Annotated in this window: 44 protein-coding genes and 1 pseudogene (1 of these 45 cut by a window edge); 17 read left to right on the forward strand and 28 right to left on the reverse strand. The window is 49.5% G+C overall.

Going from position 1 to position 57671, the window contains the following annotated elements; translation table 11 throughout:
• The 5 genes from pyk to NX722_RS01115 all read left to right on the forward strand — a co-directional run.
• On the forward strand, nt 1-916 hold the 3' portion of the coding sequence (gene pyk, locus NX722_RS01095) for a pyruvate kinase (RefSeq protein WP_262566321.1). 551 nt of this gene lie to the left of the window's left edge; the window shows 916 of its 1467 coding nt (coding positions 552-1467); its start codon lies off the left edge, out of view; it ends in the stop codon at nt 914-916.
• A 130-nt stretch (nt 917-1046) separates the two neighbouring features.
• A complete protein-coding gene (pfkA, locus tag NX722_RS01100) occupies nt 1047-2027 on the forward strand; it encodes a 6-phosphofructokinase (protein WP_407647943.1) in 981 nt (326 codons plus the stop codon).
• Nucleotides 2028-2181: 154 nt separating this feature from the next.
• Nucleotides 2182-2688, forward strand: coding sequence for a PTS glucose transporter subunit IIA (gene crr / locus NX722_RS01105; RefSeq protein ID WP_262566322.1), 507 nt, complete (start codon nt 2182-2184; stop codon nt 2686-2688).
• Nucleotides 2689-2876: 188 nt separating this feature from the next.
• Nucleotides 2877-3695, forward strand: coding sequence for a hypothetical protein (locus NX722_RS01110; RefSeq protein WP_262566323.1), 819 nt, complete (start codon nt 2877-2879; stop codon nt 3693-3695).
• Nucleotides 3696-3786: 91 nt separating this feature from the next.
• The gene (locus NX722_RS01115; RefSeq protein WP_262566324.1) at nt 3787-4506 is read left to right on the forward strand and encodes a copper homeostasis protein CutC; all 720 of its coding nucleotides are present in this window, start codon (nt 3787-3789) and stop codon (nt 4504-4506) included.
• A 65-nt stretch (nt 4507-4571) separates the two neighbouring features.
• On the opposite strand, the gene ptsG is transcribed toward NX722_RS01115, so the two are convergent.
• Nucleotides 4572-6002: a PTS glucose transporter subunit IIBC gene (gene ptsG / locus NX722_RS01120; RefSeq protein ID WP_262566325.1), complete on the reverse strand. Its 1431-nt coding sequence runs from the start codon at nt 6000-6002 to the stop codon at nt 4572-4574.
• A 732-nt stretch (nt 6003-6734) separates the two neighbouring features.
• On the opposite strand from ptsG, the gene NX722_RS01125 reads away from it, so the two are divergent.
• The 5 genes from NX722_RS01125 to NX722_RS01145 all read left to right on the forward strand — a co-directional run bounded on the left by NX722_RS01125 (nt 6735) and on the right by NX722_RS01145 (nt 11312).
• Complete coding sequence (locus NX722_RS01125; protein ID WP_262566326.1) at nt 6735-7652, forward strand: TIGR01777 family oxidoreductase; 918 nt, start codon at nt 6735-6737, stop codon at nt 7650-7652.
• A 150-nt stretch (nt 7653-7802) separates the two neighbouring features.
• Nucleotides 7803-8792 carry an ABC transporter ATP-binding protein gene (locus NX722_RS01130; RefSeq protein WP_262566327.1) on the forward strand — a complete coding sequence of 330 codons (990 nt, stop codon included), beginning with the start codon at nt 7803-7805 and terminating at the stop codon, nt 8790-8792.
• Nucleotides 8793-8795: 3 nt separating this feature from the next.
• Nucleotides 8796-9578, forward strand: a complete 783-nt coding sequence (locus tag NX722_RS01135) for an ABC transporter permease (protein WP_262566328.1) — start codon at nt 8796-8798, stop codon at nt 9576-9578.
• A 253-nt stretch (nt 9579-9831) separates the two neighbouring features.
• A complete protein-coding gene (gene queF / locus NX722_RS01140; RefSeq protein WP_262566329.1) occupies nt 9832-10656 on the forward strand; it encodes an NADPH-dependent 7-cyano-7-deazaguanine reductase QueF in 825 nt (274 codons plus the stop codon).
• Nucleotides 10657-10751: 95 nt separating this feature from the next.
• Nucleotides 10752-11312, forward strand: coding sequence for a nitroreductase family protein (locus NX722_RS01145; protein ID WP_262566330.1), 561 nt, complete (start codon nt 10752-10754; stop codon nt 11310-11312).
• On the opposite strand, the gene NX722_RS01150 is transcribed toward NX722_RS01145, so the two are convergent.
• The 7 genes from NX722_RS01150 to NX722_RS01180 all read right to left on the reverse strand — a co-directional run bounded on the left by NX722_RS01150 (nt 11309) and on the right by NX722_RS01180 (nt 19959).
• Nucleotides 11309-11758 carry a YcgN family cysteine cluster protein gene (locus NX722_RS01150; RefSeq protein ID WP_262566331.1) on the reverse strand — a complete coding sequence of 150 codons (450 nt, stop codon included), beginning with the start codon at nt 11756-11758 and terminating at the stop codon, nt 11309-11311. The two genes, NX722_RS01145 and NX722_RS01150, sit on opposite strands and share 4 nt — an antisense overlap.
• 2 nt (nt 11759-11760) lie before the next feature.
• Complete coding sequence (locus tag NX722_RS01155; protein ID WP_262566332.1) at nt 11761-12027, reverse strand: YcgL domain-containing protein; 267 nt, start codon at nt 12025-12027, stop codon at nt 11761-11763.
• Nucleotides 12028-12042: 15 nt separating this feature from the next.
• Complete coding sequence (rnd, locus tag NX722_RS01160) at nt 12043-13179, reverse strand: ribonuclease D (RefSeq protein ID WP_262566333.1); 1137 nt, start codon at nt 13177-13179, stop codon at nt 12043-12045.
• Between the two features lie 121 nt (nt 13180-13300).
• Nucleotides 13301-16939 carry a hypothetical protein gene (locus NX722_RS01165; RefSeq protein WP_262566334.1) on the reverse strand — a complete coding sequence of 1213 codons (3639 nt, stop codon included), beginning with the start codon at nt 16937-16939 and terminating at the stop codon, nt 13301-13303.
• A gap of 303 nt (nt 16940-17242) precedes the next feature.
• Nucleotides 17243-18133 carry a protease HtpX gene (htpX, locus tag NX722_RS01170; protein ID WP_262566335.1) on the reverse strand — a complete coding sequence of 297 codons (891 nt, stop codon included), beginning with the start codon at nt 18131-18133 and terminating at the stop codon, nt 17243-17245.
• A gap of 157 nt (nt 18134-18290) precedes the next feature.
• Nucleotides 18291-18710 carry a hypothetical protein gene (locus NX722_RS01175; RefSeq protein ID WP_262566336.1) on the reverse strand — a complete coding sequence of 140 codons (420 nt, stop codon included), beginning with the start codon at nt 18708-18710 and terminating at the stop codon, nt 18291-18293.
• 34 nt (nt 18711-18744) lie between these two features.
• Nucleotides 18745-19959, reverse strand: a complete 1215-nt coding sequence (locus tag NX722_RS01180; RefSeq protein ID WP_262566337.1) for a pyridoxal phosphate-dependent aminotransferase — start codon at nt 19957-19959, stop codon at nt 18745-18747.
• 236 nt (nt 19960-20195) lie between these two features.
• Here NX722_RS01180 and msrB point away from each other — a divergent pair, with 236 nt between their 5' ends.
• Nucleotides 20196-20591 (forward strand): peptide-methionine (R)-S-oxide reductase MsrB, encoded by a 396-nt coding sequence (gene msrB / locus NX722_RS01185; RefSeq protein WP_262566338.1) that lies wholly within the window; start codon nt 20196-20198, stop codon nt 20589-20591.
• Between the two features lie 61 nt (nt 20592-20652).
• Here msrB and NX722_RS01190 read toward each other — a convergent pair whose 3' ends face one another.
• The 11 genes from NX722_RS01190 to argF all read right to left on the reverse strand — a co-directional run bounded on the left by NX722_RS01190 (nt 20653) and on the right by argF (nt 40611).
• Nucleotides 20653-20967 carry a hypothetical protein gene (locus NX722_RS01190; protein WP_262566339.1) on the reverse strand — a complete coding sequence of 105 codons (315 nt, stop codon included), beginning with the start codon at nt 20965-20967 and terminating at the stop codon, nt 20653-20655.
• A 111-nt stretch (nt 20968-21078) separates the two neighbouring features.
• Complete coding sequence (locus tag NX722_RS01195; protein ID WP_262566340.1) at nt 21079-30189, reverse strand: CCDC158 family protein; 9111 nt, start codon at nt 30187-30189, stop codon at nt 21079-21081.
• Nucleotides 30190-30495: 306 nt separating this feature from the next.
• Nucleotides 30496-32340, reverse strand: coding sequence for a V-type ATP synthase subunit A (locus tag NX722_RS01200; RefSeq protein ID WP_262566341.1), 1845 nt, complete (start codon nt 32338-32340; stop codon nt 30496-30498).
• Nucleotides 32341-32363: 23 nt separating this feature from the next.
• Nucleotides 32364-33053, reverse strand: coding sequence for a DUF2764 domain-containing protein (locus tag NX722_RS01205; protein WP_262566342.1), 690 nt, complete (start codon nt 33051-33053; stop codon nt 32364-32366).
• 57 nt (nt 33054-33110) lie between these two features.
• Nucleotides 33111-33788, reverse strand: a complete 678-nt coding sequence (locus NX722_RS01210; protein ID WP_262566343.1) for a hypothetical protein — start codon at nt 33786-33788, stop codon at nt 33111-33113.
• Nucleotides 33789-33866: 78 nt separating this feature from the next.
• Nucleotides 33867-34316, reverse strand: coding sequence for an ATP synthase subunit C (locus NX722_RS01215; RefSeq protein ID WP_262566344.1), 450 nt, complete (start codon nt 34314-34316; stop codon nt 33867-33869).
• A gap of 2 nt (nt 34317-34318) precedes the next feature.
• Nucleotides 34319-36112, reverse strand: coding sequence for a V-type ATP synthase subunit I (locus NX722_RS01220; protein WP_262566346.1), 1794 nt, complete (start codon nt 36110-36112; stop codon nt 34319-34321).
• A gap of 45 nt (nt 36113-36157) precedes the next feature.
• Nucleotides 36158-36778: a V-type ATP synthase subunit D gene (locus NX722_RS01225; protein WP_262566347.1), complete on the reverse strand. Its 621-nt coding sequence runs from the start codon at nt 36776-36778 to the stop codon at nt 36158-36160.
• A gap of 3 nt (nt 36779-36781) precedes the next feature.
• On the reverse strand, nt 36782-38197 hold the full coding sequence (locus NX722_RS01230) for a V-type ATP synthase subunit B (protein ID WP_262566348.1): 1416 nt from the start codon (nt 38195-38197) through the stop codon (nt 36782-36784).
• 328 nt (nt 38198-38525) lie between these two features.
• Nucleotides 38526-39551, reverse strand: coding sequence for an amino acid kinase family protein (locus NX722_RS01235; RefSeq protein ID WP_262566349.1), 1026 nt, complete (start codon nt 39549-39551; stop codon nt 38526-38528).
• A gap of 43 nt (nt 39552-39594) precedes the next feature.
• A complete protein-coding gene (argF, locus tag NX722_RS01240; RefSeq protein WP_262566350.1) occupies nt 39595-40611 on the reverse strand; it encodes an ornithine carbamoyltransferase in 1017 nt (338 codons plus the stop codon).
• A 450-nt stretch (nt 40612-41061) separates the two neighbouring features.
• On the opposite strand from argF, the pseudogene NX722_RS01245 reads away from it, so the two are divergent.
• Nucleotides 41062-41238, forward strand: a pseudogene (locus tag NX722_RS01245) (IS701 family transposase); the annotation flags it as partial.
• A 150-nt stretch (nt 41239-41388) separates the two neighbouring features.
• On the opposite strand, the gene NX722_RS01250 reads toward NX722_RS01245, so the two are convergent.
• The 7 genes from NX722_RS01250 to NX722_RS01280 all read right to left on the reverse strand — a co-directional run bounded on the left by NX722_RS01250 (nt 41389) and on the right by NX722_RS01280 (nt 46832).
• A complete protein-coding gene (locus NX722_RS01250; protein ID WP_262566351.1) occupies nt 41389-42120 on the reverse strand; it encodes a hypothetical protein in 732 nt (243 codons plus the stop codon).
• A 222-nt stretch (nt 42121-42342) separates the two neighbouring features.
• Complete coding sequence (locus NX722_RS01255; RefSeq protein ID WP_262566352.1) at nt 42343-43596, reverse strand: valine--pyruvate transaminase; 1254 nt, start codon at nt 43594-43596, stop codon at nt 42343-42345.
• Between the two features lie 85 nt (nt 43597-43681).
• On the reverse strand, nt 43682-44191 hold the full coding sequence (locus NX722_RS01260) for an RING finger protein (RefSeq protein ID WP_262566353.1): 510 nt from the start codon (nt 44189-44191) through the stop codon (nt 43682-43684).
• Nucleotides 44192-44342: 151 nt separating this feature from the next.
• Entirely contained in the window at nt 44343-44594 is a 252-nt protein-coding gene (locus tag NX722_RS01265; RefSeq protein WP_262566354.1) for a YkgJ family cysteine cluster protein, read from the reverse strand.
• A gap of 81 nt (nt 44595-44675) precedes the next feature.
• Nucleotides 44676-45152: a MaoC family dehydratase gene (locus tag NX722_RS01270; protein ID WP_262566355.1), complete on the reverse strand. Its 477-nt coding sequence runs from the start codon at nt 45150-45152 to the stop codon at nt 44676-44678.
• Nucleotides 45153-45178: 26 nt separating this feature from the next.
• Nucleotides 45179-46108 (reverse strand): alpha/beta hydrolase, encoded by a 930-nt coding sequence (locus NX722_RS01275; RefSeq protein ID WP_262566356.1) that lies wholly within the window; start codon nt 46106-46108, stop codon nt 45179-45181.
• Between the two features lie 88 nt (nt 46109-46196).
• Nucleotides 46197-46832, reverse strand: a complete 636-nt coding sequence (locus NX722_RS01280) for a hypothetical protein (RefSeq protein WP_262566357.1) — start codon at nt 46830-46832, stop codon at nt 46197-46199.
• A 337-nt stretch (nt 46833-47169) separates the two neighbouring features.
• Between NX722_RS01280 and NX722_RS01285 the strand changes: the two genes are divergently transcribed.
• The 3 genes from NX722_RS01285 (at nt 47170) to NX722_RS01295 (ending at nt 53319) form a co-directional block, all read left to right on the forward strand.
• Nucleotides 47170-48855: an AMP-binding protein gene (locus NX722_RS01285; RefSeq protein WP_262568757.1), complete on the forward strand. Its 1686-nt coding sequence runs from the start codon at nt 47170-47172 to the stop codon at nt 48853-48855.
• Between the two features lie 131 nt (nt 48856-48986).
• A complete protein-coding gene (gene hrpA / locus NX722_RS01290) occupies nt 48987-52877 on the forward strand; it encodes an ATP-dependent RNA helicase HrpA (RefSeq protein ID WP_262566358.1) in 3891 nt (1296 codons plus the stop codon).
• A gap of 115 nt (nt 52878-52992) precedes the next feature.
• The gene (locus NX722_RS01295; protein WP_262566359.1) at nt 52993-53319 is read left to right on the forward strand and encodes a hypothetical protein; all 327 of its coding nucleotides are present in this window, start codon (nt 52993-52995) and stop codon (nt 53317-53319) included.
• Nucleotides 53320-53388: 69 nt separating this feature from the next.
• On the opposite strand, the gene NX722_RS01300 is transcribed toward NX722_RS01295, so the two are convergent.
• On the reverse strand, nt 53389-54042 hold the full coding sequence (locus NX722_RS01300) for a hypothetical protein (RefSeq protein WP_262566360.1): 654 nt from the start codon (nt 54040-54042) through the stop codon (nt 53389-53391).
• 94 nt (nt 54043-54136) lie between these two features.
• On the opposite strand from NX722_RS01300, the gene NX722_RS01305 reads away from it, so the two are divergent.
• Complete coding sequence (locus NX722_RS01305) at nt 54137-54553, forward strand: tape measure protein (RefSeq protein ID WP_262566361.1); 417 nt, start codon at nt 54137-54139, stop codon at nt 54551-54553.
• Nucleotides 54554-54641: 88 nt separating this feature from the next.
• Nucleotides 54642-56048, forward strand: coding sequence for a TolC family outer membrane protein (locus tag NX722_RS01310; protein ID WP_262566362.1), 1407 nt, complete (start codon nt 54642-54644; stop codon nt 56046-56048).
• 83 nt (nt 56049-56131) lie between these two features.
• Here the strand turns inward: NX722_RS01310 and NX722_RS01315 are convergent, their stop codons facing one another.
• Nucleotides 56132-57589, reverse strand: a complete 1458-nt coding sequence (locus tag NX722_RS01315) for an oligopeptide:H+ symporter (RefSeq protein ID WP_262566363.1) — start codon at nt 57587-57589, stop codon at nt 56132-56134.
• Nucleotides 57590-57671 lie beyond the last annotated feature (82 nt).

Below are 57671 nucleotides of genomic sequence, written 5' to 3' on the forward strand. Positions count from 1 at the left end.
GGACAAGGATGATATCAGGCTGGCAGCCGATATTGGCGTCGATTACCTGGCAGTATCCTTTGTCCGCAGCCCTGAAGATATTGAGCTGGCGCGCACACTGATGAATCAGGCTGGTGGCAGTGCTTCCATTCTGTCCAAGATCGAACGGGCCGAAGTGGTTTCTGATCCACAATTGCTTGAAGCAGTTATACGTGCATCCGATGCAGTGATGGTGGCACGGGGTGACCTGGGCGTTGAGATCGGTGATGCAGAGTTGATTGGTGTTCAGAAGAATATGATCAATGAAGCGCGCCGTCTGAACCGGCCCGTGATTACAGCGACCCAGATGATGGAGTCCATGATTCACAACACTCAGCCGACCCGTGCTGAAGTGTTTGATGTGGCCAATGCGGTGCTGGATGGCACTGATGCCGTGATGCTATCCGGTGAAACGGCGATGGGGAAGCGCCCTCATGAAGTGGTCAAGGCAATGGCTCGTATCTGTGCCGGTGCTGAGAAAAATCCTGAACTGATTGCCAGGGTTGACCGTGCTGAAGTGGGCAGTTTTGAAGAAACTGACGAAGCCATAGCGCTTGCAGCCACCTATGCAGCGAATAATCTGGGGGTTAAGGCTATTGTCTGCCTGACCAAGTCCGGCGCAACACCGTTGTGGGTGTCTCGCATTAACACCGAGTTGCCTATTATTGCCCTGACCCGGTACAAAACCACCGAGCGTCGTGTCGCTTTATACCGGGGCGTTGAGGCTGTCGCTTTCGACAGTGGCAGCAGGTACGGTCCTGAAGTTAATGACCGTGCGATTAAAGAACTGAAGAAGCGTGGTTTGCTGGAGCCAGACGATCGTATCATTCTCACCAAAGGTGAGTGTGAAGAGGTTGAAGGAGGCACCAATACCATGCAGATCATTACCGTTAAATAAGTCTGTCGCACTGAAAGCGCTGCGAGTCATCTTCACGCCTATTCCGGAAGAGACTTTTTTGAGCGAGTTCTGGCGCGAGTTTTAATGCAAGTTTCAGACAAGTTTCAAGACTAGGGAGACGAACAGAACCATGGCAGAGATGAAAAAAATTGGCGTTCTAACTTCGGGTGGTGACGCTCCGGGTATGAATGCTGCCATTCGTTCCGTTGTACGCAGCTGCATTTACTTCGGCGTTCAGCCGGTAGCGATTCATGAAGGCTATAAGGGGCTGATTGAAAATAACCTGGAAGAGGTTAATGCCCGCTCCGTTGCCAACATTATTAATCAGGGTGGGACCTTCCTGAAATCTGCCCGTTGTGCAGAGTTCCGTACTCCTGAAGGTCGTGCCAAAGCGTTTGAACATGCCAAAGCCGCTGGTCTTGACGGACTGGTTGTTATTGGTGGTGATGGCTCCTTCACCGGTGCCATGCTGATTGAAAAAGAACATGGCCTGCCTTGTGTTGGTGTGCCGGGTACTATCGACAACGATATCTTTGGTACTGACTTTACCATTGGTTACGACACAGCCCTGAATACAGCGGTTGAAGCCATCGATAAAATTCGTGACACGGCAACGTCTCACAACCGTCTGTTCCTGATCGAAGTGATGGGGCGTGATGCTGGTTTTATCGCCCTGAACAGTGGTATTGCAGCCGGTGCTGAAGAGATTCTGATTCCGGAAGAAGATCACTCTGTAGAAAAACTGATGGATTGTCTGGAAAACAGTAGTCGTGCCGGCAAGACTTCCAGCATTGTGGTTGTCTCTGAAGGTGAAAAGATTGGCGGTGTGGTAGAGCTGGGGCGTGCAGTGGAAGAAAGCTTCCCGGAGTACGAAGTGAAGGTCACTGTACTGGGGCACATTCAGCGTGGTGGTAAGCCAACCTGTGCAGACCGGGTACTGGCCAGTCGTCTGGGTGTTGCAGCTGTTGAGAAACTGCTTGAAGGAGTCAGTGGCGTAATGGTCGGTATCCGCGACCAGAAAGTCGTGACGACGCCTTTGGAAGAAGCCATCAGCAAGCATAACGCCATTGATGATGTACTGCTCAGAGTTGCAGATATTGTCACTGTCTGATAAATAGAGAACTATTAAAAAAATGCCTCGCTCTAGCGGGGCGTTTTTTTGTTAATGGTGCACGGTGGTGTATAGAAGTGCATAGCCATTAATTGACAGAAGCGGTCATTAACCGTCTAGAATCTAATCATCTTGTATACGTGGGATAAGTAGTATGGGTCTGTTTGATTCAATCAAGAAAAGCATGGGTCTCGGTGGCGATGAAGGCACTGTGATCAAGGCACCTCTGACGGGTGAGATCGTTGCCATCGAAGAAGTACCAGACGCGGTATTTTCTGAGAAAGTGGTTGGCGACGGCATCGCTATCAACCCGACTGGCAACAAAATGGTTGCTCCTTGCGACGGTGAAATTGGCAAAATCTTCGAAACCAACCATGCGTTCAGCATGGCGACGCCATCCGGTGTTGAGCTGTTCGTACACTTCGGTATCGACACTGTTGAACTGAAAGGTGAAGGTTTTAAGCGTATTGCTTCTGAAGGTCAGACCGTTAAAGCGGGTGACACGATCATCGAAGTGGACCTGGAGTTTATGAAAGCGAATGCCAAGAGTGTAATCACTCCAGTGGTTATCTCCAACATGGACGACGTAGAGTCTCTGGAAAAGTCTTCCGGTTCAGTGACTGAAGGTGCTGACGACCTGCTGGTTGTTAAAATGAAGTAATTTTTACTTTATGCCTTTGCAGCTCTTGACAATACTTCGGGAGCTGCCCTTTCTGATTTACCCTGCAGGTTAGTATTCCTAACCGTCCTGTCAGTGATGAACAGCTGTTTCTGAACTATTCTTTCTCCCGGTTTATTTGCTCCCTTTACTTTTTTCCATAAAACAAGGCTCAATGGACTGGAACCCGTATGAAAGGATTATCTCCGTTACTTCTCACACTTCTGTACCTGTTAATCACTCCTGTCTGGGCAGCTATACCCGTTGAGCGTGAAAGAGGTGCTGGATCAGTACCTGTTCAGGAAACCTCTCAGAGTGAAGTAAGCCCAGAAGAGGCGCGGCAGGCTGAAATTGATGGTCTCATCCGGAAGCTGGCTGCAATGGGGGTTAATCTGAATCGCCCGGTGGATAAAGACCCTTCTCCTCCTTCCGGCTCACAGACGAACAACCCTCTCTATACAAAAAAATCGGTTAGAACAATGAGTCTTGGTGACTTACTGGATTATCAGGATCAGCTCCATGCACACTTGGCAAAACTGGAAGATAAAGAACGTAAAGCCAAAGAAAAGGACAGGCTTCAGGCAAAACTCCGGGAAGAAAGAGCCGGGAAAGATGAGGCAGATAAACAACATGCCACTCGTCAACTGAGGGAAGTCGAGGCCGAACTGGGGGATATTCTGATACGCCGGGCTATGAAGGGGGTGGGTAAAATGGTGCCTGTTCCTAAATTCTCAGAGTATGAGAAAGAACAGGCTGAGCATTCTTCTGGTCATACGGATTCAGAAGGTAAGGGTCAAGGCTATTCCAATGAAGGCTACTCAAATGAAGAGTATCCGGATCATGAGTATATTGATTACGAAATTGATGCCCCGGTTGCTATAACCGGCAAACCGGCTAAAAAAATTCGTATAAAGGCAAGAAGGGGTGTTATGGAGTTGCACCAGCAGATTCAGGATTTAAATCAGGTATTGATTGATGATGCAAAGCGTCTGATTGGCAAACCTTTTTGAGGCCGCTTTTCGCTTTCCGCTGTTGGTTGATGGTGTGTATGTAAAAGTTCGGGATAATTGATGCTATCACCCTTACCGTGGAGTTCATGTCATGTTGCGAGAAGTAGAGATAGAAGTTTGTATTAACAGTGCTAACGTGGACTATGTCAGCAGAGCAGCTGTGGCAGCAGAGCAAGGCGGTGCCAGTCGTATTGAGCTGTGTGCGGCGATGGATCAGGACGGTCTGACTCCCGGCATTGACCCAATAAAAGCTGCCAGACAGGCATTCAGACCTGAAGGGTTGATGGTTATGGTTCGCCCCCGTGCAGGGAATTTTTATTACAGCCTGGAAGAGAGCGATATTATGGTCAGTCAGATTGAAATGGCTGCCCGGGCTGGCGCTGACGGTGTTGTCTTTGGGGGATTGAGAGCCAGGGATAATGCCATTGATGAAGGGCTGTTGCAGCGGTTGCTGGATACGGCCAGAGGTCTGCAACTGACGACCACATTTCATCGTGCTTTCGATGCAACCCATGACCCGGAGAAGTCGTTGGCTGTATTGATGCAGTTCGGTGTTGACCGGGTATTGACCAGTGGTACACGTTGGGGTTCCGGTGAAACCGCCGGGCAGGGCGTGTCACTGCTGAACCGTCTTATTGCTCAGGCAGGCAAGCGTATTGAAATTGTGATTGGAGGTGGTTTGTCGCCGGACAATAGTCGTTCATTAATGGGGCAATTGTTGCCGTCCAGTGGGAAGGTTAGCCTGCATGCTTATAGTGGTGTTCTTCATAATGGCGAAGTGTCGTCTGAACGAGTTCGGGCGATGGTGTGAGAGCAAGGTTGCTGACCAGTACTCTGTAGAGTGTTTGAGTGCTGGTCAGCAGCCGTCATAACAAGCTACATCGATTTCATGGTTTCCTGCATTTCAGTTCGTATGTTGTCTGACTGAGGGCCGAAAATGGCCTGCATATTTTTACCTACGACCACGACGGCAGTTGCCCCCAGCGCTTTAATGCGATCCTGATCCACATCATCCGCTTTGTTAACCGTGACCCTTAATCGTGTAATACAGGCATCAAGGTTTTTAATATTGCCTTTGCCGCCAAACGCTTCGACCAGGTTTCTGGCCAGCTCGGGGGTTACTTCGACCTTACCCTGACGGGTTTCTTCCTCCCGTCCGGGCGTTTTCAAATCCAATGCGAGAATGGCAAGTCGAAATACGCTGTAGTAGACCGCTGCATAAATTAGTCCCAGTCCAATAATCCAGGCGGGTTTGGTGGCAATGGTGTAGTAAAGGATATAGTCAATCATTCCGTTGGAGAATGACATGGCCATTTTGATATCCAGATAATTGGTGATGGCAAAAGCGAGACCAGCCAAAAGAGCATGAATACCATATAAAACTGGAGCAACAAACAGGAAGGAGAACTCAATGGGTTCTGTAATGCCGGTCAGTAACGAAGTCAGTGCGGCAGAAATCATGATGCCGCCCACGGCATTGCGGTTCTTTGGTTTTGCACAGTGCCACATGGCAATGGCTGCGGCAGGCAAACCAAACATCTTGAACAGGTAGCCACCGGCAAGGAAGCCGGCAGTAGGGTCGCCAGCGAAGAAGCGGGCAATGTCACCGGTGTAGACATTGCCAGCAGCGTCGACGAATTGCCCCATTTCTATCTGGAAAGGGACGTTCCATATATGGTGCAGACCAAAGGGAACCAGCGCACGCTCAATAAAGCCATAGATAAAACCGGCCAAAACCGGATTTTCGGTGATGGACCAGTTTGAGAACGCGTCAATGCTTTCCTGAATCGGAGGCCAGACGAAGCTCAGTAGAACCCCAAGAGCAACTGCGCACAGCGCCGTGATGATGGGGACAAATCGTTTACCGGCAAAGAAACCCAGATATTCAGGCAGCTGGATTTTGTAATAGCGGTTGAACATGACCGAGGCCAGTAAACCTACCAGTATCCCGCCAAAGACCCCGGTATCAATGGAGTCTACCCCCATGATGGTACTGGGTTCTACGTCCAGTTGCTGCGCCATGACGCCCATAGTTCCGAGCATGACGACATAGCCGACAACGGCGGCAACAGAAGCAACACCGTCATTTTCTGACAGTCCTATGGCGGTACCAATTGCAAATATGATGGGCAAATTACCAAAAATCATTCCACCGGCCTGAGCCATAACACTGGACATCAGATCTGGAATGAATGAAAAACCGGCACTGCCTACGCCCAGCAGTATGCCTGCTACAGGCAGTACGGCTACGGGCAGCATCAGTGCTCGACCAATTTTCTGCAGTGTGCCGAACACAGTTTTAACCATGGGGAAAACTCCAGAAGAATTCTGCTGGGCAGCAACGTCAGAGTTGTCAAACAGGGGAGAAAACAACGTTGCAAGTTAAGAGATAAAACCCTGAAAGCATAGACCAAATGTGAGACTCGGCAATCTCATTCTTAGTAAATGAACGTATATTTTTGTTTGTTTATTTTGTTGAGGTCGTTTTCAGTCATAGGTTGGGACGAAGGTGACGCAGCGATCAGGTCACAGTGCATATTTCGCGTAGTGGTGAATACAAATAACCTAAGTAAAGTGCGCAAACTATTGATTTGTGTCAATTTGCATCTAGGTAGCAATACGTATAATTAAAACCGTGAACGATTCACCAGCCAGATAAGCTAAAAATAACTCCTGTCTGGATCTGGTAGCGTCAGACAAGCCTTACAACTCCTGAGATGGATATAATAACAGAAGCGGGAACCGCCAAAACAGCCAGCCAGTACAAACCCGGGTTTGAGGGGACCCGGGTATTTTTTTATTGTGAATAATCTGAAAATGTCCGGGCATGCCTGCCTGTTCTTCATCGCTATAAATAAGCTTGCCCTGTTGTCGATAGCTTTAAGATATTTCTCCGGGATTCTTGTCTTCACGTATCTGTATGAGAATGACAGAAAAGCTGGTAAAAAGTTAAGCGCAAGTACATAGTCAGGAACATAGATCTGGTAACAGGTAGGGTAATAACAGTTAGCAGGTAGCAGGCAGCAGGTAAATAACATCATGCAAATTTTGATGACAGGTGGCACAGGTTTTATCGGCAGACGGGTCGTTCGCGCCCTTATCAGGGATGGTCATCGTGTTTCTGTACTTAGTCGGCAGTCACCCAGCGACGTTCGCCGGTTGCTGACCAGCAGTGTACGTCCTGTGCAATCACTGAATGCCATTAATCCTTCTGTAGCATTCGATGCCATCATCAATCTGGCTGGCGAGCCTATTATGGCGAAACGCTGGTCCCACCAGCGCAAAAGGTTATTGCTCGATAGCCGGGTAGGATTGACTGGCGAGCTGGTAGACCTGATTGAACGACTGGAAAATCGTCCTAAAACCCTGATCAGTTGTTCCGCTGTCGGATATTATGGTCACCATGACGCTTCAGAGCCTCAGAACGAATCATCGACTGCTGGTTCAGACTTTGCTGCTTCATTGTGTGAACGCTGGGAGCAGGCGGCCAGACGGGCTGAAAGCCTCGGTGTCAGGGTTTGTGTTGTCCGAACCGGTCTGGTGTTGCACCAGAACAAAGGCGCCTTGCATGAGATGTTGCCACCTTTTCGTCTGGGGCTGGGAGGGCCGATTGGTTCCGGCAACCAGATGATGTCCTGGATTCATTCGGACGACATGACCAGGGTCATTACCTTTTTGCTGAACAACGAATCCCTGAAGGGAGCCTTTAATGCGACATCGCCTAATCCGGTATCAAACAGAGAGTTTGCCAGGGCTCTGGGCAGGGCGCTGCGCCGCCCTGCTGTTATACCGGTTCCGGCCATCGTACTGAAGTTACTGCTGGGAGAATCTTCAGCAATGGTGACCCATGGTCAGGCAGCTATCCCTGAGCGTTTGCAGGAAGCGGGCTTTACCTGGGAGCAGCCGGAAATTAACAGCGCACTAAGGCAGCTGCTGATAAAACCTTCTTATTTTTAGCGTTCCCCGACAGATCGCACCGGGCAGGAAGTGTTTCTGCCTGATGTGCTGGTTTCTCTTGGTTGTCTTTACCGCTTAAGGCTACATATAATAACATTGCCGTTTATAAAGACAGCAGTCGCTGTCATTACAATAACAATCTGGCAGACAATGAATCAGGCTTTAACAATAAAATCCCTGCGCAAGACCTACGGAAATGGTTTTGAAGCCTTAAAGGGAATTGACCTTAGTGTGAATGAAGGCGACTTCTTCGCCCTGCTTGGCCCAAATGGTGCGGGCAAGTCAACGGCTATTGGTGTTGTTTCCACTCTGGTACAGAAAACCTCCGGTTATGTTGATGTATTTGGTCATAATCTCGATAAGAATATGACACAGGCTAAACGCCTGCTGGGCGTGGTTCCCCAGGAGTTCAACTTCAATCAGTTTGAAAAAGTAAAAGATGTCGTGATGACTCAGGCCGGGTACTACGGTATTCCTGCCCGTGTCGCCCGCCAGCGTTCGGAAAAATACCTCAGGCAACTGGGGTTATGGGATAAACGCAACACTATGTCCCGCATGCTCTCCGGTGGCATGAAGCGCCGCCTGATGATTGCCAGGGCGCTGATACACAACCCTAAACTGTTAATTCTGGATGAACCGACAGCCGGTGTGGATATTGAACTCCGGCGTTCGTTATGGGAGTTCGTTCAGGAGATCAATGAACAGGGAACCACCATTATTCTGACCACCCATTATCTTGAAGAAGCCGAACAGCTTTGTCGGAGTGTTGGCATTATTGACCAGGGTGAAATCGTAGAAAGCACCAGTATTAAAGAGCTTCTGAGTCAGCTGCAACAGGAAAGCTTTGTGCTTGACCTGAAAGAGCCGGTGGATGAGCTGCCCCGGTTTGTCGGTTACGACGTTAAGAAGGTGGAAGATAACAGTATTGAGGTAGAGGTCGGTAAGCATCAGGGTGTGAATGACCTGTTTCGCCAGCTCAGTGATTATCGGATAGAAGTGGCCAGCATGCGCAATAAGGCTAACCGGCTGGAAGAGTTGTTTATGAAGATGACGTCTGCGCACTCTCAGCCAGCCTCTTCTCAATCGGCTTCTGACACTTCTTCAGAGTCTGTTTCCAATCATAAGACCAGTCGGGGGTAGAAGATGGCTTCAGAATGGAAGTACCAGGCCATCGCGTTCAAAACTATTTTTGTTCGGGAAGTGCGCCGCTTTATGCGTATCTGGCCTCAGACTTTATTACCGCCCGTGATTACTATGGCGTTGTACTTTATTATTTTTGGCTCTGTGATTGGTTCCCGCATAGGAGAAATGGCTGGTTTTGGCTACATGACGTTTGTGGTGCCGGGGCTGGCAATGATGTCAGTGATCACCAACAGCTTTACCAATGTGGTATCCAGTTTTTTCAGCAGTAAGTTTCAGCGCAGCGTGGAAGAGCTGCTGGTGTCGCCGGTATCCAACAGCATTATCCTGATGGGGTATGTACTGGGCGGAACCGTCAGAGGTGTTCTGGTTGGCATTCTGGTGATGCTGATGGGGGCTTTTTTTGTAGACCTGCAGATCTACAGTGTGTCGATTACCCTGCTGGCGGTATTGATGACAGCCGTACTGTTTGCCCTTGGCGGGTTTATTAACGCCATCTTTGCCAGAAAGTTTGATGATATTTCTATTATCCCAACCTTTGTGCTGATGCCCATGACCTATCTGGGGGGCGTATTTTATTCCATAGAACTGCTGCCGGAACCCTGGCGCTCTCTTTCCATGCTCAATCCGATTCTGTATCAGGTGAATGCTTTCCGGTACGGGATTCTGGGGGAGGATGGGGGTGTGAATGTTGCTATGGCTTTTGTGGTGATGGCTGTGGCTATTGCCCTGTTTGCTGCTTTTGCCCTCTGGCTGCTCAGAACTGGTAAAGGGCTTCGAACATAGGCGTTTGAATAATAAAACCGCTTCAATGATAATCCACGTCCTTGAACGACTGTTTTTCAGTCACAACATGATACAAGGAGCCTGTCGGACTTAAGACTGTCCTACTGCGGTTGCAATAAATTGGTCTAAAAATTCCTGCTTTTTCGTTGAATAGCTCGCTATTCGCCTCAAAATCAGAAATTTTTATCCTCAATTTCTTGCAATCCTCGCTACGGACGCTTAAGCCCGACAGGCTCCAAGGGCGTAGATTACCATGTCTAATACGGTCGAAATGTCCCAGCTGGGCAAGACCAGTCTTTACGAAACTGAATATAACCCTTCCATCCTGTTCCCTATTTCCCGCAGGGAAAAGCAGGAAGAGCTGGGTCTTGACCCTGACAATCTGCCTTATGTGGGTTGTGACGTCTGGTACGCCTATGAAATCTCCTGGCTGAATGCCCTCGGTAAACCACTGGCGATGGTGGCTCGGTTTGAGCTGCCCTGCGACTCTCCCTGCCTGATTGAGTCCAAGTCGTTCAAACTGTATCTGAACTCATTTAATCAGAGTCGTTTCGACAGCGTTGCTGCTGCCCGTGAAACCATGATCAAAGACCTGTCTGCTGCTGCGGGTGCTCCGGTCAAGGTTGAACTGATGACGGTGGCAGAGATGGAAGCCTTTGGTTTCAGCAAGGCTCCGGGGCAGTGTGTTGATGAGCTGGATATTGCCATTGATACCTACATGTATCAGCCGGACTTTCTGCTTAAAGGTGAAGGGCATGTTGAAGAAGCCATTCATTCCAACCTGCTGAAATCCAACTGTCCGGTGACCGGACAGCCCGATTGGGGAACCATTGTCGTGGAATACAGGGGAGAAGCCATCGACCACGAATCGTTCCTGCGATATATCTGCTCATTCCGGGAACATCAGGAGTTTCATGAGCAGTGTGCTGAGCGGGTCTTTACTGACATCCAGCAGCGTTTCCGGATGGAAGAATTGACGGTTTATGCGCAATACGTTCGTCGTGGCGGTCTGGACATTAACCCGTGGCGCAGTACCCACCACAAAGAAACCAATCGCCTGCGTCTGGTAAGACAATAAGGTGCACTAATAACTGACCAGAGTAGTATAAGCGACGGCAATGTAGCGATTGAAATAGCGCATCTGCCAGAAAAGAATTGAAGGGGGGAGTGATCATGGAATTATTACAAGGATTGCAACAACGAGTGTCAACACCAAGGCTCATTGAACCTGCACCGGATGCCAGACAGCTGGAGCAGATTTTTCAGGCGGCGTTGCGCGCACCTGACCATGCCCGTCTCCGCCCCTGGCGTTTTCTGACCATTAGCGGGGAAGCCCGGCATGCGCTGGGTGAAGTGTTTGCCAGAGCCGCTTTGGAAGATCAGCCAGACCTGGCGCCGGAAGCGATAGCACGATTTAAAGGGTTGCCTCTGAGGGCGCCTTTGCTGGTGGCTCTGGTGTGCAAGGTTAAGGAGCATCCGAAAGTACCGGATATTGAACAACAGATGTCTGTAGCGACCGCTGCACAGAATATTCTTAATGCGGCTTATGCCCTGGGGCTGGGTGCCATGTGGCGAACTGGCGCGGTCAATTATCACCCTGCAACAGCCAGAGGTTTGGGGCTGGCAGAGAATGAACAACTGCTGGGCTTTATCTATATGGGAACACCCGGTGGTTCCGCTAAAAAGCTGGAACCACTGGAAGTAAAGGATTATGTAATGGCGTGGGAAGGTTAGCCAACGGGTAACATGGGAATAATGTAGTCTTCCCACTCATCTTCTGGCACCTGCTGCTCGGGAACCGCAAACCTCTGCACCGAGATTCCGGCTTCATGCACACTGTCTGTGGAGCCGGATACCAGCGGGTGCCATGCCGGAAGCGGCTGGCCTTCTGCTAACAGCCTGTAGGCACAGGTGCCTGGCAACCAGTGAAACTGAGGAACATCTTCCAGTCCCAGCTTCAGGCAGCCCGGCACCTTTGCCTTGCGATTTGGATAATCGGAACACTGGCATGAGTGGGTATCCAGCAACTGGCAGGCAATAGCGGTATAGTAAACCTCATCAGTGTCTTCGTCTTCCAGCTTTTGCAGACAGCAACGGCCGCAGCCGTCGCACAGGCTTTCCCATTCTTCCGGGGTCATTTCAGACAGGGTTTTGCATTCCCAGAAATGTTCTTGAGTCATAGTCAGTGTTGTACGTCCTGGCTATCGAGGTCGGAGGGTGGCATTTGCAGAAAAAACCCCCGGGTTTCAATATCATTGATCACCTGGTCAGCCTCGGCCCTGGCCAGCTGACGTTCAGGGGTCAGCAGCAGATCCATAACGTGCTGCTCTTTGCCAAACACTTCCAGCAGCGGAGCGGGTACTTTTTGCAGACGCTCCTGTTTCTGTACATACAGATACATTTCATCCCTGCGGCTGCTTTTATAGATAGAGACCAGTAATTTCTTCATAGTGCGCTTGCTTCGTTATTGTTCAGGCTGATTCAGCTGCTCAACCAGGGGTTCAGCAAAAACGGTGCGACGCCAGCCCTGCAATTGTTCCGGCAGTTTGAACAACCCGTGCTCCAGTCGGCTGCGGAGCATGGGGGTCAGAATTTTGCCCAGCATCAGCAACTCGACAGGGAGGTTAAGTTCTTCTGCTTTCTGGCTGGTGTATCGTTTGACCCGTTTGCCATGCTCTTTTGCGGCTTTGGGTAAAGGGGCTGGCAGTGGTTCCGGGTGCTGCTCTCCCGGTAGTTCACTGGCCATTTTGATCAGGCTGAGAATTTCTTCCCCATAGTGGCGGACAACAGAGTGACGCATGTCCTGAATAGCCGACAGTGAACGTATATTATCAGGCATATAGCGTGCCAGCGGCCACAATGATCCTTTGGGTATCACCCGGTTTCTGGTGACATTGCTGCGACGGGCTTCACGCTCACGGTATTCAGCCAGAGCCTTGAGTATGCACAACTGTTTTGGTCGTAACTGCCAGGCGCGTTTAACCTCTTTCCACTGCTCTTCAGGCTTCGGGTAGAGATCGCCGGTAGACAGGCTGGCGCAGTCTTCCAGCAGCCAGTTCCAGTGAGGCACTGGCTGCAAGCGTTGTTTCAGCAGGTGATACACCTCAAGCAGATGAACCACATCAAGGACTGCATAGCTGACCTGACTGTCGGTTAAAGGGCGTTGCAGCCAGTCGGAGCGTGTCGCGTCTTTTGGCAGGTCAATGTCCAGAAGCGTTTTCAACAGGTTCTGGTAGCCCAGTGAATGACCCAGTCCGGCATAGGACGCTGCCAGCTGGGTGTCGAAAATGGCAGCGGGTTTGTCGCCGGTCAGGATGCAGAAAACTTCAATATCTTCACTGCAGGCATGCAGAACCTTGACCACCTGTCCACTGCCAAGCAGCCGGGCAAATGGCTGCCAGTTATCAATTTTCAACGGGTCCAGCAGAAACACGTCCTGACCTGTACCCAGCTGAATCAGGCCGGGTCTGGGGTAGAAGGTATCGGTGCGGATAAATTCGGTGTCCAGCGCTATCGCATCCAGTTTCAACCATTGGGTGCAGTACGTGGCAAGAGTGTCGTTGTCTGTAACCCAGATGGGATCAGGATGTGATACTGGCATAATTGACCACTGTCAGAGTAAATGCCCATTATAAAACAGCCATGAGTGCAAGAAACAGCCATGAGCGCAAGAAAAAGCCATGAGCGCAAGAAACAGCCATGAGCACAAAAAAAGTGGGGATTTAATGGGAATCAATAATTGCAGAAGTACCAACAGGCACTGATTCCTGGTGGTTGAGCAGCAATGGAGCGTTCAGCAGACGTTCGGCGGGATCGGGGAGGGTTTCAGTAGTGTCGTGACGTTCTGGTGTCGGCAATACAGTCATCCAGTGGTTAGAGCTATGTACCAGCACCAGTGTGTTGCTGGTCATTACATTGAATATCTGATCCTGTTCAATAACATGCACACTGCCTGAGTTATCGTATAACATCGCATTAATGACACGGCTTGCTTCGATCTGCCCGTTATCAAACACGATAACCGGGACACCCAGTATTGGAGATATCAGGGTGTGCAGCATATCGTTGGATCCCCATAGCTGAATATTGGGCTCCTTAACATAAAAAGCGGCGGCAATGGCATTGAGTACGCTGTTTCGTGGGTGTTGCGCAGCCAGCTCAATAGCGTAGGGTGCTAAAGCAAGAAATAGATCCTGCCCATTTTGAATGCCCGGAAAGGCAGAGGTGGCCTCTCGATTATGACTAAGCCAAAGTGTGATGGCGTTGAACATACAAAAATGATCGGCATCAACGTCAGCAACTGCCCTGTTGTGTGAGGTAAGGAAATGATTCAGAAAGCCATTCGGCTGTGGCTGAGCGTTGTATGAAAATGACTCATTGTTACCTAACTGTTTGAGAAGTGACTGAATATTTGAGGGCTTGATAAGTTTTCCCTTATGAGGTTTTCTGAGTTTTTTGAAGCTGAAGCCAGGGTTCTCTTTATAAAATGTTTGGATCAAATCCCTGTTTATTTTCTGAGTATGACTGTCGACTTCCGCAACTGCACTGTGAGTTTCCAGTTTCCAGTTTTGCCCGATTTTATCGGCCTGCTCAAGAGCTTGAAAGAATGAACTGAAATATGTATCGGGTTCAGGGCTGATGATTTGCCTGTTTTGAGAACGCTGTGTTTTTGCGGTTGTTTGAGGTTTTTCTGTCCGATGCCCGGAGTTTAGCTGATTTTTTAATGACAGAAGAGACTGTTTGTATCTTGCTTCTTCCGAAGGCAATTTACTCGTTTTGGCTTTAGGTGGTGTGCCGGATGACATATTAAGAATAAAGTCCTTTCTGAGGTCATAAGTTGTAAGTAGCGTATCTATGCCTTCTGATATAAGTTTCTTTATCTGCTCAAGCTGCTCTCCCTCCTGCTTTAAAATGGCGAGTAACCCACTGGCATGATCTTTTGCAGAGATCTCCTCTAATTGTTGGGCAGGCACTGCCTCCAGACATTGTATCGATTTAAGATGGTTTTCAGCAGAGTGTTTAATGGGCTTATCCATCTTTTCTGCAAGGCTGAGAAACTGCTCTGAGAGGTTGTTTAGTTGTTGTTTATCTATTGGCTGATCAGTGGCATGGCGCATTTTATTGAGTAAAACCTGTGTTTGAGCAAAAGCCTGGCGGATCGCTTTCTGCTGTGCCTCTCCGGGTACAAAGTAGGTATCTGCGATAGCTGAATAGATAGTTGCTTCATTCAGGAGTCCGGGTTGGGCGTTTAATGCCTCCTGGAAAAAAGAATGCGCCGCCTCAAAGTTGTGGCTGGTGAGTTCATGAATGCCTTTTTGGTAAAGCTGTTCCCAGGGTTCGGGTTTTTCTGGCAGCGGTTTGGCATCCGGAGTAGTTTCTGTTATTGCGGTGTCTGAAAGTGTTTTGGCAGGCTCTGCCTGGTCTGTTTTTATTGTAGGTTTAGCAGCTCTCTGACTTCTGGCTTGCCTTGCTTTACGGAGTTTTTCCTGATTTTTTTGATGTATTTCTTCCATCTCTTTTATCAGATTATCAGCATTCTCCCGGGCTTGTTGGTCCAGAATGGCTTCTTTGTTCGACCTCAGGTTCTGTTTCGCCTGTTCATAGCTGTTAATATGACCAATCCATCCGTTGGTATCGATGTCTATATCCCTTGCTTGTTGTTCGAAGTCGTATAACTGTTTGGTGGGTATGTCAATACGAGGCATTAATTCTTTAAACTTTCTCCAAATTAAATCAAACAAATCATCGGTAAAAAATTTCTTATTATCCTGATCATAATTGTTGTATGTGTCTTTGTTATAGTGTGCACTCAAATGCTGAGCAAGGAGAAACATAAGTTCCACGTTACTTTCATTAATAAAAACCTGACCCGCTATGCTGAATAGGTTGTATGTAAAGGCATCGTTTTGAAAATGCCAGTCATTGGAAATAATGGTTTTGAATATTTTTGCTAAGGCGCTGTGTGACCGTTTTTTAAAATTTTCATTATTTGGCTGCGTTTCAATAGTGGAGGTGGTTTCGGTTAGTATTGTGTTAACTTGATCATTAATTGACTTGAATCGGTGAAGGGATATTTCATCTTCAGTTAATAAAGATGGTAGGGCGCTGTAGCATTCTGCAATAACATCAATAAGAGTTTTTTTCTCACCGTTAACGGTAATCTCACTGGAAATATCTTCATAGTTATGTTCTGCAATAATAACAGATAGAAGGTTAATGGCTGAAAGAATTGTCCTGTAAATTGAATGTGTTTTTTGTTTGTGACTGAAATTGTTATTATTTGACCTTTTTTTAGAAGAGATTATTAACGGTTTGATTTCATCTATTTTACTGACTAACTGCTCAGTAATCTCAATAAATGGCACTGAGTTTTGTAAATTTTCAATTTCAGTCTCACTTAGGTTTGACAGTTTGTCGACTTTTTTATCGAGGCGGTTTGATAAATGTGTGATTTGCTCCAGAGTAGTTTTTTTTGGTTTTTTGTGATTTGATTTTAAATGATCTTTTTCAGGTGGTGCGTTAAATTTAAAGTTTTCTGATAATACTAACTTGTGGTTGTTAAGCTCAGTATTGCTGTCAGCCTGACTTCTGGCTATTAACCAGATCCGGGTGGTGTAAAGCATCTCATAATGCTGGTCATATAACTGCTCACCAATGGTGGCTGGAGAAAGATAGACGACCAGGGCTGAATCTTGAGCGATTGCTTCAGCTGAAGGGGTGGGTGCCGGATGTTTTTCTGTCGCCTGTTCTGTTGTATTCGGAGGGGTCGCTTCTAAGGGAAGCTTTACGGTTTTGGAGTGGCCGGTTAATTCTGCAGATATTAAACTCACAGGCGTGCTTTCAGGCAGATCTATAAGGCATTGTCCGGTTAAACGGTACAGTTCGATGAATAAAGTCCATTGATCATCATGCCTTAAAAAATGTAAGGCATTATTATTACAGCCAACAGTATTAAAATTCTCTAAGTTTGAATGAGAAAATGAGAAAGTGAGTAAATCCCCATTGCTGGAATTAGATGGATTGCTTTCTGGCAATTGTTGATTCAGCGAAGGTATCACCAGCAACGCATGCCGTGACTGCCGGTTCCAGAGGTTATGATTGTAAGCATCGTTGCGGGAAAAAATATTACCCGGGATTATTGGGATCCTGTCATTACCCTGATTCTGCAGATATATTTCTTCTATATAGCCATTCCCTTGCAGCCTTAATAAAGATATTTCGTGACTTGGAGTAAATCCGGAATAAAGTGTATCATCCGATTCTGAACGCCGGCCTGAGAAGTCATCATTCAACCCTTCTTTTTGAAGTGAAACAATCAGGGTTCTTTCCTCTCTGCCAAGACTGCTGGTCGCAATGACCATGCTCCAGCCTGGTATGCCGGGCCAGACTGCCCGGAAGGGCATTAAGCTTAAGTACAGAGCAAATAAGAATGATACCAGGTGTCTATTTTCAGGCATGATTATAATCTTTATTCGTTAAGGTAACTTTTCTCAATTGGCCGGGAATTAGAACAGAAATAAAAAATAGCCGAAGAATCAGGTGTTGGATAACTATTTTATCTGAGGGCGTCTTTTAGTGAATTTTCAGGCGAGTAGTTGGGGGAAGAGGTGGGGGATGAGGAATAAGCGGCGAGGGTAGCATGATTGCCCTCGCCGTTTGTTTGTTTAACGAGAGGATTGTAACGCCAGAATCCGGTCTTCAAGCGGTGGATGGCTGGTGAACATGGCGGCGATGCCGCTCTTCAGACCACTGCGAATACCAAAGGCACTCATGGTGGCAGGCATCACACTGGGGGCGTCGTATTCAGAACGCAGGCGCTCAAGCGCTGCAATCATATCACTGCGACCGGCCAGTTCGGCACCAGCCTGGTCAGCACGGAATTCCCGCTGGCGGGAGAACCACATGACAATGGCGCTGGCGAGAATCCCCAGGACAATTTCTGCCACGATGCTGGTGATGTAATATCCGATACCCACCCCGCCAGAGTTTTCATCGTCTCGACGCAGAAAACTGTCGACGGCGTAGCCAATGATTCGGGCGAAGAACATGACAAAGGTATTAACCACCCCCTGAATCAGGCTCAGGGTGACCATGTCGCCATTGGCAACATGACCAATTTCATGCCCGATAACCGCCCGGGCTTCTCTTGGACTGAAGCGATCCAGCAAGCCCTGGCTGACCGCTACCAGGGCAGCATTTTTGTTCCAGCCGGTGGCAAAAGCGTTGGACTCCGGTGAAGGGAAAATGCCAACTTCCGGCATGCCGATACCGGCTTTGTCCGACAGCTCTTTAACGGTGTCCAGCAGCCAGCGTTCCTGAGCTGTGCGTGGCTGATCAATAATCTGGGTGCCGGTACCCATTTTGGCCATGGTTTTAGACAGCATCAGGGAGACAAAGGAGCCGGCGAATCCGAATACGGCACAGAACGCCAGCAGCGCGCCCATGTCCAGCCCGTTAGCGGTCAGATAGCGGCCGACACCCAGAATGTTAAGCGTGATGCTTGCCACCAGCATAACCGCCAGGTTTGTGGCCAGAAATAGCAGTATTCTTTTCATTACAAGATTTGATACCTGTATTGGTTCAATAGTTGACCCGACAGTTCATAAATCAGGCCATTAGATATTGGAAATATGATGTGAGTTGAAGTGTTTAGCAATAGAGATTGATTACTTTTACAGTTTGCTGAAGGAGTATTCAAAATCGCTTTCTTCTTCATAAAAAGAAGCGCTGGGCCGCCAGGCAGATAGTCTCGCTACTGCCGGACTTTAATGCCTGCTTCAACGCCCAGGCCAGGCTCGAACGTTTGCGGACAATGCTGGCAGGTGTTGATGAGTCAGGCTCGAAAGGTATGAGTTGATTCAGGCGTAGAAAGGCTTTTTCAGAGAGTACTACCTGATCCAGCCCTTCAAGGCGAACCCGGTCCAGGTAACGAATATAGCCTTCTGCCGCCAGCCACAACAGGGTGTCGAAGCAGGCCTGATGGCGGCGTGAAGGGATGCCGTATTCGTCGGTTTCAAAGCGACCGATGATATCGTCAATATAAACCGATGTCAGACGGGGGAAAGCTTCATACAGCTGCACCAGAATCCGGGTGCAGTCGTGGTAGAAGTCATCAATATGAATATCAGCCATGATCTCCCCGGTGCATCGGCAAGTTTGTCAGGAATTATTGTTTATATCGACCCAGGAAACGTTCAAGCTTAGTGGCAACCGATTCAAGGTCTTCTACCCTGGGAAGAGTGATGATTCTGAGATGATCGGGGTTTGGCCAGTTAAAGGCGGTTCCCTGAACCAGCAGAATTTTTTCCTGTAGCAGCAGATCCAGAATCAGCTTTTCGTCGTCGTGTATCGGGTAAACCTTTGGGTCCAGTTTAGGGAAGACATACAGTGCGCCTTTGGGTTTGACGCAGGATACCCCGGGAATCTGGTCCAGCAGGCTGTAGATAGTATTACGCTGTTCCAGCAGTCTGCCTCCCGGAAGCAGCAGGTCATTAATGCTCTGATAGCCCCCCAGAGAGGTCTGGATAGCGTATTGTGCTGGCACATTCGAACACAAGCGCATGGAAGCCAGCATCTCCAGACCTTCAAGATAGTCCCGGGCCAGATGTTTTGGGCCACTGGCAATAAGCCAGCCTGCCCGGAAGCCTGCTGCACGATAAGACTTGGACAGGCCGTTAAATGATATACACAGCACATCATCTGCGATGGAGGCCATTGCTGTGTGTTCTGTTCCGTCGTAAAGAATTTTGTCGTAGATTTCGTCAGCGTAAATGATCAGGCCATGTTCTCTGGCGAGCTGTACGATTTGCTCCAGCAGCTCTTCAGGGTAAACGGCTCCTGTCGGGTTGTTGGGGTTAATAACAACAATGCCACGGGTTTTCGAGGTGATCTTACTGCGAATATCTTCAATGTCCGGATACCAGTCGGATTGTTCGTCGCACAGGTAATGCACTGCCCTTCCGCCCGACAGGTTGACGGCAGCTGTCCATAATGGGTAATCCGGTGCCGGCACCAGCATCTCATCACCATTGTTCAGTAAGGCTTGCATGGCCATTACGACCAGCTCGCTGACACCGTTGCCAATGATGATGTCGTCCAGCTCAACCTGTGGGAAGTTTTTCTGCTGGCAATATTGCATAATGGCCTTGCGGGCTGAAAACAGACCTCTGGAATCTGAGTATCCCTGGGCATTGGGCAGGTTCCGGATCATGTCCTGAACGATTTCTTCAGGTGCTTCAAGGTCAAAGGCTGCTGGGTTACCGGTGTTCAGTTTCAGAATTCGATGGCCTTCTTCTTCAAGGCGCTTTGCTTCACGCAATACTGGACCGCGAATGTCGTAACAGACATTATCCAGTTTCAGAGATTTTTCAATTGCCTTCATGGGGATACCGGTAATACTACTTCCTGCTGGCGAGCGTTCCTTTCTGATAAAACTCTCTGTTATGCAGTTAAGAGTCTGAGAGGAACGAAGTAAAGGATTAATTCTGATTTTTGTCGATTTTTTTCGAGCTATTGTTTGAAAAAAGACACTATTGCAGGGTAATTTATCGTCGTCTTCTATGGATGTCTAGCCCGCTGTATTAATTCTCAGCCATTGACCTGAGGAGAGAGTAAACGATGAAAGTAGAGAAAACAGAGGCTCAGTGGCGTGAGCAGCTGACCGACGAGCAGTTCAGGATTTGTCGCCAGTCTGGTACAGAAGCCCCTTTTTCTGGTGAGTATGCTGTGTTTGACAGAAACGGGATTTATCACTGTGTCTGTTGTGACCAGGTTCTGTTCGACTCAAAGACCAAGTTTGATGCGGGGTGTGGCTGGCCCAGCTTCTGGCAGGCTGTGAATCAGAAGGCTGTCGTTTTTCTGGAAGATCACAGCAATGGCATGCAACGAACCGAGGTTCGTTGCTCCCGGTGCGATGCACACCTCGGGCATGTGTTCCCGGATGGGCCTGAGCCAACAGGTCATCGCTATTGTATGAATTCGGTTGCCCTGAGCTTCCGCGACACTGAGGAATAAAAGCCCATCTTTGGCAGCTCAAAATGGCTGCGCAATTCATGTTCAGAGGATGGAATTGGTATCAGTATTCACCGTCCTCTTCGTCATCGTCATAATAGTTATAAACGCCATCCATTTCTTCCTCATCGATGTCCATTTCTTCCTGATTCTGGTAGTACATATGGCCCTGGTACTCATTGTCAGCATCTGACTCTTCTTCAGAGCCTGTGTTCATGTAATAGTCTTCCGTCTCCTGCTCCGATGTTGCGTTCTGGTAATAGGAGCCCTGACTGTCTTCAAACTGGTCGTCCATGTCGGCAAAGGTTAACGAGGACACCAGAGCAACAAGGATGGTCAATAGTGCTGCGGGAAGAAAGCGCAATCCTAATGGTTTCATAGTCAATGTCTCTGCACGTTGTTATGAAAAGTTGTTATGAAAAGTTGTTACGACAATTAAGTGGTGTGGTAACGAGGGGAAAGGCTCATCTCTCCCCTCAGGTTTCAGAGATTAGCGACGTGCGGCTCTTTCGATTGGTGGTTGCTCTTCAATCCCCCCGTCCTGCGCTGCCATGGTGTCGGCATTAACGTCCGGACTATCACTGATACCTTCTTCATTGCTCTCTTCGTCAGAGGCTTCATCATCGTCTTCGTCGTCGTAAGGGTCTACAGCATCATCTTCATCGTCGTCACCGTAGTAGGGTTTATCTTCCTCACTGCCTTCCTCAGTGTCTTCCTCGCTGTCTTCCTCGCTGCCTTCCTCGCTGCCTTCCTCGCTGCCTTCCTCGCTGTCTTCCTCAGTGTCTTCCTCGCTGTCTTCCTCGCTGTCTTCCTCGCTGTCTTCCTCGCTGCCTTCCTCGCTGCCTTCCTCGCTGTCTTCCTCGCTGTCTTCCTCGCTGTCTTCCTCGCTGTCTTCCTCGCTGTCTTCCTCGCTGTCTTCCTCGCTGTCTTCCTCGCTGTCTTCCTCGCTGTCTTCCTCGCTGTCTTCCTCGCTGTCTTCCTCGCTGTCTTCCTCGCTGTCTTCCTCGCTGTCTTCCTCGCTGTCTTCCTCGCTGTCTTCCTCACTGCCTTCCTCGCTGCCTTCCTCGCTGCCTTCCTCGCTGCCTTCCTCGCTGTCTTCTTCACTGGCAGTTTCAGGCTGTTTAACGTCATCTTCTGTTGCTGGTGGCTCAATTGGCTGGCTCTGCTCAGACGCAGCGATCTCGTCAGCGACTTTGCTTTCGTCGTTTTCATCCTGGTCTGTGACGGGTTGCAGGTCGGGAATCTGATCCGGTTCGACAGTTTGCGACGTGTCATGTTCGTCAGCCACCTCAGAACCGGATTTACTGACCAGCTGGTAACCCAGTGATTCATAGATGACTTCTTCAACAGATTGTAACTTCTTCCGTGCTGTAAGGGCTGCGGAAGCAATGCCGCCACCCACTGTTGAAATGCCTCCAGAGGCTGTTGAAAGAACGCTCATAACCGGTGATCCGATCTTGTCAAAACCCCACAGAACTACATCTGAGGCTCTGGAGCTTTTCATAGCCCAGGCTGTGTATTCGCTTAGAGTACCTATCCATGATGATACGGTGTTGGGCCTTCTGACCTGATCGGCAAGATCAGGCTTGCCAAATTTGTCATAGGTTCCCCGGGAGAAGCCGCCCAGTTGGTCAAGTCCGGTTACCTGGCCAACCCTTGCAGCGACAGAGGCTGCACTTTTCACTGTATTGGTGATGGGAGTCCAGGCCTCCAGGTCTTTGCCTTCAGCAAAACGGGTATCCTGGTGACTAAGGCTCAGTTTATGCAGTTTTTTCTCGAGACTCTGGGACAAGCTGTTTTTGGCGTTAGTGGGGACGCCATTTATGATATCTACAATCCCGGCAGGGCCTTCCAGCAGGTATTTGGTTCCGGCCAGATCGTTACGGCTCCAGTCATTAACGCCTTTGGCCAGATAATAGGCTACAACCGATCTAAACCCGGGTTGCCAATAAGACACTTCCTGCTGAACATGGGCAAAAGCCCCGGCAGCCATTGCGGCCTTGTTTGCTGCCCTGATAGCAGGATTGGTTCTTGTGAATGCTATAGGGTTTAATGCTGGAATCAAGGCAGCGCCGTAGATTCTGGTTGTAGCCAGACTTTGTGCCAGCTCCGCCGGGGCTCGCATCGTTTTTATACCATAGCGCTGTCCCAGGGAGTCATGCCAGTCATTCCAGTGCTTGACGGTTGAAGACCAGAGTTTTGAATAATATTGATCTTCCGGGCTGGACTGGTCGGAGTAGAGGGGAGCTTTACTATCCATCCACTGTGCAAGGTTTGTCATAGCCGGGTCAATGGCGTTGATCATCATCTTGTTGTACTGGTTGCCCCTTGTCATGTCGACGATGATACCAATCGCAGTGTACTCAAAGGCGTGCCAGGCGGTGTTCCAGCTCCAGATGTTATCAGCCCCGCCAAGTTTCAGCATGGCACCGACTTCATGAAACCCGACAGGTGCCTGAACAGCTAAAGAAACGGGTTTGAGAACATTGTCCATAAAGTCGGCACGCTCTCCCAGTATGTGCCGGAAGTGTTCGTCGTAGACACGAACAGCCTCTTTACCAAAGTAATTCAGGACATCTGAAACAAGCTGCTGCTGATGTTCTCCGCGAACCAGTCCGGCAGCCAGAAGGAATTCATCCAGCCCTTCGCCTGTGTCATTAATGGCGGCAATCAGCCCCCTGCCATCGTTATAGGCAATATCATCCAGATAGACATTAAGACGATTTCTGAAGTACAGGTACAGCAGGTTTTCAATGGTGTGATAGGAAGCGGTTCCGGCGGTATAGCCACTGTCTATTAACCACTTTCTGGCGCTTGCTGTGGTAGCGTCAAAATGTTGCATCTTGTCACTGGCGTATGCTTTCATTGCTGCAATTTGTTGACGAACCTTGTAACCGAACTTCTCGTATCTCCAGAGATCTGCATTGGCCAGGTCAAGAAGTGCTATCTCAATGATATCTGCAACGGTCTGATCGTCATCAAGCCTCCAGCTTCCGGTGATGCGTTCGAGAAACCTTTCAGACTTGTTCCGGGTCAGGCCGAGTTTATCCAGTGTTTCCTGGTTAGGGGCGATCTGGGCCGGGTCTTCTACACGTTTGCCTTCAGCGTAGAACGTCAATGCTTCCAGTACCTGGTCGTGTAGTTCAGGGTCTTTCTTTTCAGCAATGATGTATGGCATGGCAAAGTCGTAATAGTCTTTCGACTGCACCATCGCTTTGCGGGAGACTCCGGATAAGTTCGTCAAATCCAGATCAGCGGCAGCACTGCTTTCAGTAAGGACTGCTTCTAATTTTTCTATGTGGGAGGCTGTTTTAATCGCTCCGATTTCGTCAAGTTTATTGAGCATTGGCTTGATAAGCTTGTTCGATTCCGTCAGTCTTACAGCAATAGCCTCTAACGCTTTAGGCTCTATGTTCTTGTTTTTCGCCAGAGCTGTAAGCATCCTGGCATCCAGGGGATTCTGGAAGTCCATTTTTTGGAACGATTCTTTAGGAACTCCTGCCTTAGTGAGTCTCAGTAAATCACCCAGCAATAGCGACTCAGAGCTGCCTGGTTTCAGCTTCAGGTAATAGTCGATATAAGACTCAGGGGTGGCAGGTAAAGGCCCGTTAGCCAGCTGTTCTTGTAATGCTGTATTTTCTTTTTCCAGCTCCTGGATCTTAAACCGGTCTTTTCTTCCGTTCTCGAAGGTTTTTTCCGGGTCTGAGAAAAATGAATAGTAAGCATTGTGATCTTGCTCTGCCCGTCTCTGTGGGTCTTTGATCTTAGCCTTTACTTCCTCCAGTTTATCAATCAGGGGGTACCCATTTTCATCCGTCAAATCAACGAAATCCTGTTTTACGTGTTCTTCCCACACATCTGTCTTACTGAGCCCTTCATAATTATTCTTGAAGTTTTCAATGGTCTGCTCATGTTTTTTAAGGTAAACCGGGTCAAGATCCTCAGCATCCTCACTGACTTGAAGGGCAGGTTTGATCATGAGGTTTCTGATATGACCTGTTGTCTCCACAATACCATCAACCATGTCCAGGGCTTTGTTTATTGGTGATGCCTCATCGGATTGTTGAAAATTTCTGACTACTTCAATTACTTTGTCTGGTGTTGAATCTTCATTGATATCAGCCAACAGACCCTGAACGGACTCCACGCCTTCAATTTCAGATGCATCGTATGCTTCTGTAGCACTTTTAAGAGTCAGTAGTGACTTATGCAACTCACCCAGCTCTGACAGGTCATTGTTTATGGCAGACAGACTGTGACGGATGTTTCCGATTGTGATGGCCTCTTTCATAATCGGAGTGTTCATTGCCTTTATAATGTTTGTCCTGAAATCTGGAGACTGTTCCAACGAGGCTTTATAGGCAGCATCTAAATAATGTCGGGCAAACCCTCTCTTTGCTGCAATGTATTGATTAAATGGCTTAGCGTTTTCTGAGCGTTTGTCTGCCGCCCAGGGTGTGATAATTTCAACAGCTCTGGTTCTTTGTTCTTCAGTCCACTGCGGAACTTGAAGTAATTCATTTAACTCAAGCATGTTGTTATGGACTTCTGCAAAAGGTCTTAAGCCTTCTTTGCTTTGTGCATATTGAGCAAATTTTGTTTGAAACGCCTTCGGGTCCTTGAGTTGTAATATCTGGTCTAAAGTCCGCTTTTCCTGAAGACGATCTCCGCCGTTATGACTGTCGGCTGTCTTCAGCTGAGTTTGCAGGGAGCTGAAATCCAGCATGTCGGGGCTGTCAGGATGAATATACTGTTCGCCGGGGAGCTTTGCGTAATAAACGTGATGCAGAGGTTTGTGGATCTCATCTGTTTTTTTGACAAGTGGCTCATCATTCCAGCTTTCAATTTGCTCTCTGGTTTCTTTCAGATTGCTGCCAGTCGTCAGTGAATCATGTTTATCTTGCAGCTGCTTATATAATGGAGTCTCTTTTTCGGGTGTTTTTGAGAATGCAGGCAGCTCTGTTTCTCTGATGTCCTGTTTGGTGGCTTCAAGAACTTCTTCTAATTGCTTCTGACTTTTAAACCGCTTTGCATTGTAGTCTGAATCTGCTGTATAGGTTTCAATCAACTCATTAACAGCATTAAATCCCTCGTATTCCTGATCAAATTTCTCATTTCGTGTAGTGGCCCTGTAAATTTTAGCCTGAAGAGCGGACTTATATACATCCTGGGTTTTCGTAGACAGGGCAATATTCAATGCCTTGTCTACGTCTTCGACCGAAGGGTTTCTGACCATATCCAGACGAGCCGGAGTGATGTCAGCAGGTCCATTTTTAAAAGAATCCCTGAGCGTTTCCAGACCTGTTTTGATATGACCTATCCGTTCAGGCGTACGAGAGGTCAGTATCAGAAGGTCTGCCAGAATTTCTCTATCGCCGTCACTGGTGATTCCGATATCGGCCGCCACTTCTTTCAATTTACCCTCATCTACGCTGACAGTATTGCCGTCAGTTTCAACCAGTTCGCCAGCAATGAACTCCGGGCTATTTGCCAGACGGTCAAGGATATCTTCCGATCCCGCTCTGGTGAGCATATCGTTTACATTGCCCAGGATGTAGATACGAGCCTGTTGCATATCCAAATCACCCTGTGTGCCTGGTTCGATGAGGTTATCAAAAAAGTGCCTCATGGCGTGGTGCTTGTCAGGCGTTACTATGGCTTCAGGATCAAAAAGCAGTTCAGGATTTTTACTCAGCCAGTAGCGGGCAGCAGGCTTGGTTGCCATGAAGTCATAATATTTTGGATTGTCCCGCAGCACCTGCCTCTGATCCATAATTTTTTGGGGATCGGCTTCCTGCATTGCTACTTCAATATGCCCGACGGTCAGCACTTTAGCTTGTGGGTGTTGAGCAAGAGACAGAGTTTCTACTTTAAATTCTTCCAGATACTCTCGACTGTTTTCACCTGCCAGTTGTATATAGTTCAGAACTTCTCTTGACTTGTCTTTCAGCGCTGCGCCCGTGAGCGTATCATCAAATTCAACTTCACTCCCGGGGCGAATTCCTTCGTTGGGATCAACCAGATCTATAACGCCATTGATCGTATTAATCAGGCTGTTGTATTCATCCGCTGAAAAACTGGCAAGGAGTTTTGCATATTGCACAATCTCTCTTCTGTTGAATCGGCCCTCCAGTTTTTGATAGAACGCTTTTAGCGGTTCTACCCAGTTTCTGTCCAGAAGGTCGCTGTTACCAGGGTAGCTTTGAAGTTGCTCTGAGGTGAAGACGATAGAGTCGGTGGCAATTTTTGTCAGCCCCTTCATACGACGATTTGTTTCTTCCTGTAATATTTCCTGTGCTGTCAATTTTGTTGCATAAGCACCAGGGTTTAGCGCCTTTAATGTTCTTGTGTTAATAACGGTTATTGAATCAAAAGTCGATTGCGCCAGCTTCATTTCTTCAGGTGTGACATGATCGGGGCGAACGGCTTTAGTTCCACCATTTTCCTGAATGACTTTAGACGTATGCTCCCATAAGCCAGCTGGTTGTCTGGCTAGTGTAAGCAGGTCTTCCCAGCTTGCTTCTGGCATCTTGAAACGCAGTGCAATCTCCTTGTATTGATCTTCAACGACAGAGTAGTCACTGGCATCCGCTTGCTGTGGTACAGGGGCTTGTTCCAGTTCAAGCTGCAACTGAACGAGCTGATCAGGAGACAGGAAATACATCACTTTGCCCGCTGCCTGAACGTAGCTGGCAAGTGCTTCAGCGGTCAGTGAGGGAGAATAGGAAGCGATATCTTTAAGAGTGTTCAGACGTTTTTTGTCTGGAAGATACCGGGATGCAGGGAAGTCGTTCAGCTCCTCTGCATCAGGCACGAAGATAGTTCCATCTAGCCATTTTTGAAGTCTGTTCCGCTCTGCCTGGTTCCACATAACCGAGTATTCTTCAGGTGCGCGCTTATAGTACTCGTACATCGTCGATAGCGTTTCGTGATCAAGCCCATCGACCTGCAGGGACATCATGTGATAGCTATTGAGGCGTTGTAATAGTGGCTGTTCGGTTGGAGGCGTAGTTATTTTTTTGATAGCTCTGACATAGACTCCAAATTTCAGAACATCTTCAGGGTTGAAATTTTCTATAACGTTAACAAAAGGGGCTGGGTCATCAGCGCCGAAACTTTCTTTAACGTACTGTTCGAATTCTGTTTCCAGTTCCGGGTTAAGTTGCCCTGATTCGCCTGTTTGCCGGGAGGGCAGAAAATAGTGTTTCTGGAGGTCAGGTAATTTGTCGGCAAACTGATCCAGAGTTATGGAACTCTCACCATCAAAATGCTCCATCAGGGGAGCCATGTCCTTCAGCCTTTGAACAACTTCGTCAGGCGGCATGTGTTTGGGTAAGTTCAGCTGTTGCAGCGTCAGAAATTCGTTATTAGATAAAATGTCATCGTGACTGACAATGTCCGGATGAAGCAGACCGGCAGTGTCTCCTCTCACATATCGGGTAGAATCGGGATGAAAACTATCATCGCGGTTACCTTCTGTTGTACCGGGCAATTTGCTTATCGTATCTAGATTGGACTGTAGCTCTTTGCTTTTGTCAGCCTCTTGGGCAAGAGCCTGTTGAACGTCATCTATAACCTGTTTTATAAATTCGTCATTCTGTATCTTTTCTATCTGCTTTAATTCTTCCAGGTGATTATCAAGATCATCCCTGCTCTCTTTCAGTTGTCTCTGTATATTGTCATTATTGTCAGCCAATTGCTGCCGTTCCTGAGCCAGACGTGTGTTATCGAGCTTTAATTTTTCCAGATTGGCATTTCCAGCAACAAGATCATCCCTGGTCTTTTTCAGTTGTGCCTGTAAAACTTCTTTATTGTCAGCTAATTCCTGCTGTTCCTGAGTCAGGCGAGCGTTATCCTGTTTTAACTGTTCGAGATTGACACTTCCGGCAGCCATTTCCTCCTTGTTCTTTTGCAGTTGGTTCTGTACATCTTTCTCATTGCTGAGCGCTTGCTCCAGCTCTTTCTGTATTGTTTCCTTCTCGCTAACTAATTGATCCAGTTTTTGAGCGAGATCCTGAATATACTTGTCGAATGATTTTGCTTCTGCCGCGTTGTGATGATCATTGACCCTTTGCTCGCTGGATCTGTGTGTCTTTCTGTAGAACGCATCAATAAAATCGAGGCTGTCCTGATGATCATTGATCTGTTGCTTGCTGGATCTGTGTCTCTTTTTGAAGATCGAATCAGTCTGATCGAGGCCGTCCTTATGATCATCTGCTGTCCCACCCCGTTCAGCCATATGGATAGTGACAGCCTCTTCGAAATCGGCACCCATCACAAAGCCCCCAACTTCGGGATGGTTCATAAACTGACTGCGGAGGTAAGTCAGTAATGATTTCGAGTTCATCCGTTGAGCGGTCCGACTTTGCTCCTGGCTCGTTAGAGTCATCATGGATTTTGAACTTGTCTCGTGACTCAGCTTGGCACCACACAGAAAAAGCAGTTCCTGATCAGAAGCCAGTTTCTGTATCTCCAGCTCTTCGGGCAGAGCACTTGAGTGCTTGTTGCGAGCTTTCATCTTGATAAGTCGCTGCAATTGAGACGCAGAAGCCTTGCTTCGCAAATCCTTGGCAGACGACCTTGACAGCGTAATATCCTGATAGCTGTCGGTTGGCTGTTGGTATTTGTGTCGCTCAAGAAGGACAGTTGCGGCGGCTGAGTGGGGAATTAATTCGATCTCTCTGGGGGTGCTGCCTTCGGTCTGATGAATGAGAAAAACCGGGACATCCTCAAACTGTGCAAGATGAGAAGTGTCTTTGGCTCCCACCATAAAGCCTGGCTGATTACTCAGCATCGACTTCAGTAAAGCCTGAGTTTTTTTCGGATCACCCGACTCTGCCAGATAACTCTGAGTGTAAGCCGTCATCATGGCAGCGATGGCACCATCAACGTCAACCATAGTGGCAGTATCAGGTGACTCTGCTGCAGATGAGGCAGTGTTTATAAATGAAGGGCTATCGGATATACCTTTAAGGTGTATGACTATTTCTGTGAAATCATCAACACCTTTGTGAGTCAGTGCATGGGTGTTGGCAGCTAATCTTTCAAAGATGACTTTTGCAGCACTGGGGGCCGCGACTTCCGTATCATCAACAGTCAACGTTCTGATAGATTTTTTTTTCAAATAAGTCGTTAATTCGTTATGAAAATTTTGGCCTCTACGGAGTTTTTTCTGTATTGAAAATGTGGTCTCGCCGGATTCTAAGTTGCGAGACATCTTGATAGCACTTTTTCCATTTTTCTGGATACTGACTGTAAAGTGACTGGCGAGCTGACCTTTCTCTTCTGTCACTTTGTTTTCTGTCTCGACTACGACATCAACCCCTGAATCTTTCAGTTTTTTATCCAGAAGCCTGAAATAAGGCATGTTCTTTTCATCCAGCCTGGATGCCTGACCGATAGTCTGCTTGAAAGAGCTACCTTCACTGTCTGTTTGAGCCAGTTCGACTTTGGCAGACCCTTCATTAAAGCCTGAATTTTTCGCGTCCCAGGTGAAGGTTTTTATCTCAAAATCATTACACAAGGCTGCGGTACAAATGAATGACGAGCTAATCGCCGCTGCAATGGCACTTCTCATAAAGCTCGGACGTTCGTTGCTCATTCTACTACCTCAGACTGCTGAAAAATTACAAAGCGTTTGCATGAACAATTTGGCTTCAAACAAAAACTTTTAGCAGTAAATGGGATAGCTGCAAGTCGGTACTGACAATTTTGATTTGCTTGACTTCGAATTATCGGGAATTATCCCCCTAAGATTGGACAGGAGAAGGAGGCAGTACTGATAGCAGAATTTAGAATAAAAAATATGGATTTATAATAAGATTGATTTTTTTGGTAAAAAGGCAAAAAAAAAGCCACAAACAGGGAAACTGTTTGTGGCTTTTTTCAATTCAAGCGGTTGTCTGAATTATGCCGCTTTAGCTGAACCAATAAACTGGCTACGCAGCTCTTCAATCTTCTGGATATAACCGTTGTATTCCGGAGATCCGTCGTGAGAGTAGTTCAGGTTCTTGAACAGACCGGTCAGTTTCACGAAGTAATCGCGGGCCACTTCTTTATCAGCGAAGTTGTAGTTCTGGCGAATCAGGCTGACAGCCAGTTCAAAGCAGGCTTTCTGGCGAGACAGAGGGCAGCTGCTGTCGACATCGTCAAAGGCGTCCTGCTGCAGATAAACCATGTCCAGCAGGAAGGATTTCTGGAAGGTCACATAATCTTCCAGGGTCACACCTTCTTCACCGGTTACCTGCATCATCTGATTGATGCTGTCGCCCTGAACCAGCAGCTTCTGCATTTCCTTAACGTCTTCTACCCATTCCGGAGACAGGTTGTTGCCGTACCAGTCTTTTAGCTGATCCAGGTAACGGGACCAGGAGATCAGCGGGTCAATCGCCGGATAGAAACGCTTGTAAGCGCGGTCGTAAGACAGACCCAGGAAGGTCTTAACGGTACCCAGGGTGGCCTGAGTCACCGGCTCTTCGAAGTTACCACCGGCTGGTGATACAGAGCCGATCATGGTCAGGGAGCCTTCCTGTTCCTCTTCGTTGGTGATAACGCCGCAACGCTCGTACACACCCTTGATGGCGGAGTCCATGTACGCCGGGAAGCCTTCTTCACCCGGAATCTCTTCCAGACGGTTAGAGGTTTCACGCATCGCCTGCGCCCAGCGGGAGGTGGAGTCAGCAAGTGCCAGGATGTTGTAACCCATCTGACGGTAGTATTCACCCAGGGTCAGGCCTGTGTAGATGGAGGCTTCACGAGCCGCTACCGGCATGGAGGAGGTGTTACAGATGATCACGGTACGGTCGATCAGAGCGCCACCAGTGGTCGGATCCTGCAAGTGCGGGAACTCTTCGATGGTTTCTACCACCTCACCGGCACGTTCACCACAGGCGGTCACGATAACGATATCGGCGTTACTGTAACGGGAGAACGAGTGCATCAGAACGGTCTTACCGGAACCGAATGGACCAGGAATACAACCCGTACCACCACGGGCAATCGGGAAGAAGGTATCGACGATACGTTGTGTGGTCACCAGAGGGGTATTCGGGTACTGGCGGGTCGTCTTACCTTTCTTCTGCAGAGTCTCGGAAATAGAGCGACGTACCGGCCATTTCTGGTACATGGTCAGCTCGACTTCTTCACCACGCTCGTTCTTCACGCGGGCAACAACGGTATCAACAGAGAAGCTACCTTCCTGAATCCATACCACTTCCACTTCGCCGTCGGTGTCGAAAGGAATCATGATCTTGTGGGTGAAGCGACCTTCCGGCACAGTACCGAAGGTTTCACCGGCACGCAGTTTGTCGCCAATCTTGGCAACAGCGGTGAAGGCCCAGGTCTGGGCGCGGTCCAGGGATTCTACTGCAACACCGCGCTGCAGGAACTTACCGTGAATGGCAGCCAGACGCTCCAGCGGGTTCTGCAGACCGTCGTAGATCATGCCCAGGATGCCCGGACCCAGATCCACAGACAGCAGCTGGCCAGTCTGGATGATACCGTCGCCCACAGCAACACCACGGGTGTCTTCGAACACCTGAATGTCAGCGGTATTGCCACGTACCCGCAGAACTTCTGCCATCAGCTGTTCGTCTACGGCTTCGTTGGAACGGCGGCTTGGCAGAACGTACACCACTTCGTTTTTTACCAGCGGTTTTTCGCTGGTGCTTTCGATGGTGATGATATCGCCCATCACTGCCACGACCCGGGCAGTTGCCTCAAGTTTTACTTCAGTACTTGCTTGTTCACTCATACTTCAATATCCAGTAATCCGAATCAGGCGGCAGAGCCGGGCAATTGCTTGACGAATTCGCCCAGTGCCTGATCGGTTAGCTCGCGGAAACGCTCCATTGCCTGCTCGCCATCGTAGGCGGTCCAGCGGGCAACCAGGCTCCAGCGCAGCACATAAATAATAACGGCTTCAAAATCGAAGCTATGCTTGCGACTAGCGTCGTCCAGTTTGCGCCACACGGCTTCCAATAGAGTCTTTTCCAGCGTCAGGTAGTCCTGCTTGTTCAGGCACTCGATAACGGTTGGAATCCATGGGAAGGCGTGCTGTAGCCCCAGGGTCGGGTTGCTCCAGTTACGGCGGATGTAAGCGTAACGGGAACCGTAGCTCCACTGAGGATCGCCCGGAGCCTGTGCTCCACGCATTTTGCGGCGCAGGGCTGCCACCACGGTGCGCATGTCCAGTCGCCAGTCCACCAGTTCTTTCAGAGTGTCGCTGGTCAGCTCGGAACTCAGGCGCGCAGCCAGACGGATCAGCGCCGCTTCGTCGACATCTTCGCCCAGGTGGCTCCAGTGCATAAGCTGTTCCACCTTGATCAGGGTGTCCCGATCTTCCGTGGACAGCATGGACAGTCGACGATCAAGCTGCAGACGGGAGATCGGTGTGATCTTGCTGTCAAACAGCGAGTCGATATGCGGCAACGATGTCAGCAAGGTGTAGTAGGCATTCTCTGCCATTTCATGCTCCTTGACTTGCGCGGGTTGGGGCGGGCGCTTTGCCCGTCCCAACCGGCGTTATTTAACGATGCCTTCCAGCAGTGCGCGGAAACGTGGCTGCAGGTGGCGCAGCAGTACGGCAGCTACGGCTTCATCGTCCAGCTGGACTTCGATGTCTTTGTCTTTCAGACGGAAACCGATGCCGGTCTTGTCGTCGATGCTGAAGGTGACACCTTCGCCCAGCATGTCGGCAGCCTGTCTGGTCACAAACTCCAGTAGCGGGCCTTGTTGCACCAGCTCCGGGTGTTCACGCAGCTGGTCAACACCAATCACACTGCGGGGCAGAACCACTTCAACGTTGTCTTCGCCACGCAGGTTGTTTTCGCCAGCCACTTCCAGAATCATCTTCTGCAGCAGTTCTTCTTTTTCCATGGAGCTGCTGACCACCGCAGTCACTTGCTGGGAAAATTGCTCCAGCAGGTAGTCTTTCAGTTCCAGGATGGCATTGCGTTCTGCCAGTTGCAGGGCTTCCTTACCGGCTTTGGTAATGAAGTCTGCTTCTTCACGAGCCTTGCCGACAATGGCGTCAGCTCGGGTCTGTGCTTCTTTGATCAGCTCGGCGGCCTGAGCCTCGGCGTCGCTGATAATTTTGTCCGCTTCGGTGCGGCCGTTCTGAACACCCTGCTTGCGCAGTTTTTCAATCAGTTCCTGAACGCCAACGGACGCTTTACCTTCGGGGTGTATCGCTGCAGTCATAGTGTATTTCCTCTGATTTCCATTGGCTGAACCGTTGCTTTTATGGAAAGCATCGGTTCAGCATCATCACGGGATGGCTCAGCCGGCGATGGACTGACCCATAACCAGAGCGAATACGAATGCGAATACCGCAAAACCTTCTACAATCGCAGCTGGTGCGATGGACAGACCGAATACTTCAGGCTTGTTCTTGGAAGCGTTGATCGCAGCAGCAACCGCCTGACCCTGGTAGGTTGCGGAGTACATCAGGGCAACACCTGTCAGCAGACCGATACCGAACAGGCCAGGAGCAGTCGCTTCGCTCACGCCCAGACCGCTCAGGGTGAACATGATAACGATACCGTAGATAACCTGAGAAGATGGCATCGCAGACAGACCAACGAATTTACCGTAGCCGCTTTCTACGTCCAGCATGGCGCCACAGGCTGCCTGACCAGCCACCGAACAACCAATCGCAGAACCTACCGCGCCCAGCGCAACAGGAGCGAAGACACCCAACCAGCCCAGTGCAATAATCAAGTTTTCCATTATCAATCCTCTTTCTTACTAAATGCTTTAAACGGGTAGCCCTCGTCGGACAGACCCCAGTTAACAAATTCAATAACGTTCAGACGCATGCCGTGAACCACGCCGCTCATAAGACACAGAGCGAAGTTAAGAACGTGACCCAGCAGCAGAATCAGACCTGCAAACAGCACCCCGATGACCGGGCTGGAGTTCAGTACGTCCATCGCCAGCGAGTTAAAGGTCATGGCCAGGGACGCACCGGACAGGCCGAGCGCGAACAGACGCATGTAACTCAGCACATCGCCAAAGGCCGATGTGATGTTGTAGACCGCTTTCAGACCATCCAGACCACGCAGGAGCAGATCACCGGCCGAGCGAACCTTACGGGTACTGGTGAACAGGAAGATGAACACGCCACCCACTGCCATCATGCCCGGACCGAACAGGTCGGCAAAGGTTTCCGGCAGTGTGCCGGACATGCCAAACCAGGTGCTCAGGCCACCGCTCATGACCAGCGCCCACCCCAGGGGGGACAGGGCATAACTGCTTGAGCGGTTGACCCAGGCGGTCATGACATTGGCAACGACCAGGTGCGCTACACCGACAAATACGGAGAGTTTCATCATCGCACCATAGTCGTTCAGGTTCACGAAGGCGATATCGCCGAGAATCCCGCCTTCCGGCGAAACGCCGAAGTAACTGCCAATCATGACACCCCAGACAATACCCACGGCGGACATGAAGTACGCCATGTTCATCAGGCGTGAGCCTGCTTCTGACTGCTTCAGCTTGCCCCGGGACATGTACACGATGAGACCGAACAGGAAACTGTACATCACATCGGACATGATCATGCCGAAGAACAGCGAGAACGAGTAGAACACCACGTTGCCCGGATCCCAGGTCCGATAGTTCGGGGTCTGGAAGAAGCCCAGGGCATCGGCGCCACCACCGGTACCGGAAGCTTTTTCCAGCAGGGTCGGCGGTTTGTCGTCTTCGGTCGGTTCTTCAAACAGGGCAGCGACACCGTTCTCTATACAGAACGCTTCTGCTGCCTGACGTTCGCTTTCAGGAATCCAGCCCTGTACCAGGAAGAACTCCTGTTCATCCTGAGTGGTACTCTGGGCTTCTGCCAGCTCTGCGGCATCCTGTCGGGCTGCAATCGCCTGACCCAGCAGGTAGTTCCAGCGAGTCAGGGCTTCGCGTTCAGAGTACAGGTCTTCCAGTAGCTGTTTGGACTCTTCCAGCTCATCTTCCAGACGGGACAGAGGCACTGAACCTACCCGTGAGCGTACGACAGGCAGCAGATCTTCTGCCGGTTCCTGGTCGGAGATCACGATCACATAAACGTGCTTCTGGTCTTTGCCCATAATCTGCCAGGGTAGCTCTATGCTATCCAGGGCCGATTGTTCGCCCAGGGGAAGAACGTAGAACCAGAGGCGTTGTCCGTCGAGTTCAGACAGTTTCGGGAAGTTAAATTCACCCCAGGGGCGAACGTCCCGGATACGTTCTTCCAGCTTGTCACGGGCATCGCTCACTTCGCGGGTACTGGATTTGTTATCCAGTACTTCACGCACTACCGTGTCGATGTCCGCTATGGACTTGTCCTTCACCTGTCGTCTTGTTCTGGGCGCCCGTTCCAGCCAGGCCAGTGCTTCGCTGGCTTCCGCTGGCTGCAGTCGCACTGAGGCTTCTGCAGGCTGATCCGTCAACGGGATCAGGTGCAGGCAGCCCATCGCCTGCAGTCCCTGTAGGACATGAGCCTTATCCTGGCTCGGCCCGTACAGGGTGATCTTGTTAAGTTGTTTTATAGCCATGTCTTATCCCCAGATAGAATGCCTCTCTTTACCAGGTGTCACCGCTCAGCCAGCCGCTGCCGCTTTGGCTTCCTGCGCCAACACCTTGCCCTTGGAGAGCTTGGCGTTCATAACGCTGGCGCGGTCCTGGTCGGACATGTAAATCTGGATTTTCTGGATGTTCTTCTTGGTCTGAGGAATCAGTACCTTGGAGAACAGGTTAACCCGCTGCGAAGTGGTACGGGTTGCCTTGTCGAGTTCAGCGTAACGCAGTTCGCGTACCTGATATTCAACACGCAGTCGTACCATCTTCTGCAGCAGTTCCACCAGGAAATCCACCCAGTGAGGCTTGGCCAGGTCGCTGTAGGGCGTCAGTTCGATATCGATGTTGCCCACGGCAGGTACGGTTGTACCGACAATGTTTTCATCAATCAGTTTGACGTTTTTTACACGAACCAGGTTTTCTACCGGAACGTCGGCGCGAGCCAACATCGGCAGTTGTGCCTGTACCAGACGCTCAACGTCAGCCAGTTCGGTGCGAGCCTCAGCCAGTGCCTCTTCCGCTTTCTTACGTTCAGCCATCAGCTGCTGGCGCTTCAGTTCCAGCGCCGGCAGGTAACGGTTGTACGTTTTTAAGCTGCGCTTTTCTTTGTTAAGCGAACTTTTGTTGAGGGCTACCTTGGCCATGGTTTATGCCTCTGCTGCTGCGGCTACTTTATCAGCCCCGGCGGTTTTGCCCTCGACACCGACGGCAGCCTGCTCTTCATCAGAAAGGCCGGGCCAGTACTTCTCCAGCAGGCTCTGCTTCATCAGGGTCTCGCCCGGTTCAAAGCATTCCGCCAGAGTTTCCCAGCACAGGTCCAGAGCGTCTTCCAGGCTCATGGCTGCATCCAGAGACATAAAGCGCTCTTTAAACAGGTCGCCAAACCGGATGGTTTTCAGGTCATAGCTGGACAGTTCAAACGCCATAGCCTGCTTCTGCTTGGCATTCACGGAGTCGGAGTAGAAGCGGATCATGGTGTTCATGATCGGTGAGTGGTCGTCGCGGGTCTCTTTACCCTGAACCATCTGCTTCAGTCGGGACAGGGAGCCGAACGGATCCAGTACACCGTCGTGCAGATAGAACTGACCTTCGGTGATGTAGCCGGTGTTGTCCGGTACCGGGTGAGTAACGTCATTACCCGGCATGGTGGTGACTGCCAGAATGGTAACGGAACCCGCACCTTTGTAGTCACAGGCTTTTTCGTAACGCTTCGCCAGCTGGGAGTAAAGGTCACCCATGTAACCACGGTTCGCAGGAATCTTGTCCATTGCTACACCGATTTCCTTCATCGCGTCAGCGTAGGAGGTCATGTCGGTCAGCAGTACCAGTACTTTCTTGGACTCTTCTACGGCGAAGTGTTCTGCCACTGCCAGCGCCATGTCCGGAGTCAGCAGGCGTTCTACCGTTGGGTCAGAGGCCTGGTTGGTGAACATAACGGTACGGGAGGATACGCCCGCCTTTTCAAACTCGTTACGGAAAAAGTGGTAATCGTCGAAGATCAGACCCATGCCGCCGAACACAACCACGTCGGCTTCAGCCTGAATCGCGATACGTGCCAGGAAGCGGTTGTACGGTTCACCGGCTACAGAGAAAATAGGAATCTTCTGGGACTCTACCAGGGTGTTGAATACGTCGATCATTGGTACGTTGGTACGCACCATGCGGGACGCCAATACACGACGAACAGGGTTTACAGAAGGACCGTCGATCTCCACCTTGGGATCCTGTTCCAGTGCAGGGCCACCGTCAATCGGTTCACCAGCACCATTAAAGATACGGCCAAGGATGTTCGGAGAGTAGGTCGCCTTCATTGGCTCACCCAAAAAGCATACGGCGGCACCGGTAGACAGACCTTTGGTGCCTGCGAATACCTGCAGGGAAACCTCTTCATGGTCGATCTTGATGATCTCGGCCATGGAGTAGGGTTGACCATTCTGTTCAATCAATGCCAGATCGCCATAATTGGCTCGGGCATTGCCTTCCGACAGGTTCGGCACTTGAACGCGAATCAAATCACCAACAATGCTGAGAATGTTGGTGTATCGCAATAAGCTCTGGGGCATCTCTGCTCCTCTGTACTGCTCGGAGCCGGTTGGGCTTGAGTCAGTGAGGGGACTCAGGCCTTTCTGGCTCCATGGAAAATACAGCACCTCTAACGAACGAGAACGAACGAGATCGAACGAGATCGAACGATAAAAGCACTAAGACCAATGCCCTCAATTGAGGCTGTTGCAAAAGAACGGAGCAATTTTTTAACGATTTGTCATAACAGGTGTCATGACAAATCGTTTATGGAAAAGGCTCCAAACCTTTGCAACAACCCCAAACAATGTAAAACAAACGTCTTACAGGTTTTCAGAAAATCTCGGTGTGAGGACAACCCAAAATCTCTCAATAGTAGACAATCTCAGCGCCTTCGGACGAAGAAGGCGCTGATGCGCAGACCCGGGTTCCGGACTGACCGGAAAGTACACTGGCAGCGTTGTGCAGATTGCCTATTGCACAAAATCGTCGACTGTCGTTTAACTGGCGGTCGACTAATTTATCTTTAGCAAGCTCGTTTTTAGCAAGCTCGTTTTTAGCAAGCTCGTTTTTAGCAAGATAGCCACTGGCTGCTTTCACCTTTGGAGCCATCGCCGTGTCATTGAATCCCAGTGACTCAAGATGGGTAACGGTAATGGTGCGAATCAGTCTTGCTTCCGGGTGACCGGGCTTGTCTGAAACGGCATCAATGCTCGATAGCAGCAGCAATGCATTAGCGTTCAGTGTGCGCGCAATTAATGCGGCGGTTTCATCTCTGTCAACCATGGCTTCGACGCCATTGATGCGGTTATCTGTGCTTTTTCGGACGGGCAGACCGCCGCCGCAGCCACAGATAACGAACATATTGTCAGCGGCGACCAGATGTTTCAGGGTCGCCATTTCCAGGACGCCTTTTGGTTCCGGAGCAGGGATCATTCGGCGATAAAGTCTTCCTGTTTGCTTCAGTACCCAGTCCGGGTTCTGCTCCTGTACCAGTTGTGCCTGTACTCTGTTGTACAATGGTCCAACATAACGTGTCGGATGTATCATTGCCGGATCGTCAGCGTCAACCAGTGTCAGGTGCGACATGCTGCAAAATGACTGTTGCGGCAGCTGGTTTCTCAGCGCCTGCTCCAGCAGGAAGCCCGTCACTGCCCTGGCCTGGGCTCCCAGAACATCGGCAGTGCCGGTGTTCAGGTCGGCGCAATTGCCATTCATCAGGGTCAGAAGGCCAATTGCCGGGCCATTGCCGTGCAGCAATATCACTTGATGTTGGTTCGCTATTTCGGCAATGCATTGGGCTGCGTGTTGAATGCATTGTCGCAGCGCATGTGAATTGAGAGGTTGATCTCTCTGCACAATCGCGCTGTCTCCCAGGGCAATGACTACCAGCATGGAATATCTCCGGTCAGTCAAGGCCGTTGGGAAAGCCGGGAGATTAATCACCCAGCGTTGCCACCATAACAGCCTTGATGGTGTGCATCCGGTTTTCGGCCTGATCAAACACGATGGAGTGTTCAGACTCAAAAACCTCTTCGGTCACTTCCAGACCGTTCATGCCCTTTTCTCCTTTGAAGAAGTGTTCCGCAATTTCCTGACCAATAGTGGTTTCGTCGTTGTGGAACGCAGGCAGACAGTGCAGGAAGCGAACATCCGGATTGCCGGTCTGCTCCAGCATGGTCTGGTTGACCTGGTAGGGGATCATCAGTTTTACCCGCTCTTCCCAGGCTTCCATCGGCTCGCCCATGGAGACCCAGACATCGGTGTAAATAAAGTCGCAATCGGCGACGGCTTCCTCAACCGATTCAGTAATAGTGAGTCTGGCACCTGAGTCTCTGGCGATGCTCTGGCATTGCTCAACCAGGGCCTCATCAGGAGCAAAACCAGCCGGAGCAGCGATTCGGAAATCCACACCCATTTTAGCTGAACCCACCAGAAGTGAGTTGGCGACATTGTTGCGCCCGTCACCCACATAACAGAGTTTCAGTTCGTTCAGCGGACGACCATTGCCGTGTTCAATCATGGTCAGAAAATCGGCCAGAATCTGGGTTGGATGCCATTCGTTGGTCAGACCGTTCCATACGGGAATACCGGCAAACCTGGCGAGTTCTTCGACGTGCTGTTGTAAATGTCCGCGAAATTCTATGCCGTCATACATGCGTCCCAACACCCTGGCTGTGTCTTTGACGGACTCCTTACTTCCCATTTGTGATCCACTGGAAATGTAAGTGACATTGGCTCCCTGGTCAAAAGCAGCCACCTCAAAAGCACAGCGCGTGCGGGTGGAGGCTTTTTCAAAAATCAGTGCAATGTTTTTGTTTTGTAAAAAACAAGGCTCTTCGCATGACTTCTTCGCGGCTTTTAACTCGCGGGATAGTGTCAGCAGGCCGTTGATTTCTTCGGAAGTAAAATCCAGAAGTTTGACGAAGTGACGATTTTTCAGTCTGAAATCCATAATATTGCTCTTTTTTAATCAGTTTCCTGTCAGGAGATTCGGGAACAAATGCCCGGTAAACTCCGGATACAGAGAAAAGTTGGATCGCTGATTGAGTGGCTGCTGTTTGCAGTCCTAATCGCAGAATCGAACATCTTCTATCGCCTCAGGTCTGATGTCCAGATCCTGTATGCGAATAGGTAATATCGGGTAGAGTAGCGTGCACTCGCTATGCTGATAAAATAATTTCTAAATAACCCGGTATGCAGAGCTGTAAAAACACATATCGCTTACGGATGGAACACAGTGGGTATAGACTATCGTTGACGTATGTAGATAGCATTACGTACAAATACGTTTGCGTAGTGATATGGCTTAGCGCTTATTCAGGGGCTCCATTAGGACTTACGCATTGACAGCAGGCTTTAAAATTTGATAGCAGCCACAAATGACTATCTTTCAGGGACGAAAGTGAGAAGTACTACTCGCCCAACAACTGCAAAATGCACACTTCCACAATACATGGGATTTTTGATCAGCGAGCCTAAATCATCAACATGCACAAGGTTGGCAGAAGTGACTGCCATTTCTCACGATAGCGTTAACCGCTTTCTTCAGCGCGAAAATTACCAACCATCGAACATTTTCAGGTGCGTAAGTCCTATCTATGCTTCTCGCGCTTTGTGTTTTCGCTTTGCTGGTTCTTGAGGTGAGTTGGCACCTATGACTGTGTGATTTTAATGGGATTAAATACTTAATATGTAAATTTAATTTACACTCAGATGTTGAGAGCTGTTGTTAGTAGAGCGAAGTTGTCGCCAGTTGGTCACTAATGGTTTCTCCTGTGATTGAATTAACAATAAGGTGTTTTCGATAGCGGTTTTCATCTAGATAAACGATCTCTCTGACTGGAACGTTGTTACGGTTTTTTGAAGTTGTTCTCAGGATGATCATATTTTTGTGGGCTTTGCGAGCGTCGTTAAGAATATCACTCAGCGGAATCTGGTTACCGGATAGTTTGAGCTCGAACGTGTGTTCATTCAGTAGCAGACCAGTGTAAGCATCCGTTTCTGCATGCCAGTGTTTTTTTCTGGTATCGGTGAATTCGACTACCCGAATCTCGTTACCCTGATTGTTTTCAATCCAGGTTTTAGTGATATTGGCAATCTGGTGTTTTTTGCGCAGGTTAACCAGAATTTTTTCCAGAGACATCGGGAAGCGCATGGTGGCCAGTTCAATCTCTTTACCGGTGAAGGCATCAACCACCAGGCGCTGCATTCCCTGACGGCTGGCTTTAAACTCGGGAGTAAAGTCAATAAAACGAACAGTACGCCGGTCCTCCTGAATAAGGCGTGTGTTATAAACGACAACGTTACCATGTTGTTTACGCATCTGGCTGATGATCTGTTCCAGCGGAATTGGACGTTTGGTCGTGTCGGTCTGGCAGTAGGCTGGTGAGGCAGCGGTCAGAGTGACAGCAAAAAGCGGAACCAGTATAAACAGCGCTTTTGACCGGATAAAGGTATTCATAATGACCTTCCTTATGAAGGCATTGACGTTCTTGTTAGCCAATGATGAAGACTCATTGTCGTACGTTATCAGAGTGTTGTAACAGGAAGCAGCATCGGGGACAGGCTCCGGACATACTCTCTGAACAGCAAAATCTGCATCTGATAACTTTAGGACTGATTTGAGGAAAAGCAAGGGCAGGTTCCCTTTGAACAGGGTCAACAGGGAACCTTTATGGATGGGTTATTCTGCGTAGGCTTTGCGAACTTCTTCGGCAATGATGGCAATGCCTTGTTCGACGGTCGTATTGTCGCGGGTAAAGGTCATGCGAATGCATTCGTGTTTATGACGCCAGTCATCAATGCCGGGGAAAAAATAATGCCCGGATACGACCAGTACACGACGCTGTTTTAATCGTTCATACAGTTCCAGGCTGGAAATAGGCAGATCCTTGAGCCAGAGCCACAGGAACATGGCACCCTCCGGTTTGTGAGCCTGCCAGGGCAGGCTGTCGTCCATGTAGCGATGCAGGCATTTTATGGCAAAGTCTGCCTTGTCTTTGTAGAACGGCCGGATAAGGGAGTTGCTGATATCAACAATGCTGTCATCCCTGACCATGTCCAGGGCGACCAGGCTGCCGAAGCTGTTGGGTGCCAGATTCATAATGGCGTTAATGCCAGTCAGCGCTTTAATCACTTCTTCGTTAGCGATGACAATTCCGGTTCGGGCCGCAGGCAGGCCGAGTTTGGACAGCGTCAGGCACAGAATGGTGTTGTTGTTCCATTGGGGCTGTGCATCGGTATAGATCAGGTTAGGGAAAGGGGTGCCGTAAGCGCCGTCAATAATCAATGGAATATTGTGGGTGCGGGCAAGACTGTCGAGGGTGCTGACCTCTTCGTCGGTCAGGACATTGCCGGAAGGGTTGGTAGGCCTTGAAGCACACAGCGCCCCTGTTGAATCATCAATGGTCATGTTGGCGAAATCGACCCGGTACTTGAACTGATGAGGCGCTATGTGATCAATCGCCGGACGAGTGGCTATGAAAAAGTTTTCACTAAGGCCCGCATCAGTGTAACCAATGTACTCTGGTGCAATAGGGAGCTGAATGCGTTTGTGGGAGCCGTCGTCGAAATCACCGGCAAACATGTTGAACAGCATGAAGAAGCCTGCCTGACTGCCGTTGGTCAGGGCTATATTGCGTTCGCTCAGCTGCCAGCCAAACTGACGCTTCAGGAAAGCAGCCACTTCGTGGACAAATTCTTTTTCACCCTGTGGCGGGTCATAGGTGCCTACCAGCCGGGTAAATTCGCCCTGGTTATTCAGAATGCGCTGCAGGCGGGTACGGAAGATTTCCTCAACTTCAGGAATATGGGCCGGGTTGCCGCCGCCCATCATGATCATTTCGTCTTCTGTTGCCAGAGCGTTACCAAGATCATCCATTAACGAGAGTATGCCCGAATGAGTGGTGAACTTGGTACCAAAGGTGGAAAGCTTCATGCTTGCCTCGATTCTTATTGATAACACTGCAAAGGGGAAATTCTAACTGACTAATGCGCACTCTGCATGGTTTTGGTGGAAGCGGTTAACTTCTGGTGACCGTAAATTCGGTGTTAAATACATTACCCTCCGGGTCATGATAACTCACAGTCGCTGTCTGATTGTTATATTCAACGGTGAATAATGAAGCGTCTGTATCGGGATCGAGTGACCACAGGTCGACAAGGTCGACAAGGTTGAAATGCTGGTCAAAATCCGGGTTGCTTTGATCACTACCCTCATCCTCATGAGGATTTATGGGCTCTATTTGCTCTTCTCCAGAAGGGATAAAGAAGAATGGTTCAGGCACTTCTTCTGCCGTGATAATATGCCTTTGCACTAACGATGGCGCGGGTTCAGTCACTTCATCCAGTTTCTGTCTGCAATTTGGGCAAGTGGGAATGTGCCCTGATTTTTTTTCGGTCTGAATCCATTGATTAATACAGGTTCTGTGATAAAACTTTCCGCATCCATGCTTGCGGGCTGTATTTGTATCAAACTCTTCCAGGCAGATGGAACATGCCTTGTCGAGACCGGGCAACGCTGCTTTATTCATAGTTGAGGTGCGCTCTTTTATCCATAGGCTATTTCTTGTTCAGACTCTTGTTAAGCTGAAAAGTTTCATTAAACCACAGCATTAAATCTGACAAGCCACTGAATACGACCGCCATCCATGGCAGCGCTGTTCCGTGTCCTGTCTGTGAAGACTATTGCGTTATATCCTCAAGCTGAATCAGGTTTGTCATTGCCTGATCTCTGCTGGTGCCACAAAGGTCTGGGTCTGCCTGAAAACTCAGGCATACGGCTGGACGTTCCGGTTTGCCAAACAGTTGGCACAGGTTGTTGTCGTTCAGTTGTACACAGCGTACTTCTGCAGGTTTTCCTTCTGGCATGCCGGGGATAGGGCTGGAGATAGAGGGTGCAATGCAACAGGCACCGCACCCGAGTCGACATTTCATTGCTGTCATCCGGAAAAAGTGGGGATTGTACCCTGATCCGGAGAGAAAAGTGAGCGATCTGACTTTAACGGGCTGCAGAGATTAAGCCTTCAGTTCAACCTCAGGCAGGAGGTATTCATCCACCACCACTTTCTCAACAGCCGGCATGATTTCAGCCTTCCCTTTTACGACGGTTTTACCATCCTGATTCACGACATTGGTGGAAACTGTCGCACGCTTCCGGCGTTCGTTAATGTCCAGAACTTCCAGTTTGACGGTCACAGTGTCGCCTACCTTGACCGGTCGCATGAATTTCACTTCCTGAGACAGGTAGATGCCGCCAGGCCCGGGTAGTTTGGTGGCCAGCGCACAGGAGATCAGGGACGATGTCCACATGCCGTGGGCGATACGGCCTTCAAACTGAGTAGTGGCTGCGAAGGCTTTATCGAGATGGACCGGGTTGGTATCGCCGGACACTTTGGCAAACAGCAGCAGGTCTTCTTCGGTCAGGGTGCGGGTCAGGGAATCGGCCTGGCCCACGGTGAGTTCTTCAAAGGGAATGTTTTCCAACTGGCGCATACGTCTTTGAGTCCAATGGTTGAATTTTAGTGAATTTTAGATTCAAGCCATTCTATCAGGTCTGAGACAACCTGCTCACGATTAATTTCATTGAACATTTCGTGGCGGCCTTCAGGATAGAGTGTCAGGGTGACATCTTTTACGCCTGCTTTCTGTAACGCCTGTGACAGTTTATGTTGTCCGTTTTTTTCAGGCGGTGCTGCCGGGGCGCTGACAGGGTCGTGCGTTCCTCCCATCACCAGTATGGGAAGTTCTGCACTGACCTGTTGTAGTGCCTTGACAGAGGAAATGGATTTCAGGCCTCCAAACAGGTCGTACCAGAGCTGGTTACCGGGACGTTGTCCGCATAGAGGGTCATTTATATAGGCGTCTACTGCAGTCGGGTCCCGGGAGAGCCAGTCGAACTCTGTGCGTTTCGGTCTGAATGCCCTGTTGTACTGACCAAATACCAGCGCATAAATGATCGGGCTTTGGCCGTTTTTTCCCTGCCGGTAGCCTTCAACCTGCGCGATGAATCTTGCCAGAGTCAGCAGGGGTTGTGGGGCAAGGTTGGAACCCGACAGCACAGACCCGGCCACTGATCTTGCTGAATAGCGCATCAGATAACTCTGCAGGATGTAGCTGCCCATGCTGTGTCCCAGCAGAAACAGAGGCTTGCCCGGAGATTGTTCGTTGATACTTTGTACAACAATGTCCAGGTCTTCGACTACTTTATCCCAGCCTCTTTTGTGGGCAAAGATGGCGTTTTGCGAGGCAGATTGTCCGTGTCCCCGGTGGTTGTGGGCAAACACTTCAAAACCAGCGTCGTTCAGCTGGAGGGCAAGGCTGTGGTAGCGTTGTGCGTATTCGCTGAGTCCATGGCTGATATGTACAACGGCTTTTGCCTGATCGCATGGCCACTGAAAAACCGGAATGTTGTGACCGTCATCAGTTGGCAGAGTTATTGTTTGATCCATGGTCATTCTGGCTCATTTATTTTTGCGTAGTTATACCATCGTACCATTCGTATGTCCGTATTTTCTTTCAATAGAAGTAAGTCTGGAGCTATTCATCAAGCCGGGTATAGATTCTTATTCCCGGGTGTAATGCAAAGAGAGGCCAGTTCGTGTTATCCACGTAATCTGGATTTATGTTTTCAAATGAGCGGGCATCGGGTGAAAATTTCGGTTCCAGTGGGTACATTTCAGGTTTATAGCTTGCGAGCAAGCCTGGAGATGTCAGTACTGTGATTTGATGATTTAAAATACCTGAGTATCTCATCCCCAGGGAGCAGCACCCTATCAGAGACTCTCGCACACACATACTGTACAAACCTCCCATAAGAACAAGGCTTGTGATGTTATTCTTTTCCAGGAAAGGCAATAGTGGTGGGGATGTCGCTGAATTCAGTACCCCCGGACTTCGTTTGATACATGAAAAGTCTGGTTCTGTGATAATACTGTAAATATGTATTGGGAACTGTTCGTAATGTTCATGTACGACAATGATTTTGCATCCCAGCCCCATGCAGAAACGAAGAGTATCTTGTTGTTTTTGTATTCTGATAAGGTGGTTTTTGGCCGTTTCACTGAACCATTTTCCATCCGATTCATCTATAACGATGACCGCTGTATTAATGTTGGATTCAGGTGTGTGAAACTTACGAATATCTGTAAATAAAGCTCCGTTTATAACGGACATTGGTTGCTTATCTCTGCGGCATTAAATACCGGATAGTATAGTTCTCTTCAGTGCGTTCCTGATTACTGGCGATAACTGCTGGTTTAAAAAAACATTTTGTTATGGGAAACAATCGGGTATTTACCGAATCCTGCCTGTTCGTAAAAAGTCAAAACTGATAACCTTTCGGCGCCGGGGTTGGGCAGGAGTTAAAGTGCCTGTGCATTCAGCCCCAACCTGATTCAATTTTGACCGTATTGAGTGGTAACGGATTTCGTGATTTTTATGTCTAAAGGGCAGCTGCCGCAACGCATTGGTTCCCTCCTCGTTGTTACTCAGCTAAAGGAGGGCGACAGTGATTAATAGCAATTTTTGGCATGACAAGTACCCTGATGGCGTACCATCTGAAATAGATACCGGACAATACCGTTCTATTCTGGACGTTCTCGATTATTCAGCACGCAAATACGCGGATAAACCGGTGTTCAGTAACCTGGGTAAAATCCTCACTTATGCAGAGCTGCACCACCAGAGTGGAGTGTTCTGCAGCTACCTGCAAAACCATACCGACCTGCGTCCGGGCGACCGGATTGCCGTGATGCTGCCCAATCTGTTGCAGTTTCCCGTCGTTGTGTTTGGTGCTCTGCGTGCCGGTCTGGTGGTAGTGAATACCAACCCGCTGTATACCGAACGTGAAATGGAGCATCAGTTTAACGACTCGGGCGCTAAGGCATTGGTGGTGTTGTCGAACATGGCTCACATGGCTGAGCGTGTGGTGCCAAAGACCAGTATCCGGCATGTCATCATTACCAACGTTGGCGACATGCTGCCCGCCGTAAAACGTGTTCTGGTTAATGCCGTCGTTAAGTATGTGAAGAAAATGGTGCCGGACTATGTGGTAGCCAACGCGGTGCCGTTTACGCAAGCCATGAAACTGGGGGCTTTAAATACGCCTCTGGATGCCCGCAAGGAAGACGACGAGGTTGCAGTACTGCAATACACTGGTGGTACGACGGGTATCGCTAAAGGAGCGATGCTGACGCACCGCAATATTCTCAGCAATATGTTCCAGACCAAGGCCATGGTGGCTCGCAATCTGGAAGATGGTAAAGAGCTGCTGGTGGCACCTCTGCCGCTGTACCATATTTTTGCGTTTACCGTTCACTGCATGGTGGGGATGCTGGTAGGCGCCCATAACCTGCTGATTACCAATCCGCGGGATATGAAAACCTTTATGAAAGACCTCAGGGGTAAGCCGTTCAGCATGTTTGTTGGCCTGAACACCCTGTTTCTGGGACTGATGAAAAATGAAGAGTTCCGCAAGATGGATTTCAGCCACCTGAAGAACACCGTATCAGGGGGTATGGCGTTACAGATGGATACCGCTGAACGCTGGGAGCAGCTGACCGGTTGTAAAATCTGTGAAGGTTATGGCATGACTGAAACCTCGCCGATTGTCACCATCAACCCTCTGGACCGCATCAAATTGGGTACCATTGGCATTCCTGTGCCGTCCTGCCAGCTGAAGGTGATTGATGATGAAGGTAATGATCTGGGCCTGAACGAAGTCGGTGAATTGTGTGTTCGCGGCCCCCAGGTGATGAAAGGCTATTGGGAGAATGAAGCAGCCACTGCCGACAGTGTTGATGCGGACGGCTGGCTGAAAACCGGTGATATTGCCAGAATTGACGATGAAGGTTACGCCACCATCGTTGACCGCAAAAAAGACATGATCTGCATTTCCGGCTTTAACGTCTACCCGAACGAGCTGGAAGAAGTGTTGACCATGCACCCTGATATTGTCCAGAGTGCTGCCATTGGGGTTCCTAATGAGCGCAGTGGCGAAGTCATTAAAGTCTTTCTCGTCTCTTCTAACCCTGAACTGACCCGTGATGACGTTATTGCTCATCTGCGTAAACATGTCACAGGCTACAAGGTACCTAAGCAGGTTGAGTTCCGTGATCAGTTGCCAGTCACGAATGTCGGTAAAATCCTTCGACGTGAGTTGCGTGACGAAGAGTTGAAAAAGCTGGCAGCGTCTTAATATACCGCTGTCCGCTGTCCGCTGTCCGCTGATGGTTGATAGTTGTTTACAAGCAATGTTGTTTAAAGAGAAAGGGCGGGTATAATCCCGCCCTTTCTTTATCTATCGATGTTAAATCGCAGGAGAACTGAGTGTCCGGCAAAAACGAGCTACGCAGTGCTATTGACCAGTGCATGATCAGGGATCGCTATCCCCTGCGGCGGCAGTTGCAGCGCCTGAAGCGCAGCGATGAGTCAGCACTGAAAAAGCTGCAGGATCGTATCGAGCGCTCAGTTAAACGGGCACAGGCGCGCGCTGCTGCCATTCCTGAGGTTGAATACGATGACGCCTTGCCTGTGGTTCAGCGTCGGGATGAAATTGCCCGGGCCATTCGTGATCATCAGGTGGTGGTTATTGCCGGTGAAACCGGTTCGGGCAAGACCACACAATTACCCAAAATCTGCCTTGAGGCCGGACGGGGTGTTTATGGCCTGATTGGTCATACTCAGCCACGCCGGCTGGCTGCTCGTTCGGTGTCCAGTCGTATTGCGGAAGAACTGAAAGTGCCGGTCGGTGAGCAGGTGGGTTACCAGGTGCGTTTTACTGACCACGGTAACGAAAATACTCTGGTCAAACTGATGACCGACGGTATTCTGCTGGCTGAAGTTCAGAATGACCGTTTTCTGAACCGCTACGACACCATCATTATTGACGAGGCCCACGAGCGCAGCCTCAACATCGATTTTCTGATGGGCTACCTGAAGCATCTGTTGCCGAAACGGCCTGACCTGAAGGTGATTATCACCTCGGCCACCATTGATGTTGAGCGTTTCTCGAAACACTTTGATAACGCTCCGGTGATTGAGGTGTCAGGTCGCACCTACCCGGTTGACGTAAACTATCGGCCTCTGGAAGAACTTGAGCTGGAAGGGCGTGATGCTGACCAGCGCCTGCAGCAGGGTGTTCTCGCTTCTTTAAGAGAAATTGAAGACCTGGAGCGGGGCAGTAAAAGTGGCAGACTGGGCGATGTGCTGGTATTTCTCAGTGGTGAACGGGAAATCCGTGAAACGGCAAAGTTCCTCCGGGATGCCCGTCTGGCGCATACCGAAATTCTGCCGCTTTATGCCCGCCTGTCAGCGGCTGAGCAGAACCGGATTTTTCAGTCACACTCCGGTCGTCGTGTGATCCTTTCCACCAACGTGGCGGAAACCTCCCTGACAGTTCCGGGTATTCGCTATGTGATTGATCCGGGAATGGCCCGGATCAGCCGCTACAGTGTGCGTTCCAAAGTACAGCGCCTGCCCGTTGAGCCTGTATCTCAGGCGTCGGCTAATCAGCGCAAAGGTCGTTGCGGCCGGGTAGCGGAAGGACTCTGTTTTCGCCTGTACAGTGAAGAGGATTTCCTGTCCCGCCCTGAGTTTACCGATGCGGAAATTCTGCGTACCAACCTGGCAGCGGTTATCCTGCAGATGTTGCGCCTGGGGCTGGGTGATATTGCGGCTTTCCCGTTTGTGGATGCGCCGGACTCTAAAGCGATTAACGACGGCTTTAAACTGTTGCAGGAGCTGGGGGCGGTTAATGATGATCGTCGTATGACCCGAACCGGCAGGCAGTTGTCGCAATTGCCAGTTGATCCAAGACTGGCCCGCATGCTGATTGAAGCCCATAAAAAACGTGCCTTGAATGAACTGTTGATTATTGCCAGCGCTCTGGCGATTCAGGACCCAAGAGAACGTCCGGCGGAAAAGCAGCAGGCAGCGGATCAGCGCCATCGTGAGCATTACCATGATGACTCCGACTTTATGAGTTTTGTACAGCTCTGGGAAAGTTATGAAGAACAGCGTCAGGAACTGTCCCAGAACCAGCTGCGTAAATATTGCAAACAACAATTTCTGTCGTTTATGCGGATGCGCGAATGGCGTGACCTCCACCGTCAGCTGGCGCTTGCCTGCAAGGATATCGGGCTGAAGACCAACGATGAAACGGCGAGTTATGGCGATGTTCATAAATCATTGCTGGCAGGTTTATTGTCCCATCTGGGCAATAAGGATGAAGAAGCCGATTATATGGGGGCAAGAAACCGTCGCTTCTATCTGTTCCCGGCTTCAACCCTGTTTAAACGCAAACCTAAGTGGGTGGTGACGGCTGAGCTGGTGGAAACGTCCCGTCTGTTTGCCCGGGTTAATGCCAAAATTGAACCCCAGTGGATTGAGCCGCTGGCGGGGCATCTGGTGAAACGCAACTACTTTGAACCGCACTGGGAGAAAAAGCGTTCTCAGGTGGTCGCCTATGAACAGGTCACTCTTTACGGGCTGATTATTGTCGGGCGTCGTCGTGTGAACTACGGTGCGATTGATCCAGTGGTGGCCAGGGAGATATTTATCCGTGAAGCGCTGGTGGAAGGGCATTATCATTCCAAAGGCGCTTTCCAGCAGCACAACCTTGACCTGATTGGTGAGGTGGATGAACTGGAAGCCAAGTCCCGTCGACGGGATATTATGGTGGACCCGGAAACCCTTTACGCTTTTTACGATGAGCGCCTGCCAGAAGGCATTCATAATGGTGCCGGTTTTGAAAAGTGGCGGTCAACCGCTGAGAAAGAACAACCCCAACTGCTGTTTCTGACCAAAGAATACCTGATGCGTCATGATGCGGATCAGGTGACTGAAAACAAATATCCGGATCGTCTGCGCTGGGAGGGTCTGGAGCTGCCGTTAACCTATCATTTTGAACCGGGCGCTGTTGACGACGGTGTAACACTGACTCTGCCTGTTCAGGCGTTGCGCCTGTTGCCTAAGTACCGGCTTGAGTGGCTGGTACCCGGTATGTTGTACGACAAGTGTGTGGCGCTGGTACGTGCCTTGCCCAAGGCGGTTCGTAAGAATTTTGTACCGGTGCCTGACTATGTGCGTGGAGCCATGGAAGCCATGTCGACCTGTGACGAGCCGTTGACTGAAATTCTTGGTCATCATCTGCATCGCATGGCAGGGGTTCGCATTCTGGATGAGCACTGGAATGTTGATGACCTTGATCCACATCTGCGTATGAATTTCCGTCTGATTGATGAAAACGGCAAGGTGCTGGGGCAGGGACGTGACCTGACCAGATTGAAAGAGACATTTGGCAACCAGTCGGAAGACAGTCTGCGCAAACTGACAGACAGCTCCCTGGAACAGGAAGGGTTGAAAGACTGGAGCTGTGGTGAACTGCCACAGGAGATCACTCGCAAGGTGGGTGGACTGGTTCTGAAAACCTATCCAGCACTCGTGGATCAGAAAAACAGTGTGGCGGTGAAGCTGTTTGAAGACCAGGCAATGGCAGCCAGTGAGCATCGGAAGGGTTTAACGCGACTGTTCCGGTTCAAGTTGTCTAACCAGCTTAAGTTTGCTTTGAGCAAAATGAAAAGCCTTGCTCAGGTTAAGCTGCTGACCACCGGGATTGTTCAGGCGCGGGCGCTGGAAGATGACCTTCAGAGTTTTCTGATCTCAGAGGTATTTGTTCAGAGCCCGGAGGAGTGGCCGAGAAATCAGGACGCTTTTCAGGCACTGGTGGATCAGCGGAAGGGTAATCTGGTGCCTTTTGCTGAAGAAATCGACACACTGCTGCTGAAAATATTTAAAACCGCTCACTCGGTCAGCAAAAACCTCAAGGGTAAGATCTCCTTTGACCGGGCGTTTTCTCTGGCCGATATCAAGGCGCACCTGGGGCAGCTGATTTATCCGGGCTTTATGCAGGATGCGGGTATTGAGTGGCTGAGGCATTATCCGCGTTTTCTTCGGGGTGTTGAGCTTCGTCAGGAGAAGCTGCCCGCTCAGATTAATAAAGATCGGGCGTGGACGGAAGAGTTGACGCTGCTGTATCAGAGTTGGGAAAAGCGCCGGGAGATTCACCGGAAGCATAAGCTGGTGGATGAAAAGCTGGCACTTTACCGCTGGATGCTGGAGGAGTATCGGGTGTCTCTGTTTGCCCAGCAGCTGGGAACCCGTTTTCCGGTGTCAGCCAAGCGCCTGCGTAAGCTCTGGGAAGAAGTTCAGGATATATAGTCCTGTTGATTGCATATACTGTTAATGAAATCGGATTGAAATGCCACCACATGAACAGCGGGTGGCATTTTTCTATTAAACAGCTGCAATGAGCTTAGTCAGCAAGGAGGCTGAGATGATTAGACCAGTGCTAGCCGTAATGACGGTTTGTTTCTCATTAAGTCTTATGGCGAACGAGGAATATGGTTCTGATTATACGACTGTAAATGGCTGGGAGAATCAAAGTACAGAAAATGACTCCGAAGGCAGTTTTGATCCCTCCATGATGTTCAATAATGAGGAAGACGAAATCGGTGATGATGCTGAATACAACCAGTTTGAGTCGGCTTATGACGACGATGACTATTATGATTCAGACATGGATGAAGACGATTCAGAAATGTATGACGGATTTGATGAAAGTGATGAGCAATCTGAATCGGATTATTATGAAGAAGAGTAAAGGACTGTTGTTACTTAATACCGACATTCACCACCCAGCATGACATTCCTGAATTCAAGTTATGTCTCGCTACTTGGGTTGGCGTCGGGCTTTGACTTCAGGATACTTTTCAATACAGCAGTAAATGAAAGCTTCTTGACTCTTAATACGCTCAATAACTTTGGCATCTATTTTTGAGACAGGATGATTTTTTATATATTCAAGCAGATTCAGAGCATCATTGAATCTTTGTAATTTGACTAGTGCTGACAGTCCCAAAAAAAGGTAATTGATATTGTAGGAATCTGCCATTGCAAATGCGTATGCTACTTGCCAGACACTTATCCATTCCAAGGAACCTTCAGAATATCTGTCAGCTTTAAGTTTAAAATAATCATATAGTTGTTTTGAATCATGAACACTGAACTTTGGGGGAGCTGCATTAAGTAATATAACAGAATTCCCATTCGGGAGGTAAGTCACCATGGGCAGTGAACCCCAACCCGGATCGAGGTAAAAGTGGTTAAAGCTATCACCACTATTCATCGAGTAAGCTTCTGAGGTACTTTCATTATCACTACCTATAAGTGCTTCTAGTTGGCCAAACAAAAGTAGGTGCTGTTCCTCATAAGGACAACCTTCTCCTTCATACTCATGCCCACACTGTTCACAATTAACACCCGCAAAACCTGTTATCGAAAACAGGATGACAAAAACACCAAAAAACAATTCATTTTTATTCATATTTTTACTGCCTTCCTTTTGGCTTTTAAAAGTAGCATATGGAAAACTCTTGAATGTTCCAGCTCTAAAAAACTTCTAAAATATCCGCAACCTGGTGGTCGCCAGCGCAGGCTTTTACACCATCAAGAAAGCCATGCAGGGCGTACTGCAAACGGGGGAGCAGTTCGAACGTCTGGAAGTCCAGATGAAAGCCATCATGGGCAGTATCGAAGAAGGCGACCGGGCAATTGAGTGGATCAAGGAATTCACCAAGAACACACCACTGGAGCTGCAACAGGTAGCCGATGCCTTCACCGCCCTGAAGAACTTCGGCCTTGATCCCATGGACGGCACTCTGCAGGCCATCGTCGACCAGACCTCTAAACTCGGAGGCGGCATGGAACGGCTGAACGGGATATCCCTGACACAGGGGGGGAAGCACATAAAATCAATAATGCAAACTGTTATGCTCTATCCCAAGTTAATCAAGCACTTGCAGGGTAAGTGGGCAAAGCGAGGTAAAAATCTGTAAATAGCCAAAATTTAACTTGAGCATCTGACTTGCACGATCCATTATATGGCAGCTTTCGGCCTTATATTTATTCAAGGATTTGGAGATAATGTTCAAACTTTCCCCTAATGGTTTTCTGCTGGCGGCCCTGGCTGGCGCCATTTTGAATGTTCAGGCCGCAGAAACCGAATATAACCTGCTGGATGTTTATAATCTGGCACAAAAGAACGATGCTCAGCTGGCTGCTGCTCACTACGATATGCAGGCCGTGCAGGAAAAGAAAAATCAGAGTCGTGCCACTCTGCTGCCTAGTCTGACACTGTCGGCTAACACCCAGTACACCAAAAGCAAATCTGAGGTCAGTGGTGGTAAAGACATGAAAAACAATGGCAACGGCCATGGCTGGGGCGCGACCCTGAATCAGCCGTTGTTCCGTATGGCAAACTGGTACGGTTATGATCAGGCGAAAAGCATCAGTGCCCAGGCCGAGCTACGTTTCTCTGCTGAAGAACAGTCTCTGATTCTGCGAACTTCCGAAGCGTATTTTAATGTACTGCGTGCTGAGGACAGCCTGATTTCTGCCAAGGCAGAAGAAAAAGCCGTTAAACAACAGCTGGATCAGGCACGAGAGCGTTACAATGTGGGGCTGATTGCTGAAACCGATGTTCTGGAAGCCCAGGCTGGATATGACGCGGCACGTGTTGCCCGTATTCTGGGCGAGAACCAGGTGCGTGTCAGCTATGAAGCGCTGCGCACCATCACCAACCATGACATCACTCAAATCGGTTCATTGCAAAAAACGATGCCAGTTAACCACCCGGTGCCAGCCAGCGCTGACGACTGGGTAAACAGTGCGGTGTCTGGCAACCTGAACCTTCAGGCGGCCCGTGAAGGTCTGGAAGCCTCGCACACCAACATCAAGGTTCAGAAGTCCGGACACGCTCCAACCCTTGATGCATTTGCCCGTTACAATTATAACTCTGATCATCTTACTAAAGACCGCCGTGGAGAGCATGGTGGACTAACAACGGGTAAAGGCGATTCCACCGTCGTTGGCCTCCAGTTCAACATGGAACTGTTTGGTGGTGGGGGAACCTCTTCCCGTGTTCGTGAAGCCACTTACCAGATGGAATCGGTTCAGAAAAATTTTGACAAGAGCCTGCGTGAAACCAGCTCTGGCACCCGTAACCTGTTCCGTACTGTGAACTCCGATGTGGATCGTGTTGATGCCCGCTGTCAGGGTATTGTGTCCTCTGAAAGTGCGCTGAATGCGGTACAGAGTGGCTATGAAGTCGGTACCCGTAACATTACCGATGTGCTGGATGCCCAGAGGAAACTGTTTGTTGCAGAACGTGATTACCTGAATGCCCGTTACGACTACATCGTTAACACCATGAAGCTGAAACAGATAGCGGGCACCCTGAGCCCGACTGACCTGCAGGAGCTGAACCAGTGGATTGTCAGTGGTGCATCCGGTGAAGGCATGTCAATCCCTGCCCAGTGTCATGCAAAGTAAACCGTAGAACTGACAGACCGTGTTGTTAAACAATAAGCCCTCTTTGTGAGGGCTTATTGTTTTCGCAGCGACTCAACCTGAGCCTAATCTTCAGAGGTCATCAGCTTGTTCAGCATCGGTGCTGTCACAAACATGATCAGGGCAATGGCCGCTACAATGATTCCTGTCGTTTCAAAGAATGCGCTGTAGACGGGCAAGGTGTCCAGTGCTGTCGCTCCACTATCCGTTTCTACAGCCGTGAAACCTGCTACATAACCAGCGACGACGGAGCCTGCCGAAGCCGCCAGAAACCACGCCCCCATTATGAAGCCATGCATAGTCTCAGGAACCAGCTGCGCGACCATGGCAAGGCCAAGGCCGCTGATCAGTAGTTCCCCCAGAGCCTGGGCCAGGTAAGAACCCACGACCCAGACCGGAGCGACCAGCCCCAGATCACTGGCAAACCGGGCTGCCAGAGGAATCAGCAAAAAACTGACAGAGGTTAGTGCCATACCGGCAGCAAACTTGACCGGCATACTGATGGTTTTGCCGGCTGCACTGTTGTGGTTGTAGAGGTAAGCAAGCAACGGGCTCGCCACCATGATCCAGAATGGATTCAGGGACTGAAAAGAGAGAGGGTTGATTACAAAACCGAAGATCACGTTTTCAACATTATTAATGGTGAAGAAGTTCAGGGAGGTCGGCATCTGGTAGTACATTACCCAGAAAATGCTGGCTTCCAGCATCAGTACAAGGGCAACAAGCATCTTGCCACGCTCAGTGCCGGAAGAAGCCAGAATTTCCCTGAAGAAAATCAGCACAACACCGCACCCCATCACTGCCAGTAAAATGTTAGCAATCATCATGTGTTTCAGAATGGAAGCATTGAGAAAGCAGGTCACCAGTACGCCAGCACAAACCATGATCAGTTTTCGGAAAGATACCGGACTGAAGTCTGGTGCGGAGCCGTAATCTGCGACCCAGTGACGAAGCATTAAGAAATTGGTCAGAGCGAGCAGCATACCAATGACGCTGACCATAAAGCCGGTTCCCCAGTCAAAACGGTCTGCTATATAGGGAACCGCCAGCAACGAAACAAAGGAGCCAATGTTGATGGCCATGTAATACATGGTGAAAGCACTTTCCAGACGGTTGTCGCCCTCTTTGTAGCACTTGGCCAGAAGACTGGAAGGATTCGCCTTGAACAGGCCATTACCGGCAGCCACCGTACCGAGAGCCAGGTAGACCATCTCAATGCTATTACCAGCGATTGTCATGATCGAATAGCCTGCCGTTAGCACCAGAGCTCCGAGAACAATGGTTCGCCGGGTACCAAGAACCTTGTCTCCCAGAAAGCCTCCAACAACAACCAGCCCCGTCGTCAGAGCATTGAACGCCCCAAAGATAATAAAGGATTCGGACTCCGGAATGCCCAGCTGACGCACCAGATAAAAGGCAAGAATGGCCTGAAGCCCATAGAAACCAAAGCGCTCCCATAGCTCAAGGAAAAAAATCAGATAAAACGATCTGGGCTGCTTCAGTACGTTCAGAGTTTGTGACATTTCAAGTCTGCGACGGAAGTGATCCGGAAAACATACTTCAAGGTGGCACAAAATAATGAAAAAACCAGTTTATTAATGGTCA

The organism is Endozoicomonas gorgoniicola (assembly GCF_025562715.2).
Lineage (GTDB): Bacteria > Pseudomonadota > Gammaproteobacteria > Pseudomonadales > Endozoicomonadaceae > Endozoicomonas_A > Endozoicomonas_A gorgoniicola.

Coding starts and splice junctions, on each gene's coding strand:
- pfkA (WP_407647943.1), top strand. CDS start 1,047: ATGGCAGAGATGAAAAAAATTGGCGTTCTAACTTCGGGTGGTGACGCT.
- crr (WP_262566322.1), top strand. CDS start 2,182: ATGGGTCTGTTTGATTCAATCAAGAAAAGCATGGGTCTCGGTGGCGAT.
- NX722_RS01110 (WP_262566323.1), top strand. CDS start 2,877: ATGAAAGGATTATCTCCGTTACTTCTCACACTTCTGTACCTGTTAATC.
- NX722_RS01115 (WP_262566324.1), top strand. CDS start 3,787: ATGTTGCGAGAAGTAGAGATAGAAGTTTGTATTAACAGTGCTAACGTG.
- ptsG (WP_262566325.1), bottom strand. CDS start 6,002: ATGGTTAAAACTGTGTTCGGCACACTGCAGAAAATTGGTCGAGCACTG.
- NX722_RS01125 (WP_262566326.1), top strand. CDS start 6,735: ATGCAAATTTTGATGACAGGTGGCACAGGTTTTATCGGCAGACGGGTC.
- NX722_RS01130 (WP_262566327.1), top strand. CDS start 7,803: ATGAATCAGGCTTTAACAATAAAATCCCTGCGCAAGACCTACGGAAAT.
- NX722_RS01135 (WP_262566328.1), top strand. CDS start 8,796: ATGGCTTCAGAATGGAAGTACCAGGCCATCGCGTTCAAAACTATTTTT.
- queF (WP_262566329.1), top strand. CDS start 9,832: ATGTCTAATACGGTCGAAATGTCCCAGCTGGGCAAGACCAGTCTTTAC.
- NX722_RS01145 (WP_262566330.1), top strand. CDS start 10,752: ATGGAATTATTACAAGGATTGCAACAACGAGTGTCAACACCAAGGCTC.
- NX722_RS01150 (WP_262566331.1), bottom strand. CDS start 11,758: ATGACTCAAGAACATTTCTGGGAATGCAAAACCCTGTCTGAAATGACC.
- NX722_RS01155 (WP_262566332.1), bottom strand. CDS start 12,027: ATGAAGAAATTACTGGTCTCTATCTATAAAAGCAGCCGCAGGGATGAA.
- rnd (WP_262566333.1), bottom strand. CDS start 13,179: ATGCCAGTATCACATCCTGATCCCATCTGGGTTACAGACAACGACACT.
- NX722_RS01165 (WP_262566334.1), bottom strand. CDS start 16,939: ATGGTCATTGCGACCAGCAGTCTTGGCAGAGAGGAAAGAACCCTGATT.
- htpX (WP_262566335.1), bottom strand. CDS start 18,133: ATGAAAAGAATACTGCTATTTCTGGCCACAAACCTGGCGGTTATGCTG.
- NX722_RS01175 (WP_262566336.1), bottom strand. CDS start 18,710: ATGGCTGATATTCATATTGATGACTTCTACCACGACTGCACCCGGATT.
- NX722_RS01180 (WP_262566337.1), bottom strand. CDS start 19,959: ATGAAGGCAATTGAAAAATCTCTGAAACTGGATAATGTCTGTTACGAC.
- msrB (WP_262566338.1), top strand. CDS start 20,196: ATGAAAGTAGAGAAAACAGAGGCTCAGTGGCGTGAGCAGCTGACCGAC.
- NX722_RS01190 (WP_262566339.1), bottom strand. CDS start 20,967: ATGAAACCATTAGGATTGCGCTTTCTTCCCGCAGCACTATTGACCATC.
- NX722_RS01195 (WP_262566340.1), bottom strand. CDS start 30,189: ATGAGCAACGAACGTCCGAGCTTTATGAGAAGTGCCATTGCAGCGGCG.
- NX722_RS01200 (WP_262566341.1), bottom strand. CDS start 32,340: ATGAGTGAACAAGCAAGTACTGAAGTAAAACTTGAGGCAACTGCCCGG.
- NX722_RS01205 (WP_262566342.1), bottom strand. CDS start 33,053: ATGGCAGAGAATGCCTACTACACCTTGCTGACATCGTTGCCGCATATC.
- NX722_RS01210 (WP_262566343.1), bottom strand. CDS start 33,788: ATGACTGCAGCGATACACCCCGAAGGTAAAGCGTCCGTTGGCGTTCAG.
- NX722_RS01215 (WP_262566344.1), bottom strand. CDS start 34,316: ATGGAAAACTTGATTATTGCACTGGGCTGGTTGGGTGTCTTCGCTCCT.
- NX722_RS01220 (WP_262566346.1), bottom strand. CDS start 36,112: ATGGCTATAAAACAACTTAACAAGATCACCCTGTACGGGCCGAGCCAG.
- NX722_RS01225 (WP_262566347.1), bottom strand. CDS start 36,778: ATGGCCAAGGTAGCCCTCAACAAAAGTTCGCTTAACAAAGAAAAGCGC.
- NX722_RS01230 (WP_262566348.1), bottom strand. CDS start 38,197: ATGCCCCAGAGCTTATTGCGATACACCAACATTCTCAGCATTGTTGGT.
- NX722_RS01235 (WP_262566349.1), bottom strand. CDS start 39,551: ATGCTGGTAGTCATTGCCCTGGGAGACAGCGCGATTGTGCAGAGAGAT.
- argF (WP_262566350.1), bottom strand. CDS start 40,611: ATGGATTTCAGACTGAAAAATCGTCACTTCGTCAAACTTCTGGATTTT.
- NX722_RS01250 (WP_262566351.1), bottom strand. CDS start 42,120: ATGAATACCTTTATCCGGTCAAAAGCGCTGTTTATACTGGTTCCGCTT.
- NX722_RS01255 (WP_262566352.1), bottom strand. CDS start 43,596: ATGAAGCTTTCCACCTTTGGTACCAAGTTCACCACTCATTCGGGCATA.
- NX722_RS01260 (WP_262566353.1), bottom strand. CDS start 44,191: ATGAATAAAGCAGCGTTGCCCGGTCTCGACAAGGCATGTTCCATCTGC.
- NX722_RS01265 (WP_262566354.1), bottom strand. CDS start 44,594: ATGAAATGTCGACTCGGGTGCGGTGCCTGTTGCATTGCACCCTCTATC.
- NX722_RS01270 (WP_262566355.1), bottom strand. CDS start 45,152: ATGCGCCAGTTGGAAAACATTCCCTTTGAAGAACTCACCGTGGGCCAG.
- NX722_RS01275 (WP_262566356.1), bottom strand. CDS start 46,108: ATGGATCAAACAATAACTCTGCCAACTGATGACGGTCACAACATTCCG.
- NX722_RS01280 (WP_262566357.1), bottom strand. CDS start 46,832: ATGTCCGTTATAAACGGAGCTTTATTTACAGATATTCGTAAGTTTCAC.
- NX722_RS01295 (WP_262566359.1), top strand. CDS start 52,993: ATGATTAGACCAGTGCTAGCCGTAATGACGGTTTGTTTCTCATTAAGT.
- NX722_RS01300 (WP_262566360.1), bottom strand. CDS start 54,042: ATGAATAAAAATGAATTGTTTTTTGGTGTTTTTGTCATCCTGTTTTCG.
- NX722_RS01310 (WP_262566362.1), top strand. CDS start 54,642: ATGTTCAAACTTTCCCCTAATGGTTTTCTGCTGGCGGCCCTGGCTGGC.
- NX722_RS01315 (WP_262566363.1), bottom strand. CDS start 57,589: ATGTCACAAACTCTGAACGTACTGAAGCAGCCCAGATCGTTTTATCTG.